The 57671-nt window shown below is 68.0% G+C and carries 52 protein-coding genes and 1 riboswitch (1 of these 53 running past the window's edge); of the genes, 30 read left to right on the forward strand and 22 right to left on the reverse strand.

Annotated features, from left to right (window positions below):
* A partial coding sequence (gene ribD, locus D6T64_RS12835) for a bifunctional diaminohydroxyphosphoribosylaminopyrimidine deaminase/5-amino-6-(5-phosphoribosylamino)uracil reductase RibD (protein ID WP_233551150.1) occupies positions 1-674 on the reverse strand: 674 nt, incomplete at its 3' end.
* Between the two features lie 99 nt (positions 675-773).
* A riboswitch (FMN riboswitch) is annotated at positions 774-922 on the reverse strand.
* Between the two features lie 70 nt (positions 923-992).
* Positions 993-1973, reverse strand: coding sequence for a sugar-binding transcriptional regulator (locus D6T64_RS12840; protein WP_119975083.1), 981 nt, complete (start codon positions 1971-1973; stop codon positions 993-995).
* A 134-nt stretch (positions 1974-2107) separates the two neighbouring features.
* Between D6T64_RS12840 and D6T64_RS12845 the strand changes: the two genes are divergently transcribed.
* From D6T64_RS12845 to glpK, 3 genes are all read left to right on the forward strand, one after another.
* Complete coding sequence (locus D6T64_RS12845) at positions 2108-3850, forward strand: glycerol-3-phosphate dehydrogenase/oxidase (RefSeq protein ID WP_119975084.1); 1743 nt, start codon at positions 2108-2110, stop codon at positions 3848-3850.
* A 319-nt stretch (positions 3851-4169) separates the two neighbouring features.
* On the forward strand, positions 4170-4928 hold the full coding sequence (locus tag D6T64_RS12850) for an MIP/aquaporin family protein (protein ID WP_119975085.1): 759 nt from the start codon (positions 4170-4172) through the stop codon (positions 4926-4928).
* Between the two features lie 91 nt (positions 4929-5019).
* Positions 5020-6534, forward strand: a complete 1515-nt coding sequence (gene glpK, locus D6T64_RS12855; protein ID WP_119975086.1) for a glycerol kinase GlpK — start codon at positions 5020-5022, stop codon at positions 6532-6534.
* A gap of 251 nt (positions 6535-6785) precedes the next feature.
* Here glpK and D6T64_RS12860 read toward each other — a convergent pair whose 3' ends face one another.
* The 10 genes from D6T64_RS12860 to D6T64_RS12905 all read right to left on the reverse strand — a co-directional run bounded on the left by D6T64_RS12860 (position 6786) and on the right by D6T64_RS12905 (position 16074).
* The gene (locus D6T64_RS12860) at positions 6786-7535 is read right to left on the reverse strand and encodes an HAD family hydrolase (protein WP_119975087.1); all 750 of its coding nucleotides are present in this window, start codon (positions 7533-7535) and stop codon (positions 6786-6788) included.
* Positions 7532-8143: a GNAT family N-acetyltransferase gene (locus tag D6T64_RS12865; protein WP_158594885.1), complete on the reverse strand. Its 612-nt coding sequence runs from the start codon at positions 8141-8143 to the stop codon at positions 7532-7534. The genes D6T64_RS12860 and D6T64_RS12865 overlap by 4 nt, the downstream gene beginning before the upstream one ends.
* Before the next feature lie 16 nt (positions 8144-8159).
* Positions 8160-9164: a tryptophan--tRNA ligase gene (trpS, locus tag D6T64_RS12870; RefSeq protein WP_119975089.1), complete on the reverse strand. Its 1005-nt coding sequence runs from the start codon at positions 9162-9164 to the stop codon at positions 8160-8162.
* A gap of 26 nt (positions 9165-9190) precedes the next feature.
* Positions 9191-10030, reverse strand: coding sequence for an exodeoxyribonuclease III (locus tag D6T64_RS12875; RefSeq protein ID WP_119975090.1), 840 nt, complete (start codon positions 10028-10030; stop codon positions 9191-9193).
* 10 nt (positions 10031-10040) lie between these two features.
* Positions 10041-11222, reverse strand: coding sequence for a YihY/virulence factor BrkB family protein (locus tag D6T64_RS12880; protein WP_147364554.1), 1182 nt, complete (start codon positions 11220-11222; stop codon positions 10041-10043).
* Positions 11223-11306: 84 nt separating this feature from the next.
* Positions 11307-12065 (reverse strand): succinate dehydrogenase iron-sulfur subunit, encoded by a 759-nt coding sequence (locus D6T64_RS12885; RefSeq protein ID WP_119975092.1) that lies wholly within the window; start codon positions 12063-12065, stop codon positions 11307-11309.
* Positions 12065-13879, reverse strand: coding sequence for a succinate dehydrogenase flavoprotein subunit (gene sdhA, locus D6T64_RS12890; protein ID WP_119975093.1), 1815 nt, complete (start codon positions 13877-13879; stop codon positions 12065-12067). Before sdhA ends, D6T64_RS12885 begins: the two co-directional genes overlap by 1 nt.
* A 17-nt stretch (positions 13880-13896) precedes the next feature.
* Positions 13897-14352, reverse strand: a complete 456-nt coding sequence (locus tag D6T64_RS12895; protein WP_119975094.1) for a succinate dehydrogenase hydrophobic membrane anchor subunit — start codon at positions 14350-14352, stop codon at positions 13897-13899.
* Positions 14353-14365: 13 nt separating this feature from the next.
* The gene (gene sdhC / locus D6T64_RS12900) at positions 14366-14782 is read right to left on the reverse strand and encodes a succinate dehydrogenase, cytochrome b556 subunit (RefSeq protein ID WP_119975095.1); all 417 of its coding nucleotides are present in this window, start codon (positions 14780-14782) and stop codon (positions 14366-14368) included.
* A 122-nt stretch (positions 14783-14904) separates the two neighbouring features.
* Positions 14905-16074: a glycosyltransferase family 4 protein gene (locus tag D6T64_RS12905; protein WP_119975096.1), complete on the reverse strand. Its 1170-nt coding sequence runs from the start codon at positions 16072-16074 to the stop codon at positions 14905-14907.
* Positions 16075-16180: 106 nt separating this feature from the next.
* Here D6T64_RS12905 and D6T64_RS12910 point away from each other — a divergent pair, with 106 nt between their 5' ends.
* From D6T64_RS12910 to D6T64_RS12965, 12 genes are all read left to right on the forward strand, one after another.
* Positions 16181-17302 (forward strand): mannose-1-phosphate guanylyltransferase, encoded by a 1122-nt coding sequence (locus D6T64_RS12910; protein ID WP_119975097.1) that lies wholly within the window; start codon positions 16181-16183, stop codon positions 17300-17302.
* Between the two features lie 25 nt (positions 17303-17327).
* Complete coding sequence (locus tag D6T64_RS12915) at positions 17328-18353, forward strand: nucleoside hydrolase (protein ID WP_233551152.1); 1026 nt, start codon at positions 17328-17330, stop codon at positions 18351-18353.
* A 152-nt stretch (positions 18354-18505) separates the two neighbouring features.
* Entirely contained in the window at positions 18506-19579 is a 1074-nt protein-coding gene (locus D6T64_RS12920; RefSeq protein ID WP_158594886.1) for a BMP family lipoprotein, read from the forward strand.
* A gap of 146 nt (positions 19580-19725) precedes the next feature.
* Positions 19726-21225, forward strand: coding sequence for an ABC transporter ATP-binding protein (locus D6T64_RS12925; RefSeq protein WP_119975100.1), 1500 nt, complete (start codon positions 19726-19728; stop codon positions 21223-21225).
* On the forward strand, positions 21222-22484 hold the full coding sequence (locus D6T64_RS12930; protein WP_119975101.1) for an ABC transporter permease: 1263 nt from the start codon (positions 21222-21224) through the stop codon (positions 22482-22484). Before D6T64_RS12925 ends, D6T64_RS12930 begins: the two co-directional genes overlap by 4 nt.
* Positions 22481-23764, forward strand: coding sequence for an ABC transporter permease (locus D6T64_RS12935; protein ID WP_119975102.1), 1284 nt, complete (start codon positions 22481-22483; stop codon positions 23762-23764). Before D6T64_RS12930 ends, D6T64_RS12935 begins: the two co-directional genes overlap by 4 nt.
* A complete protein-coding gene (locus tag D6T64_RS12940) occupies positions 23761-24183 on the forward strand; it encodes a cytidine deaminase (RefSeq protein ID WP_119975103.1) in 423 nt (140 codons plus the stop codon). Before D6T64_RS12935 ends, D6T64_RS12940 begins: the two co-directional genes overlap by 4 nt.
* 52 nt (positions 24184-24235) lie before the next feature.
* Complete coding sequence (locus D6T64_RS12945; protein ID WP_119975178.1) at positions 24236-25513, forward strand: thymidine phosphorylase; 1278 nt, start codon at positions 24236-24238, stop codon at positions 25511-25513.
* Between the two features lie 640 nt (positions 25514-26153).
* A complete protein-coding gene (locus D6T64_RS12950; RefSeq protein ID WP_147364555.1) occupies positions 26154-27056 on the forward strand; it encodes a DUF559 domain-containing protein in 903 nt (300 codons plus the stop codon).
* A 118-nt stretch (positions 27057-27174) separates the two neighbouring features.
* Complete coding sequence (locus D6T64_RS12955; protein ID WP_119975105.1) at positions 27175-28269, forward strand: adenosine deaminase; 1095 nt, start codon at positions 27175-27177, stop codon at positions 28267-28269.
* Positions 28270-28339: 70 nt separating this feature from the next.
* Entirely contained in the window at positions 28340-28909 is a 570-nt protein-coding gene (locus D6T64_RS12960) for a PTS sugar transporter subunit IIA (RefSeq protein ID WP_119975106.1), read from the forward strand.
* Positions 28906-29178 (forward strand): PTS sugar transporter subunit IIB, encoded by a 273-nt coding sequence (locus D6T64_RS12965; RefSeq protein ID WP_119975107.1) that lies wholly within the window; start codon positions 28906-28908, stop codon positions 29176-29178. Before D6T64_RS12960 ends, D6T64_RS12965 begins: the two co-directional genes overlap by 4 nt.
* A 103-nt stretch (positions 29179-29281) precedes the next feature.
* Here D6T64_RS12965 and D6T64_RS12970 read toward each other — a convergent pair whose 3' ends face one another.
* Both D6T64_RS12970 and D6T64_RS12975 read right to left on the reverse strand, forming a co-directional pair.
* On the reverse strand, positions 29282-31081 hold the full coding sequence (locus tag D6T64_RS12970) for a phospho-sugar mutase (protein ID WP_119975179.1): 1800 nt from the start codon (positions 31079-31081) through the stop codon (positions 29282-29284).
* Between the two features lie 344 nt (positions 31082-31425).
* The gene (locus D6T64_RS12975; protein ID WP_199719160.1) at positions 31426-32253 is read right to left on the reverse strand and encodes a purine-nucleoside phosphorylase; all 828 of its coding nucleotides are present in this window, start codon (positions 32251-32253) and stop codon (positions 31426-31428) included.
* A gap of 213 nt (positions 32254-32466) precedes the next feature.
* Between D6T64_RS12975 and D6T64_RS12980 the strand changes: the two genes are divergently transcribed.
* A complete protein-coding gene (locus D6T64_RS12980) occupies positions 32467-33909 on the forward strand; it encodes an NAD(P)H-quinone dehydrogenase (protein ID WP_119975109.1) in 1443 nt (480 codons plus the stop codon).
* A 713-nt stretch (positions 33910-34622) separates the two neighbouring features.
* Here D6T64_RS12980 and D6T64_RS12985 read toward each other — a convergent pair.
* Both D6T64_RS12985 and D6T64_RS12990 read right to left on the reverse strand, forming a co-directional pair.
* Positions 34623-36428, reverse strand: a complete 1806-nt coding sequence (locus tag D6T64_RS12985) for an acetyl/propionyl/methylcrotonyl-CoA carboxylase subunit alpha (RefSeq protein WP_119975110.1) — start codon at positions 36426-36428, stop codon at positions 34623-34625.
* A 79-nt stretch (positions 36429-36507) separates the two neighbouring features.
* On the reverse strand, positions 36508-37167 hold the full coding sequence (locus D6T64_RS12990; RefSeq protein WP_119975111.1) for a Maf family protein: 660 nt from the start codon (positions 37165-37167) through the stop codon (positions 36508-36510).
* Between the two features lie 42 nt (positions 37168-37209).
* Here D6T64_RS12990 and D6T64_RS12995 point away from each other — a divergent pair, with 42 nt between their 5' ends.
* The 4 genes from D6T64_RS12995 to D6T64_RS13010 are packed head-to-tail and all read left to right on the forward strand — an operon-like array spanning position 37210 to position 41623.
* Positions 37210-38514, forward strand: a complete 1305-nt coding sequence (locus D6T64_RS12995; RefSeq protein ID WP_119975112.1) for a class I SAM-dependent RNA methyltransferase — start codon at positions 37210-37212, stop codon at positions 38512-38514.
* Positions 38515-38569: 55 nt separating this feature from the next.
* A complete protein-coding gene (locus D6T64_RS13000) occupies positions 38570-39265 on the forward strand; it encodes a response regulator transcription factor (protein WP_119975180.1) in 696 nt (231 codons plus the stop codon).
* On the forward strand, positions 39258-40601 hold the full coding sequence (locus D6T64_RS13005) for a sensor histidine kinase (protein ID WP_147364556.1): 1344 nt from the start codon (positions 39258-39260) through the stop codon (positions 40599-40601). The genes D6T64_RS13000 and D6T64_RS13005 overlap by 8 nt, the downstream gene beginning before the upstream one ends.
* Positions 40598-41623, forward strand: a complete 1026-nt coding sequence (locus D6T64_RS13010; RefSeq protein WP_119975114.1) for a hypothetical protein — start codon at positions 40598-40600, stop codon at positions 41621-41623. The genes D6T64_RS13005 and D6T64_RS13010 overlap by 4 nt, the downstream gene beginning before the upstream one ends.
* An 824-nt stretch (positions 41624-42447) precedes the next feature.
* On the opposite strand, the gene D6T64_RS13015 is transcribed toward D6T64_RS13010, so the two are convergent.
* Both D6T64_RS13015 and D6T64_RS13020 read right to left on the reverse strand, forming a co-directional pair.
* Complete coding sequence (locus D6T64_RS13015; RefSeq protein ID WP_119975115.1) at positions 42448-42729, reverse strand: acyl-CoA carboxylase subunit epsilon; 282 nt, start codon at positions 42727-42729, stop codon at positions 42448-42450.
* Between the two features lie 9 nt (positions 42730-42738).
* The gene (locus D6T64_RS13020) at positions 42739-44397 is read right to left on the reverse strand and encodes an acyl-CoA carboxylase subunit beta (protein ID WP_119975116.1); all 1659 of its coding nucleotides are present in this window, start codon (positions 44395-44397) and stop codon (positions 42739-42741) included.
* Between D6T64_RS13020 and D6T64_RS13025 the strand changes: the two genes are divergently transcribed.
* Both D6T64_RS13025 and D6T64_RS13030 read left to right on the forward strand, forming a co-directional pair.
* The gene (locus D6T64_RS13025; protein ID WP_119975117.1) at positions 44396-45322 is read left to right on the forward strand and encodes a biotin--[acetyl-CoA-carboxylase] ligase; all 927 of its coding nucleotides are present in this window, start codon (positions 44396-44398) and stop codon (positions 45320-45322) included. The two genes, D6T64_RS13020 and D6T64_RS13025, sit on opposite strands and share 2 nt — an antisense overlap.
* Positions 45323-45435: 113 nt before the next feature.
* Positions 45436-46119: a PH domain-containing protein gene (locus tag D6T64_RS13030; RefSeq protein ID WP_233551155.1), complete on the forward strand. Its 684-nt coding sequence runs from the start codon at positions 45436-45438 to the stop codon at positions 46117-46119.
* A gap of 12 nt (positions 46120-46131) precedes the next feature.
* Here the strand turns inward: D6T64_RS13030 and D6T64_RS13035 are convergent, their stop codons facing one another.
* Complete coding sequence (locus tag D6T64_RS13035; RefSeq protein ID WP_119975118.1) at positions 46132-46674, reverse strand: GtrA family protein; 543 nt, start codon at positions 46672-46674, stop codon at positions 46132-46134.
* A 162-nt stretch (positions 46675-46836) separates the two neighbouring features.
* Here D6T64_RS13035 and D6T64_RS13040 point away from each other — a divergent pair, with 162 nt between their 5' ends.
* From D6T64_RS13040 to D6T64_RS13065, 6 genes are all read left to right on the forward strand, one after another.
* A complete protein-coding gene (locus D6T64_RS13040; protein ID WP_119975119.1) occupies positions 46837-47973 on the forward strand; it encodes a 5-(carboxyamino)imidazole ribonucleotide synthase in 1137 nt (378 codons plus the stop codon).
* Positions 47974-48109: 136 nt separating this feature from the next.
* Positions 48110-49537, forward strand: coding sequence for a dihydrolipoyl dehydrogenase family protein (locus D6T64_RS13045; RefSeq protein WP_233551157.1), 1428 nt, complete (start codon positions 48110-48112; stop codon positions 49535-49537).
* An 83-nt stretch (positions 49538-49620) separates the two neighbouring features.
* Complete coding sequence (gene purE, locus D6T64_RS13050) at positions 49621-50133, forward strand: 5-(carboxyamino)imidazole ribonucleotide mutase (protein ID WP_119975121.1); 513 nt, start codon at positions 49621-49623, stop codon at positions 50131-50133.
* Positions 50130-51542 (forward strand): LCP family protein, encoded by a 1413-nt coding sequence (locus tag D6T64_RS13055; RefSeq protein ID WP_233551160.1) that lies wholly within the window; start codon positions 50130-50132, stop codon positions 51540-51542. The genes purE and D6T64_RS13055 overlap by 4 nt, the downstream gene beginning before the upstream one ends.
* A 182-nt stretch (positions 51543-51724) precedes the next feature.
* Positions 51725-52648, forward strand: a complete 924-nt coding sequence (locus tag D6T64_RS13060) for a hypothetical protein (RefSeq protein WP_119975122.1) — start codon at positions 51725-51727, stop codon at positions 52646-52648.
* Between the two features lie 383 nt (positions 52649-53031).
* Positions 53032-53439 carry a hypothetical protein gene (locus D6T64_RS13065; protein ID WP_119975123.1) on the forward strand — a complete coding sequence of 136 codons (408 nt, stop codon included), beginning with the start codon at positions 53032-53034 and terminating at the stop codon, positions 53437-53439.
* A gap of 33 nt (positions 53440-53472) precedes the next feature.
* Here the strand turns inward: D6T64_RS13065 and D6T64_RS13070 are convergent, their stop codons facing one another.
* The 3 genes from D6T64_RS13070 to rfbB all read right to left on the reverse strand — a co-directional run bounded on the left by D6T64_RS13070 (position 53473) and on the right by rfbB (position 56544).
* A complete protein-coding gene (locus D6T64_RS13070) occupies positions 53473-54615 on the reverse strand; it encodes a glycosyltransferase family 4 protein (RefSeq protein WP_119975124.1) in 1143 nt (380 codons plus the stop codon).
* Positions 54612-55463: a dTDP-4-dehydrorhamnose reductase gene (rfbD, locus tag D6T64_RS13075; protein ID WP_119975125.1), complete on the reverse strand. Its 852-nt coding sequence runs from the start codon at positions 55461-55463 to the stop codon at positions 54612-54614. Before rfbD ends, D6T64_RS13070 begins: the two co-directional genes overlap by 4 nt.
* Before the next feature lie 91 nt (positions 55464-55554).
* Positions 55555-56544, reverse strand: a complete 990-nt coding sequence (rfbB, locus tag D6T64_RS13080; RefSeq protein WP_119975126.1) for a dTDP-glucose 4,6-dehydratase — start codon at positions 56542-56544, stop codon at positions 55555-55557.
* A 71-nt stretch (positions 56545-56615) separates the two neighbouring features.
* Here rfbB and D6T64_RS13085 point away from each other — a divergent pair, with 71 nt between their 5' ends.
* A complete protein-coding gene (locus tag D6T64_RS13085; RefSeq protein WP_119975127.1) occupies positions 56616-57254 on the forward strand; it encodes a dTDP-4-dehydrorhamnose 3,5-epimerase family protein in 639 nt (212 codons plus the stop codon).
* A 3-nt stretch (positions 57255-57257) separates the two neighbouring features.
* Positions 57258-57671, forward strand: partial view of a glucose-1-phosphate thymidylyltransferase RfbA gene (rfbA, locus tag D6T64_RS13090; RefSeq protein ID WP_119975128.1) — the beginning only. 450 nt of this gene lie beyond the right edge of the window; 414 of the gene's 864 nt are visible here — the first part of the coding sequence; it begins with the start codon at positions 57258-57260; the stop codon falls past the right edge of the window.

Raw genomic sequence — 57671 nt, forward strand, 5'->3', positions numbered from 1 at the left:
CGGGCGGTGAGTGCGGGGTCGTCGGCGAGCACGGTGCCGGTGCCGACCAGGATCGCGTCGGCGGCGGCGCGGCGGCGGTGCACGTCGAGGCGGGCGGGCGTGCCGGTGATCCACTGGCTGGTGCCGTCGCTCGCGGCCGCGCGGCCGTCGAGGCTCGCCGCCCATTTCACGGTCACGAAGGGGCGACCGAGGCGGGCGGCGACCAGCCAGTCGCCAAGAAAGGCGGTGCCGTCTGCCTCGAGCAGGCCGCCTCGCACGTCGATGTCGGCGGCCCGCAGGGTCTTGGCGCCTCCGGAGGAGTGCCGGCCGGGATCGGCGACCGCGTAGACGACGCGGGCGACGCCGGCGTCGATCAGTGCCTGGGCGCACGGGCCGGTGCGACCGGTGTGGTTGCAGGGTTCGAGGGTGACGACGGCGGTGGCGCCGCGGGCAGCGTCGGGGCCGTGCTGCGCGACGAGGTTACGGAGCGCGTCGACCTCGGCGTGTGGGGTGCCGGCGCCGCGGTGCCAGCCCTCGGCGAGCAGCGTGCCGTCCGCGCGCAGCAGAACACAGCCGACGCGCGGGTTGACGCCGGTGGCGGGGCCGTTGGCGGCCAGCGCGAAGGCTCGGCGCATGGCGGCTTCGAGCGGGGCGTCGGGCAGGGCCTGCGGCGCGGCGGCGGCAACTGGGGCCATCTGCTTCATCCCGTCTCGGTTCGTCGGTTGACGAACTCCGGGGGATTTTTTGGGTTCGTGCGTGCCGAACCCGCCGAACGGCCCATTTGGGCCAATCGACTCGTGCGCCTCTCATCCGGACTTTAACCGTCGGTGCTGGAATTTCACCAGCTCAACCGGCCGGTGAGTGCCCTCTTCAGGATTCTCACACAGCGCGGGTCGCGGACTTTCACCGCCGGTTCGGATTTACACCGACCCCGGAGCACGTTTCTTACTCTCTGTTATAACGCAACAACCTGTGTCCCGAGTAATTCCCGTGCACATCCGTTCAGATGACCGTCAGGAAAGCGGCGACTCCAGCAACGCCCGGGCGGTGCCCTCGTCGAGGAACAGGTCCGTGATCAGGTCGGCCCGCAGCGCGCCATGCAGGCTCGGCAGTTTGGAACTGCCTGAGACCACGCAGATGCGGCGCGGGGTGCGGCGCAGTACCGCGAATTCGGGACCGGAACTGCGTTCATTCAGGGCGATGCCGTCGGTTGAGCCGTCGGCCCGAAAGAACACCGTCGCCACGTCGCCCACTACGCCGGCGTCGCTGAGTGAGGCGTAGTCGGCCTCGTCGAGGTAGCCGCCGGCATAGACGTGGCTGGTGACCTCGCTGAAGGGGGATCCGAGGCCGAACAGGGCCACGTTCATGCGGCCCTGGATTTCGAGCAGGCGGCTGACACTGCGCTCGCGCCAGAGGGCCTGCTTGGTGGCCGGGTCGTCGAAGAACGCCGGCACCGGGAACTGCTGCACGTGGGCGCCGAAGGCGGTGCCGAACCGGCCCAGGATCTCGCTCGCGTAGGCGAGGCCGGTGGTGCGCATGTTGCCGGCGCCGTTGAGCTGCACGATCTGCGAATTGTGGGTGGCCTTGAGAGTCACGTGCCGGCTGATCGCGTTCATCGTCGAGCCCCAGGCCACGCCGAGGGTCATGTTGGAGTCGAAGTACTGCCCGAGAATTCGTGCAACCGAGAGCGCCACGCGCTCCAATCGGTCGACGTCGCTCGCATTGTCGGGCACCGGCACGACGTGCGCGGTGACGTGGAATCGATCGAGAATCTCCTTCTCGAGGCGGCTCGGAGCGTCGAGCGGAGAGCGGATCTGGATGTCGACGAGACCGCTCGCCCGGGCGTGGCTGAGCAGGCGAGACACCGAAGAGCGGGAGGTGTGCAGTTCGTGGGCGATGGCATCCATCGTCAGGTCCTGCATGTAATAGAGGTGCGCGGCGGTCAGGGCGTCGCGGGTGCGGTCGCTCGGGGATGCGTCGTCAGCATGGCTCATGGTGCTCCTGCACGTATGTTCATTGACAGTGAAATTTTGTGTGGGCCTGTAAGGATGAATCTATTCACAACGGATGCCGCGGTGCAAACCGAGCGGCCCTTTCGTTTTTCGTGACCAGACAAGGTGCGTGACCAGTGCAGCTCAACAACCCGACCCCGACCCCCGCCGCAGCCGAAAATATCCAGAACCGTCCGAACGCGACCGTGCTCATCATCGGCGCCGGCATCAACGGCATCGCCACCTTCCGCGACCTCGCGCTGCAGGGCGTATCCGTAGCGATCGTGGACCGCGGGGACTTCGTCTCGGGGGCATCCGCTGCCTCGAGCCACATGATCCACGGCGGCGTGCGCTACCTCGAAAACGGCGAGTTCCGCTTGGTCAAGGAGTCGGTCACCGAGCGCAACGGGCTGCTGAAGATCGCGCCGCACTACGTCAAGCCGCTGCAGACCACGATTCCGATCTTCTCCACCTTCTCCGGAGTGATGGCCGCGCCGCTGCGGTTCGTCACCCACAAGCAGGGCAAGACGCACGTCGAACGCGGCGCCATGCTGATCAAGCTCGGCATGATGATCTACGACTCCTTCTCGCGTGACGGCGGCACCGTTCCCCGGCACGAGTTCACGGGCCGCAAGCGGGCGCTCGCCGCCCTGCCGCAGTTGAACCCCACGCTCAAGTACACGGCGACCTATTACGACGCCGCGATGCACGACCCGGAGCGCCTCGCCCTCGACGTGCTGCGCGACGGCCTCGACGCCGGCACCCACGCCCGTGCGGCCAACTACGTGGAAGCCATCGGCATGGACGAGAACGGCGTGCGCCTGCGCGACACCGTCACCGGCGCCGAGTTCAGCTTCGCCGCCGACGTGGTCGTCAACACCTCCGGCCCCTGGACCGACCTCACCAACGAAGCCCTCGGCCAGGGCAGCACGTTCATGGGCGGCACCAAGGGCTCGCACGTGGTGCTCGACAACCCGGAACTGCTCGCCGCGACCGGCGGCCGTGAGATCTTCTTCGAGCACGAAGACGGCCGCATCGTGCTGATCTACCCGCTCAAGGGCCGGGTCCTGGTCGGCACGACCGACCTCGAGCACGACATGAACGACCCGATCCGGGTGACTGAGCCCGAGATCGACTACTTCTTCGACCTCGTGAAGACGGTCTTCCCGACCATCGCCGTCGACCGCTCGCAGATCGTCTACCGCTTCTCGGGCGTGCGCCCGCTGCCCCGCCACGACGACGAGGCCCCCGGCTTCGTCAGCCGCGACTACCGCATCGAGCAGGCACCGCTCGCCCACCGCACCGGCACCCTGCTCAGCCTCGTCGGCGGCAAGTGGACCACCTTCCGCGCGCTGGCCGAGAACCTCAGCTCGCAGATCCTCGAGCTCGTCGGCGCCGAGCGCACGGTCTCGACTGAGGGCCTCGCCATCGGCGGCGGCAAGGGCTTCCCGGCGACGGATGCCGCCCACCTCGTGTGGGTCACCGCCCACGGCGACGAGATCGGTCGCGAGCGCGCGAGTGAACTGCTGGCCCGCTACGGCACCCGCGCCGAGCTCGTGATCGACTTCATGACCGAGCCTTCGGCCGAACCGGCGGATGCCCCGCTCGTGCACGCGCCGAGCTACAGCCGCCGCGAGATCGAGTACCTGGCGGCGACCGAGTCGGTCGTGCGCCTGATCGACGTGCTGCTGCGCCGCACCTCGATCGCCTTCGTGGGCGGGGCAACCACCGCGGTCATCGAGGAACTCGCCGACGTGGTCGCGCCGGTCCTCGGCTGGGACGCGGCCCGCCGTGCCTCCGAGGTCGACAACGCCCGCGGCATTCTCACCGACGTGCACGGCATCACGCTCAGCCCGGTCTCGGCCCCGGTCTCCGCGTAGCCCGCGTCGGCGTCTCGAGGTCGGCTCGCCGGGTTTCGACCAGCGCGCTGCGCGCGCAGGCTCAACCAGCGGAGGTTTCCCATCCGCTGGTTGAGTAGCGGGCACGCCGGTTACTGAGCCGGCCGAAGTGCGCGCGCGTATCGAAACCCGGTGGGCCGAACTCCAGACCCGACCCGGCGCTCCTGTCGCAACACGATCTGCACGAACGTGCAGCCATTTCGCCCCCATCGGCCATTTCGCGCGGCTACGGTTTTAACACCAAGCGGTTTCACAGTTTCGTGAAGCCGTGTTTTTTTGCACTCCCCTCTGAAAGGTCAATGTGGACAATCTCGGTGCAGTATTTCTGGCGGAGGTCGTGGGAACGGCCGTACTCGTCCTACTCGGCTGTGGCGTCGTCGCCAACGTCGCCCTCGCCAAGACGAAGGGCTCGGGCGGTGGCTTTCTCATGGTCACCTTCGGCTGGGGCCTTGCCGTCTACGCCGGCGTCATCGTCTCCTCCAACTCGGGCGCCCACCTCAACCCGGCCGTGACCCTCGGGCTCATCACGAGCGGCGCGACCGAATTCGGCTCCGGCGTTCCGGTCAACGCCCTGTCGACCCTCGCCTACATCGCCGCACAGATGCTCGGAGCGATCATCGGAGCAACCGCTGTCTGGCTCGCCTACAAGCAGCACTTCGACCAGGAACCCGAAGCCGCCAACAAGCTCGGCGTCTTCTCGACCGGACCTGCCATTCGCAGCTACGGCTGGAACCTCGTCACCGAGATCATCGGCACCTTCGTGCTCGTCTTCGTCATCATCGGCTTCGGCCGCGCCGGAGAAGCCGGCGGACTCGCGGCGCTCGGCGCACTGCCCGTCGCCCTGCTCGTCATCGTGATCGGCACCTCGCTCGGTGGCCCGACCGGCTACGCGATCAACCCGGCCCGTGACCTCGGCCCGCGCATCGCGCACTTCTTCCTGCCGATCAAGGGCAAGGGCAGCTCCGACTGGAGCTACTCCTGGGTGCCCGTCGCCGGCCCGATGATCGGTGGCGCCATCGCCGGATTCGCCGCTCCCGTGCTGATGCCCATCCTGGGCTAAGCCTGCCGACGTATCCTGTCGCCCAGACATCAGTTCCCGCACGTCCCGCTCGTCTCCACCGCAACACACCATCGCAACAAAGGAGTTCTCAATGGCTAAGTACGTTCTCGCGATCGACCAGGGCACGACCAGCACCCGGGCGATCATCTTCGACAAGGCCGGGTCGATCATCTCAACCGGTCAGCTCGAGCACGAGCAGATCCTGCCGCGCGCAGGCTGGGTCGAGCACGACCCCCGCGAAATCTGGAACAACACCCGTGAGGCCATCGGCCAGGCGCTAGCAAAGGCCGACATCACCCGGCACGAGATCGAAGCCGTCGGCATCACCAACCAGCGTGAAACCGCCGTCGTGTGGGACAAGAACACCGGCATCCCGGTCTACAACGCCATCGTCTGGCAGGACACCCGTACCCAGGACATCGTCGACCGCCTCGCTGCCGACGGCGGCATTGAGCGCTTCAAGAAGACCGTCGGCCTGCCGCTCGCGACCTACTTTTCCGGCACCAAGATCGTCTGGATCCTCGAGAACGTCGAGGGCGCCCGCGAGAAAGCGGAGGCCGGCGACCTGCTCTTCGGCACCACCGACAGCTGGGTGCTCTGGAACCTGACCGGCGGTATCGACGGCGGCGTGCACGCGACCGACGTCACCAACGCCAGCCGCACCCTGTTCATGGACCTCAAGACCCTGCAGTGGGACGACGAGATCCTCGCCGCGTTCGACGTGCCGCGTTCGATGCTGCCCGAGATCAAGTCCTCCTCCGAGGTCTACGGCATCATCAGCACCCACAGCCTGCTGCGGGAAACCCCCGTCGCCGGCATCCTCGGCGACCAGCAGGCCGCGACCTTCGGCCAGGCCGCCTTCGACCAGGGCGAGGCGAAGAACACCTACGGCACCGGAAACTTCCTGATCTTCAACACCGGCACCGACATCGTCGAGTCGAAGAACGGCCTGCTCACCACCGTCGGCTACAAGCTCGGCGACGAGCCCACCCACTACGCCCTCGAGGGATCGATCGCCGTCACCGGCTCACTCGTGCAGTGGATGCGCGACCAGCTGGGCATGATCACGAGCGCTTCCGAGATTGAAACCCTCGCCAAGACCGTGGACGACAACGGCGGCGCGTACTTCGTGCCCGCGTTCTCGGGCCTGTACGCGCCGTACTGGCGCTCCGACGCCCGCGGCGCGCTCGTCGGCCTGACCCGCTACGTGAACAAGGGCCACATCGCCCGCGCCGCGCTCGAGGCGATCGCGTACCAGACCCGCGAGGTGCTCGACGCGGTCAACGCCGATTCCGGGGTTCCGCTGACCGAACTCAAGGTCGATGGCGGAGCGACCGCAAACGACCTGCTCATGCAGTTCCAGGCCGACATCATCGGCGTGCCCGTGGTGCGCCCGGTCGTCGCCGAGACGACCGCGCTCGGCGCGGCCTACGCGGCCGGCCTCGCGGTCGGCTTCTGGAGCGGCCTCGACGACCTACGTGCCAACTGGCAGGAGGACGCCCGCTGGGAGCCGACGATGGACCCGGAGGAGGCCGCGCGCCTGCTGCGCAACTGGAAGAAGGCCGTCACGAAGACCCTCGACTGGGTCGACGAAGACGTGCGCTAACCCACCCGCTCTCGTTCCCCCGCGAGTGAGCAGTTTCTGCACTTCCCGAGCTCGGGAAGTGCAGAAACTGCTCACTCGCGTTTTTTCGTGGCCTGCAGCCGCGGATGCCGCAACTCGCCCCGGTGCGGGGGCATCCGCTGCCTGTGGCGCGCTGGGGCCACGGGAGGAGCGGACCCCGGAGAAATGTTAATCCGTCCTCCCCCGGCCGACAGCGGCGCAATCCCTCCTCCGTTCGCTGCGGGCGCCCGAATTCAGGCGAGCAGGGGCGGCAGCTCCGCGAGGGTCTGAATGCGCAGAACTCCCAGACGGGCGGCCTCAGCGCGGTCGGCCTCGGGCACGGCTGCGGCAGCGGCAGCGGATGCCCCCTCCCGGTCGAGCCAGATCCCGGTCAGTCCCGCGGCGGCCGCGCCAATCGCGTCCGTGCGCAGGCGGTCGCCCACGTACACCGCGGCATCCGCTGCCACACCGGAGAGGGCACAGGCGTGCGCGAAGATGCGCGCGTCGGGCTTGGTGAAGCCGAGCGATCCGGACGCGATCACGTGCTCGAAGCGGCCCTCGAGGCCCACGCGCCGAATCTTGTCGCCCTGGAACACCGGATCGCCGTTGGTGATCAGCCCGAAGCGCACCCCGGGCAGCCGCCGCGCCAGCTCGTCCAGACAGGGCAGCGCATCCGTGTGCAGCCGCCAGCTCGCCCGATACTGCAGAAAGTAGTCGTCGAACCAGGTCGTCGCGGCGGCGTCGTCAAGGGCCACGCCGTGGGCGGTCGCGAAATCCCGGGCGCGGGCCCGCCGCTGGCCGTGAAAGTCGAGCCGGCCGGCGAGGTAGGAATGGTAGTGCTCCTCCTCGAGCGCATCCCAGAGGGCCGCAGAGTCGGGCCGGCTCAGGGCCTCATAGGCGCCGTCAACCGCATCGAGGTGCATCAGGATGCCGTCGCTGACCGCGGCGCGGTGCGCGAACAGGGTGTCATCGAGGTCGAACAGAACCACCTGCACGGCACTCACGCGCTGAGCGCCTCGGTGAGCGCCTCGGCCGGCCAGCCAGGCCGACGGCCGCGGTCGTCGCCGGCGCGCAGCTGGCCCTGCCACGACAGCGGATGCGTGCCGTCGCGGTATGCCGCCACCGACGGCGCCACCCCGGCGTAGCTGAACCCGGCCTTCCAGGCGGCACGTGCCGACGCGGTGTTGCCGCGGATGCACTCCCAGTGGACCGCATCGACGAGACCCGTGCCGAACGCCCAGTCGAAGACCAAGCGCTGCGCCTCACCGATCAGTCCCTGCCCCCGAAACGGTGCGCCGAGCCAGAACCCGACCGAACCCAGCTGCAGCACTCCGGCCTGTTCGTCAACACTCGGCCCGAGCAACCGCAACCCGATGACGCCGAGCAACTCGGCGGACTTCCAACCCGGCGCGCGCAGGGCCCACGTGTACTCCGTGTCGCTGGCCCAGCCGCCCGGCACGTACTCCGCGAGAAACCCTTCCGCATGCTCGAACTGATACGGCCACGGCACCGTCAGGTACCGCTCGAACGACGGGTCCTGGCAGTACTCGAACACCCGCGCGGCATCCGCCGCCACGGGCGCGTCGAGGCGCACCAGATCAGACTCCAGCACGACCGGCAGCATCCGCTTACCGTCCGGGAAGCAGGCCAACGCGGTCGTAGGCCACGGCGAGCGTCTCATCGGCGACGGATGCCGCCTTCTCTGCGTTCACGGCCAGCAACCGGTCGAGCTCGGACGGGTCATCGAGCAGTTCCTGCACCCGAAGGCGAATTGGGTCGAAGGTGCCCGCGACCACCTCGACGAGGCCCTTCTTGAGGTCCCCGTAGCCGCGGCCGGCGTACTCGTCCTCGAGGGACTGCACCGAGCGGGAGGCCAGCACGGAGTAGATGGTGAGCAGGTTCGCGACGCCGGGCTTGTTCTCGCGGTCGAAGACCACGCCGCCGTCGGCATCCGTCACGGCGCGCATGATCTTCTTCTTGGTGACGTTCGGCTCGTCGAGCAACCAGATGACCCCGGCGTGCGACTCGGCCGACTTCGACATCTTCGACGTCGGGTTCTGCAGGTCGTAGATCTTCGCGGTCTCCTTCACGATGGCCACCTCGGGCACCGTGAACGTGTCGCCGAACCGAGAATTGAACCGGGCAGCCAGGTCGCGGGTGAGCTCGACGTGCTGGCGCTGGTCCTCGCCGACCGGCACGAGCTCCGTCTGGTACAGCAAAATGTCGGCCGCCATCAGCGTCGGGTAGGCGAACAGACCCACCGTCGTGGCGTCGGCGCCCTGCTTGAGGGACTTGTCCTTGAACTGCGTCATGCGGCTGGCCTCACCGAACCCGGTGATGGTGTTCAGAATCCAGGCCAGCTGCGCGTGCGCGGCGACATGGGACTGCACGTACAGCGTCGACGCCGAAGGGTCGATGCCCGCGGCGATGTACTGCGCGGCGGTGCGGCGGGTGTTCTCGCGCAGCTTCGCCGGGTCCTGCGCGACCGTGATGGCGTGCAGGTCGACGATCGAGAAGAACGCGTCGTGGCTCTGCTGCAGCTCTTTCCAGTTCAGCAGCGCGCCGATGTAGTTGCCGATCTGCAGGGAGTCGGCGGAGGGCTGCATGCCCGAATACAGGCGGGGTTTCGTCATGGGGTACTTTCCTGAAAGTTTGAGTTCTAGAGCTGGTAGTCGACGACGACGGGGGAGTGGTCGCTCCAGCGCTGGTCGTAGGCCGCGGCGCGGTCGACCGCGTAGTTGACGACGGATGCCGCCAGCGCCGGCGTCGCGAGGTGGTAGTCGAGCCGCCACCCGGTGTCGGTGTCGAAGGCCTTGCCGCGCTGCGACCACCAGGTGTACGGCCCCTCCACCTCGCCGGCCCACTTGCGGCCCACGTCGACCCAGCCGAGGCCGGCGCCGGCGTTGTACGCGGGGTCGGCGGGGGCCCCGAGGATCCGATCGAAGTACTCGCGCTCTTCGGGGAGAAAGCCGGCGTGTTTCTTGTTGCCACGCCAGTTCTTGATGTCGAGCTCGCGGTGGCCGACGTTGAGGTCGCCGAGAACGACCGCATGGGTGCTGTGGGCGGCCAGTTCCGGCATCCGCTCGAGCATCGCGTCGAGGAATTTATACTTCTCGATCTGCTTGGGGGTGTCAGTCTCGCCGGAGTGCACGTAGGTGCTGACGACGGTCACGATCTGCCCGTTGACCTCGTAGTCGGCCTCGAGCCAGCGGCCCGCGCTGTCGAACTCCTCGGCACCGAGGGCGACGCGGTGGATCGCAGCGCCCTTGCGGCTGACCAGAGCGACCCCGGCGCGCCCCTTCGCGGTGGCGCCGTCGTGCAGAATGTTCCAGTCCGGGCCGAGCAGGCCTTCGAGGTCGTCGATCGAGGCCCGCACCTCCTGGATCGCGAGGATGTCCACGTCGCGGGCGGCGAGCCAGTCGCCCATGCCCTTGCGGTACGCGGCACGCACTCCGTTGGTGTTGACACTGGCGATACGAAGCGGTGGGGCAGAAGTCATGCCCTCAAGTCTAGTTAGCGCCCCGGGAACGCCGGGACCGGTCGTCGGCGACCCCATCCGGGTCGACCTCGGCACCGAAGGCGCTCGTCGTGGTCTCGGCCTGCGACGCACCCGGGTCGGCGGCGACGGATGCCCCGGCATATTTTTCAACGCGGGCCTCGGCCGCCTGCACCCGCCGCCCGGCAGCCCACGTGCCGTACCAGGGCGCGTCGAGCTTCTGCTGGCGGGCCTCCTCGAGTTCGAGGCGGGAGGCGAGGCGCAGGGCATCCATCTCACGTTTCTCGGTCGCCTCGGCGATCTCGTCGTCGCTGAGGGTTTGCGGAGGAATGCCGGCGTCGTTCATGCCCACGGCGATCCACGACGCGGCGAGCAGGGTGACGGTGCTGACCAGGTTGAACCAGATCAACAAGCCGATGATCACGGCGAAGGTCGCGAGCAGCGGGTTGTTGGTGGCGCCGCCGAGCAGTGCCCCGCCGAGGATCTTCATGACGCCGAGACCGGCGCCGCCGATCAGGGCGCCCGCCACGAGCCGGCGGAACGGGATCCGCACCCGGGACAGCACCCGGAACAGCGCGGCGAGGGTGACGGTGTCGATCAGCAGCACCACGGAGAGGCCGATCACCCGGGCTGAGGCGTCGTACCAGAACGAGTCCTGCGGCAGCTGGAACAGGCTGAAGATCGCGCCGAGGGCGGCGGTGCTCGCGAGCGACACCAGAGCGGACGCGATCAGCGCGAGACCGAACAACAGCCCGAGGCCGAGCTCCCGCACCTTCACGAGCAGGAAGAAGGTGGTCTGCCGGGGCATCTCGAAGATGGTGCGCACGGCGAGGGTCGTCGTCGACAGCCAGCCGAGCGCGGTCGCGAGCAGCCCGACGAGGGCGATCGCGCCGGTCCAGGACAGCACGCCGGCCGCGGCGAGGGACTTCGGGTCGATGACCCCGTCGGTGCCGATCAGGCCGGGGATCGACTGGTTGATGATGGCGAACAGGGCGTCGAGCAGGTCAGGGTTGTTGGTCAGGAACAGTCCGGCGATCGAGAAGCCGACCCAGACGGCCGCGAACACCGCGAAGATCGCCTGGTAGGACATGCCGCCGGAGAGGATCGAGCCGCCCTTGTCGGTGAAATGGGTGAACACCCGCACGGGTTTGAGGGCGGTCACGCGGGCGGTGACACGGGCAATAAGCTCTTTCACCCGATCAGCCTACCCAGCAGCCTGCTTAAAAAGCGGCGGCGCCACTCCCGAAGGAGCGGCGCCGCCATCATGAACGAAAACAGATCAGGCGCGACCGCGCATGATGGCCTGCTTGACCTCGCTGATCGCCTGCGTGACCTGGATGCCACGCGGGCACGCCTCGGTGCAGTTGAAGGTCGTGCGGCAGCGCCACACGCCCTCCTGGTCGTTGAGGATGTCGAGGCGCACGGCGGCGTTGTCGTCGCGCGAGTCGAAGATGAAGCGGTGCGCGTTGACGATGGCGGCCGGGCCGAAGTACTGGCCGTCGGTCCAGAACACCGGGCAGCTCGACGTGCACGCGGCGCAGAGGATGCACTTGGTGGTGTCGTCGAAACGTTCGCGCTGGGCGACCGTCTGCACGCGCTCCTTGCCGGGGGTGGCGGCAACATTGCTCATCAGGAAGGGCTGGATCTCCTTGAATGAGTCGAAGAACGGCTCCATGTCGACGATCAGGTCCTTCTCGAGCGGCAGGCCCTTGATCGCCTCGACGTACACCGGCTTGGTGATGTCGAGGTCCTTGATCAGGGTCTTGCAGGCGAGGCGGTTGCGGCCGTTGATGCGCATGGCATCCGAACCGCAGATGCCGTGCGCGCAGGAGCGACGGAAGCTCAAGGACCCGTCCTGCTCCCACTTGATCTTGTGCAGCGCGTCGAGCACCCGGTCGGTCGGGTACATCTGCACGTCGAAGTCCTGCCAGTGCGGCTCTTCGTCCAGTTCCGGGTTGAAACGACGGATGTTGAACGTGACCGTGAAGGATTCGATCGTTTCGGGAACGACCGGCTTCTCGAGTGTGGGGGTGCTCACTAGTACTTCCTCTCCATCGGCTGGTAACGGGTGATGACGACCGGTTTCCAGTCCAGGGCAATGTGATCGGCGGCATCCGCTGACATCGGGTCACCGGTGAGGTACGCCATGGTGTGCTTGAGGTAGTTCTCGTCGTCACGCACGAGGTAGTCCTCACGCTGGTGTCCGCCGCGGCTTTCCTTGCGGTTGCGCGCGGAGTACACGACGACCTCGGCGAGGTCGAGCAGGAAGCCGAGTTCGACGGCTTCGAGCAGGTCGGTGTTGAAACGACGTCCCTTGTCCTGCACGCCGATGTTCTTGTAGCGCTGGCGCAGCAGGTGGATGGTCTCGGTGACGCCGGCGAGGGACTCGTCGGTGCGGAAGACCTGGGCGTTCTTGTCCATCTCCTCCTGCAGGATCTTGCGCAGTACGGCGATGCGTTCGGTTCCGGTCGACGAGCGGATGCCCTCGAGCATCTCGCGGACGTCCTTGGCCGGGTCAGCCGGCAGCGGCACGAACGACGCCGTCTTGACGTACTCGACGGCGTTGTTGCCGGCGCGTTTGCCGAAGACGTTGATGTCGAGCAGCGAATTGGTGCCGAGACGGTTGGAGCCGTGCACGGACACGCAGGCGCACTCACCGGCGGCGTACAGCCCCGGAACGACGATCTCGTTGTTGCGCCAGACTTCACCCTTCACGTTGGTCGGGATGCCGCCCATCGCGTAGTGCGCGGTCGGCATGACCGGAACGGGCTCGGTGACCGGGTCGACGCCGAGGTAGGTGCGGGCGAACTCGGTGATGTCGGGGAGCTTGGTCTCGAGCACCTCGGCACCGAGGTGGGTGCAGTCGAGGTAGAGGTAGTCCTTCTCGGGGCCGGCGCCGCGACCCTCCGCGACCTCCTTGAGCATGCAGCGCGAGACGATGTCACGCGGGGCGAGGTCCTTGATGGTCGGGGCATAGCGCTCCATGAAGCGCTCACCGCTGGCGTTGCGCAGGATCGCGCCCTCACCGCGGGCGCCCTCGGTCAGCAGGATGCCGAGGCCGGCGAGGCCGGTCGGGTGGAACTGGAAGAACTCCATGTCCTCGAGCGGCAGGCCCTTGCGCCAGACGATGCCGACGCCGTCACCGGTGAGGGTGTGGGCGTTCGAGGTGGTCTTGTAGATCTTGCCGAAACCGCCGGTGGCGAAGATGAAGGCCTTGCCCTGGAAGACGTGCAGCTCGCCGCTGGACAGGTCGAGCGCGACGACGGCGCTCGGCTGGTCGACGCCGTCGACCTGGGTCATGACGAGGTCGAGCACGTAGTACTCGTTGAAGAAGTTGATGCCGCGCTTGACGCAGTTCTGGTACAGCGTCTGGAGGATCATGTGGCCGGTGCGGTCCGCGGCGTAGCACGCACGGCGCACCGGGCTCTTGCCGTGGTCGCGGGTGTGGCCGCCGAAACGACGCTGGTCGATCTTGCCCTCGGGGGTGCGGTTGAAAGGCAGGCCCATGTTTTCGAGGTCGATGACCGCGTCGATGGCTTCCTTAGCGAGAATCTCGGCCGCATCCTGGTCGACGAGGTAGTCGCCGCCCTTGATGGTGTCGAAGGTGTGCCATTCCCAGTTGTCTTCTTCGACGTTGGCCAGGGCCGCCGCCATGCCGCCCTGCGCCGCACCGGTGTGCGAGCGGGTCGGGTAGAGCTTGCTGATCACGGCGGTGCTCGCGTTGGGGCCGGCTTCGATGGCCGCGCGCATGCCGGCACCACCCGCTCCAATGATCACGATGTCGTACTGGTGGTAGTGGACACCGTCGACGACGGTGGAAACGGGGGCAGGTGCGGGTGCAGGTGTCGTCATAAGGGTGTGTGCAGCTCCTAGAGGGCCGAGCAGAACTGGGGGTTGAGGTCGGCGAGGTTAGCGCCGGCGGGGCACGGGTCGAACGTGAAGACCACGAGGGTGCCGAGCACGATCAGAACGACGACGGCCGCGAGAATGGCCGACTTGAGGATGCCCCGGGTGAGGGGGGCCGTCGCGTAGTCGTTGACCAGGGTGCGCATGCCGTTGCCGCCGTGGATCAGGGCGAGCCAGAGCATGGCGACGTCCCAGACCTGCCAGAACGGGTCGGCGAGTTTTCCGGAGACGAAGGCGAAGTTGAGCGCGCTGACGCCTTCGCCGACCATCAGGTTGACGAAGAGGTGGCCGAAGATGAGCACGACCAGGAGCACGCCGGAGACGCGCATGTACAGCCAGCCCCATTTTTCCCAGTTGACACCGTTTTTGCGGGTGCTGCGGGTGTAGGGGCTGCGGGGGGCTTCGAGAGTGGTTGCCATGGTGAGCCGCCTCCTAGTGACTGAACACGTTGATGAGGTGGCGCGGCACGAAGGCCAGCATGGTGACGACCCAGAGGCCGAGGACCACGTAGAACATGACCTTCTGGTACTTCGCGTTCCAGAAATCGATCAGGATGATCCGCAGGCCGTTGAAGGCGTGGAACACGATGGCGCCGACGAGCGCGACTTCACCGAGTCCCATGAGTGGGGTCTGATACTGCGCGATCACCGCGTTATAGGCTTCCGGACTCACACGGACCAATGCCGTGTCGAGAATGTGGACCAGCAGGAAGAAGAAGATCGCAACACCGGTAATCCGGTGCAGGACCCATGACCACATGCCTTCGCGGCCCCGGTAAAGGGTGCCCGCGGGGCGACGTGAACTCGTCTTCTGCTGGGATGTCAGTGTTCCTGCCGGTGACTGTGGCATGAACAACCCTCCCTGGCTGTAAGTTGTCTCGACGTTGAAACGAGACCCGTGAACTCGCAATGAGCACGTGCAATTATTCTAGGGGCAGACCACTCGGGTTTTCAGGTGAGGGTACCCTAACGTCACCGCTGCAGAGACAGTGGTATGGCGGTCATCATCCGCACCGCGGCGCGGGCGTCGATGACCTGCTCGTAGTAGTCGACAAGGGTGCCGCAGACGGTCTCCCAGGACCGGCCGAGTACCCCCCGTCGGCCCGCTTCGCCCATCCGCCGACGCAGGGCGGGATCCTCGACGAGGCGCAGCACGCAGCGCCTCAGATCGCGGTCATCGTCCGGGGTAAAGAGGTAGCCGTTTTCGCCGTGCTGAACGAGGTCGATCGGGCCGCCGGATGCCGGCGCCACCACGGGCAGGCCCGCCGCGTGGGCTTCCTGGATGGTCTGGCCAAAGGTTTCCTCGGTGCCGGCGTGCAGGAAAATGTCGAAGCTCGCGTACGCGGTGGCCAGTTCCGCCCCCGACAGGCGGCCAAGCCAGGTCACCGGCAGGCCCTCCAGCGCCGCGCGCACGAGCGGTTCCGATGGCCCCTCCCCGACAATCACCAGGCGGATGCCGGGCACCCCACGCAACGCCCGAAATCGTTCCACCTGCTTCTCGGGGGCGATCCGCCCCACATACCCGACGATGACCTCCGCACTGGGGTCATCGGCGCCGTGGGTTACCCGAGCTCGCAGGGCGGCGACGGCCGCATCGCTCTTTCGATTCGGGTGGTAGCCCACGAGGTCCACGCCGCGCGTCCACCGGGCCAGCCGGCGCACGCCGACGCGCTGCAGGTCGGTCATCGAGGCACTCGAGGGAACCAGGTTGAGGTCGGCTCCGTCATGCACCCACTTCACGTAGCGCCAGGCCCAGGCGGTCGCCTGCCCGAGGTGGTTGCGGCTGGCGTAACCGGCGACATCCGTCTGAAAGATCGCGACGCTCGGCACGTCGAGCCGGTTGGCGGCGGCGATGCCCTGGGCTCCCAGCAGAAAGGGCGAGGCGGCGTGCAGCACGTCGGGGCGAAAATCGCTCAGCAGGCGCTGCACCGCGAGGCTCGGCAGCCCGACCGGAAACTGGCGGTAGGCGATCGCGGGAACGGTGTGCACCGCAAATCCCGCATACGACGACGGCGCCCCGGCGGGCGCGATGACCATCGCGTCATGACCGGCACGGGCCAGATAGTCGAGCACCTTGCAGACACTCGTAGTGACCCCACTGACCGTGGGGAGGAAACTCTCGCTGATGACGGCGACCCGCATGACTCGAGGCTAGGCAGAACGGGTGGCGGCGCGGTGTCTGATCGGTGAACATCGAACGCCTCGCCCGTGACACCTGCGCGTCACAGGTGCCCGCTAGCATGAGCGGATGCAGCAGACATCCGAACCCCTCGACCGTTTCTACAGCGTGATCCCCGCCGGCGGCATCGGTTCGCGGCTGTGGCCGCTCTCTCGAGCGGATGCCCCCAAGTTTCTGCACGACCTCACCGGCTCCGGGCAGACCCTGCTGCGGGACACCTGGGACCGCCTCACCCCGCTGTCGGGCGAGCAGCGCATCATGGTCGTCACGGGGCGTGCACACCGCGCCGCGGTCGAAAAACAGCTGCCCGAACTGACCGACCCGAACGTCGTGCTCGAGAGCGAACCGCGCGACTCCACGGCCGCCGTCGGGCTCGCCGCCGCCATCCTGCAGCTGCGTGAACCCGATGTGATCATCGGGTCGTTCCCCGCCGACCACGTCATCAACGGTTCGGTGCTCTTCCGGAGCGCGGTCACCGAGGCCTGCGCGGCCGCGGACGCCGGCTACATCGTGACCATCGGCATCCAGCCGACCGAGGCCGCGATCGGCTTCGGCTACATCAAAAGCGACGGTCCGCTCGACATCGACGGCGCGCCGAGCGCCCTCTCGGTCGACTCCTTCGTCGAGAAGCCGAGCCCCGAAGTCGCCGAGGCCTATGTCGAAGGCGGCGGATACCTGTGGAACGCGGGCATGTTCATCGCCCGCGCCGACCGGCTGCTCGAGGAGATCGGTGCGACCGAACCCGAACTGCTCGCCGGACTGCTCGAACTCGCCGAGGCCTGGGACACCCCGCGGCGCGGCGCGGTCGTCGACAAGATCTGGCCGCGCCTGAAGCGCATCGCCATCGACTACTCCGTCGCCGAGCCCGCCGCCGCGGCCGGCAAGCTCGTCGTGATTCCCGGCCAGTTCGACTGGGATGACGTGGGGGACTTCGCTTCCATCGCCAAGCTGCACTCCGGCGGACGCAAGGCGAACCTCGCCATCCTCGGTGAGGGCGCCCGTGTGCTCGCCGATTCGTCGAGCGGAATCGTGGTCAGCCACACCGGGCGGATGATCGCGCTCATCGGGGTGGAAGACATCGTCGTCGTCGACACCCCGGATGCCCTGCTCGTCACCACGAGCGCCAACGCCCAGAAGGTCAAGGCCGTCGTCGACGCTCTGAAGCTCTCCGGGTCGAGCGACGTGCTGTGACGGTCGGTTCTGCTTGACTGGTCCCATGACCTCTGCTCCACTGATTTCTGCGGCCCCGAACTCTGCGACACCGAACTCTGCGACCCCGGTGCGCATCCCGCTCATCATCGACACCGACACCGCGCAGGACGACTGCGTGGCGCTGCTCGTCGGGCTTCTCGATCCACGGGCCGACCTGCGAGCGATCACCATGGTCGCCGGCAATGTCGGGTTCAACCGTCAGGTGCAGAATGCCCACCTCACGCTGAACGCGGCCGGTCGGCTCGGCGAGATTCCGCTCTTCCTCGGGTGCCGACGCCCGATGGTGCGGGAATGGGTCTCGGCCGAGAACGTGCACGGTGACGGCGCGGGCGGCCTCGAAATGGATTTTGCCGGGCTGAACGTGCAGCCCGAGCACGGTGTCGACGCGCTCATCGCGCTGGTCGCCGCCGCCCCCGGGGAGATCTCGATCGTCGCGATCGGCCCCCTCACCAACATCGCGATGGCCGTCGTGAAGGACCCACGCTTTGTAGCCAACGTGAAGTCGCTCTACATCATGGGCGGCTCCAACAACGGGCGCGGCAACATCACGGCCGCCGCGGAATACAACTTCTACGTCGACCCGGAGGCGGCGCGGACCGTGTTCGAGGCGGGCTTCGACGTGACGGTCATTCCCTGGTCGCCGCTCAGCCTCGACCATGCGGTCTTCTCCCGCGAGCAACTCGCCCAGATCGCGCGGATCGAGACACCACTCTCGAGCTTCTTCACCCGCGTGGTCGGAACGACCCTGGACTTCGATGAGAGCGTCGGCATTGCCGGCTCAACGCACCCGGATTCGCTCACGGCTGCCCTGCTGCTGCATCCGGAACTGGTCACGCAGGCGTCGGCGTATCACGTCGATGTCGAGACCGGCTCTGACCTCACCCGCGGCTATTCGGCGATGTCGTGGGGTGTGCACGGGCTGGTCCCCAATGCCCGGGTGGTCGAAGCCGTCGACGGCGGAGCTTTCCTCAGCTATATCACGGGCCTGATCAGCCAGAACAGCGTTCCCAACCGGCCCTTCCTCACCTAGGCCGGGTCGCAGGCGCCGCGGCGTTGCGATCGCATTTCGGATCTGTAACGTCTCGGCAGCAGCAGCCGGATTGCGCACACAGCGCACGTAACACTCTGTAACCTGTTGAAACTGGTCCCGGTATCGTCGGGGCACGCACTTGGAGGAATCACGTGAACGTACTCATCCGCAAGCGTCAGTTTGCCGGAATCGCAGCCCTCGGTGCTGCCGGTCTGGTTCTGGCCGGCTGTGCCACCGCCCCCGAAGCCACGGACTCGTCCGACGGCGCCACTGACACCGACTTTCTCGCCTGCGCCGTCTCCGATGAGGGCAGCTGGAACGACAAGAGCTTCAACGAAGCGGCCTTCGACGGCCTGCTCAAGGCCGAGGCCGACCTCGGCGTCAGCCTCAGCGACGCGGAGTCCAACTCCATCGAAGACTTCGAGCCCAACCTCACCGCCATGATCGGCGCCGGTTGCGACCTCACCTTTGCCGTGGGCTTCAACCTCATCGCCCCGGTCAACGCCGCCGCGGCCGCGAACCCCGACGTCAACTTCGTCACCATCGACGGCTACTCCGAAGGCAACGACAACCTGAAGCCCGTCGAGTACGCCATGGACGAGTCGAGCTACCTCGCCGGCTACCTCGCCGCCGCGCAGAGCACCACCAAGGTCGTCGGCACCTACGGCGGACTGAACATCCCCGCCGTCACCGTCTTCATGGCCGGTTTCTACAACGGAGCCAAGGCCTACGAGGCCGAAACCGGCACCGCCGTGACCGTGCTCGGTTACGACCCCGCGAGCCCCGACACCGGTGACTTCGTCGGCAACTTCGAGGACAGCGCCAAGGCCAAGAGCCTGAGCCTCGGACAGCTTGAAAAGGGCGCGGACATTCTCTTCCCCGTCGCCGGCAGCCTGTTCAGCGCCACCTCGGAGGCCATCAACGAGTCCGGCAAGGACGCCCTCTTCATCGGCGTTGACAAGGACATCGCCGTGACCAGCCCCGAGTACGCCGACCAGGTGCTGACCTCGGTCGAGAAGAAGATGACGGATGCGGTCTACGACGTCATCGAGGCCACTCTCGACAACGGGTTCGACGGCGAGCCGTACCTCGGTACCCTCGAAAACGGCGGAACGAGCCTGTCCCCGTTCTACGACTTCGAGAGCTCGGTGTCCCCGATCGTCGTCGAGCGCCTCGAAGAGATCAAGGCCGGCATCATCGACGGCAGTATCGACCCGCAGGCCTAACCACCCGCAGGTCTCACGACCCGGTTCACCAGAATCGACGGTCACCAGAATCGCCGGGGCGTTATTCGCCCCGGCGATTCTTTCTTGCATAGTGGTTGTCCGCACAGCATTGTGAGCCAGAATCAGATGAGCCAGAACAGGACGCCATGAAACTTGAATTGCGCGGCATCACCAAACGCTTCGGTGCGCTCATCGCCAACGACCAGATTGACCTGGTGATCGAACCGGGAGAGATTCACTGCCTGCTCGGTGAGAACGGCGCCGGCAAGTCAACGCTGATGAACGTTCTCTACGGCCTGTATCGGGCCGAAGAGGGCGAAATCCTGATCAACGACAAAGCGGTCGCGTTCAGCGGTCCCGGCGACGCGATGACGGCCGGAATCGGCATGGTTCACCAGCACTTCATGCTCATCCCCGTTTTCACCGTCGCTGAAAACGTGATGCTCGGCCACGAGCCGGTCAAGGCCGGCGGCGTGCTCGACCTCCCCACCGCCCGCGATCTGGTGCGCTCCATCTCCGCCAAATTCGGCTTCGACATCGACCCGGACGATCGGGTCGAAGACCTCCCGGTCGGGGCGCAGCAGCGCGTGGAGATCATCAAGGCCCTCGCCCGTGACGCCCAGATCCTCGTGCTCGATGAGCCCACCGCCGTGCTCACCCCGCAGGAAACCGATGAGCTCATGACCATCATGCGCCAGCTCGCCGCGGCCGGCACGTCGATCGTCTTCATCACGCACAAGCTGCGGGAGGTGCGCGAAGTCGCCGACCGGATCACGGTCATCCGCTTGGGCAAAGTGGTCGGAACGGCGCTGCCCACCGCATCCGTCACCGAACTCGCCTCGCTCATGGTCGGGCGCTCCGTCGACCTGGCCGTGGAGAAGAACCCGCCCCAGCTCGGTGAGGAGTCGCTCAAGGTCACCAACCTGACGATCGTCGACCGCGCGGGTTCACTGCTGCTCGACGACCTGACCTTCTCGATTCGGGCCGGTGAGGTGCTGGCCATCGCCGGCGTGCAGGGCAACGGACAAACCGAGCTGACCGAAGCCATCCTCGGCCTGCGTCACGGTGCTACCGGTTCGATCACCCTGGACGGCCACGAGCTGCTCGGTCGGTCGGTGCAGCAGGTGCTCGAGGCCGGCGTCGGTTTCGTGCCGGAAGACCGCACCAAAGACGGACTGGTCGGCGAGTTCACGGTGGCCGAGAACCTGATGCTGGACCGCAGCCAGGGAGCTCCCTTCGAAGCTCGCGGTGGCATCCGCTTCAAATATCGGGAAGAATTCGCGCGCAAAGCCATCGTCGAGTTCGACATTCGCACCCAGGGCACCACGACCCAGGCCGGGCGGCTGTCGGGCGGAAACCAGCAGAAAGTCGTGCTGGCGCGGGAACTGTCGCGGGACCTGCGCCTGTTCGTCGCCTCGCAGCCTACCCGGGGGCTCGACGTGGGCTCCATCGAGTTCTTGCACAAGCGCATCATCGAAACACGCGATTCCGGCCTGCCGGTGCTGATCGTCTCCACCGAACTCGACGAGGTCATCGGCCTCGCCGACCGTATCGCGGTCATGTACCGCGGCCGAATTGTCGGCATCGTCGCGGCCGACACTCCCCGGGCTGACCTGGGCATCATGATGGCGGGAATTGCAGCATGAGTACTGACACCACGTCCGCACCGACCAAGAAACCGAGCGCTGACGAACCCGCGGGGCTCAGCAGCCAGATCCTGCGGGAGATCATGGGCGGCGGCGCCGTGCGCACCGTGCTCGCCATCCTCTGCGGCTTCATCGTCGGAGCGATCCTGATCATCGCGACGAGCGAGGAGGTAGCCCAGGTCTCCGGCTACTTCTTCTCCCGGCCGATGGACACCGTCAGTGCCGCCTGGGCTGCCGTCTCCGGCGGCTACGGTGCGCTGTTCCGGGGGTCGATCTTCAACCCCGACGCCAACTCCTTTGCCGCGTCGGTGCGGCCGATCACCGAGACCCTGCGCCTCGGGGCCCCGCTCATCGCGGCCGGGCTGGGCATCGCGCTGAGCTTTCGCGTGGGCCTGTTCAACATCGGCGGCCAGGGGCAGTTGCTGCTCGGCGTCGTGTTCGCCAGCTACGCGAGCTTCGCGTGGCCGCTGCCGTACGGGCTGCACCTGATCGTCGCGGTCGTCTTCGGCATTCTCGGCGCGGCCCTCTGGGGCAGCATCGTGGGCCTGCTCAAGGCCACCACCGGGGCACACGAGGTCATCGTGACGATCATGCTCAACTACGTCGCGTTCAACCTGGTCACCTGGCTCATGCGCTCGGGCTTTCTGCACGACGACGCCGCGGGCGGAAACCCGCAGACCGTGGCGCCGCTCGACACCGCGCAGCTGCCGCCGATTCTCGGCCCGGGTTTCAGCCTGCACGCCGGTTTTTTGCTCGTCGTCGCGGCCACCATCTTCTACTGGTGGCTGATGGAACGCTCGACCATCGGGTACCGCTTTCGCACCGTCGGCCTGAACCCGAACGCGGCGCGCACGGCCGGCATGAACGTGCCGAAGATCTACGTGGTCGCGATGGCCGCCAGCGCCGCGTTCGTCGGCATCGCCGGGGTCAACCAGACCCTGGGGCGTGCCGGGGGAGTGACGCCGAGCATTGACGCCGGCATCGGTTTCGACGGCATCACCGTGGCCCTGCTCGGCGGCGGCGGGGCGGTCGGCATCTTCTTCGCCGGGCTGTTGTTCGGCGCGATGAAGGCCGGGAGCCCGATGATGCAGATCGCCGACGTGTCCCCGGAAGTGTTGTTGGTCGTGCAGGGCGTCATCGTGCTCTTCATCGCGGCGCCACCGCTCGTCCGGGCGATTTTCCGGCTTCCGACCCCGGTGCCGGCCGGACCGATCAAAACCTTTGTGAAAAGCCTGTTCACCCGGGGGAAGAACTCATGACATCCACAGTGACCGCCGGGGCCAGCCCGGCCCTGCGCACCACGGTGCTGGCGCAGCGCAACTGGAAGACAGCCATCTCCCTGCTCGTCTTCGCGCTGCTCGGGCTGATCGGATTCGGCCTCCTCGGCCAGTCCTCTGACGTGACCTTCAACTGGACCGGAACCGGCGACGACGTCATCATTCCGAACTGGGTCGAAGACTCCAAGCGCATCGGCGTGGTCTTCGGAATTCTGATGCTCGCGATCACGGGAGTGTCGGTCTGGTTCACCTGGAACCGCACCCGCCCGCCCGCCTGGCTCGTGCTCGTGTTCGGGCTGCTGTTCGTCACCGCCCTGCTCGCCTCGGTCGGTGCCGGAGGTCGCGTACCGGTGATCTACCTGGCCACCGGGGCCATCTCGTTTGCCGTGCCCGTCATTCTCGGGGCCGTGGCCGGGGTCATGGGCGAGCGTGTCGGCGTGGTCAACATCGCGATCGAAGGCCAGCTGTTGCTCGGAGCGTTCATGGCCGCCATCATCGGCACGATGACCGGCAACCTGTTTCTCGGGATCGCCAGCGCCATGATCGGCGGCGCCCTGGTCGCCATGATCCTCGCATCGTTCTCGATCAAGTACCTCGTCGACCAGATCATCATCGGTGTCGTGCTCAACGTCCTCGTGGCCGGCATCACGAGCTTCTTCTACTCTGCCGTGATGACGCGCAACTCGGAGGGATTCAATTTTCCCGGCACGCTGTCCTTCCTGGCCATTCCCGGGCTCAGCGACATACCGCTGATCGGCCCGATCCTGTTCGACAACAGGATCACCACCTATGCCGTCTTCGTCATCGTGCCGCTGGTCGGGCTGCTGATGTACAAGACCCGCTGGGGGCTGCGGCTGCGGGCCGTGGGGGAGCATCCGCTCGCCGCGGACACCGTCGGCATCAACGTGAACCGCACGCGTTTTCGCGTGATGACGCTCGCCGGCCTCATCGCCGGGCTCGGCGGAGCCGCGCTGAGTATCGGCGCCGTCGGTCCGTTCATTCGTGACATGAGTGCCGGCCAGGGCTATATCGCCCTCGCCTGCGTGATTCTCGGCCGCTGGAACCCCTGGTATGCCGCGACCGCCGCCCTCATGTTCGGTTTCGCGCGCATCTTCCAGGTCTGGGCGGGCCAGGCCGGTTCGGGTATCCCCGCCGACTTCATCGCCATGATCCCCTACCTCGTCACCCTCGTCGCCGTCGCGGGCTTCGTCGGCAAGTCCATCGGCCCGGCCGCGGCCGGAAAGGCCTACGTCAAGCAATGACCGCGCACAGTGAGATCGACTGGGCCCCCCTGCGCGCAGCAGCCCTCGACGCCATGGCACACGCATACGCTCCCTACTCGAACTTTCCGGTGGGCGCCGCCGCGCTCGTCGATGACGGGCGTGTGGTGAGCGGATGCAACGTGGAGAACGCCTCCTACGGCGTCGGCCTCTGCGCGGAGTGCGCCCTGGTGTCCTCCCTCGCGATGACCGGGGGTGGCCAGCTCGTGGCGTTCACCTGCGTGGACGGCAACGGCAGCACGCTCATGCCGTGCGGACGCTGCCGCCAGCTGCTCTACGAACATTCCGCGCCGGGAATGTTGCTCGAAACCGTGTCGGGGGTGCGCACCATCGACGAGGTGCTGCCCGATGCGTTCGGGCCCCGCCAGCTGGCCGAGTACCGGGCAAGCACCGTTTCCTAAGGAGTCCCACGTGACCGACAGCACCGCGACGTCCACGATCGAGGCCTTCGACATGGTCGACCTCATCCACAGCAAGCGCGATCGCGGGGTGCTCACGACGCCGCAGATCGACTGGCTGATCGACGCGTACACCCGCGGTTTCGTCGGCGACGAACAGATGGCCGCGATGACCATGGCCATCTTCCTCAACGGTATGAGCCGGGACGAGATCCGCGCGTTGACGATGGCGATGCTGGCGAGCGGCGAGCGGATGAGCTACGAGGGCCTCGGCAAGCCGACCACCGACAAGCACTCCACCGGTGGCGTCGGCGACAAGATCACCCTGCCGCTGATGCCGCTCGTGGCCGTGTTCGGAGCCGCCGTGCCGCAGCTGTCCGGCCGGGGCCTCGGCCACACCGGCGGAACGCTCGACAAGCTCGAGTCGATCCCGGGCTGGCGCGCCAACCTCACCAACGACGAGATGTTCACCCAACTGCAGCAGCACGGCGGCGTGATCAGCGCCGCCGGCAGCGGCCTCGCCCCGGCCGACGGCAAGCTCTACGCCCTGCGCGACATCACCGGCACGGTCGAGTCGATCCCACTGATCGCATCGTCGATCATGTCGAAAAAGATCGCCGAGGGCACCCGCGCGCTCGTGCTCGACGTGAAGTTCGGCAGCGGGGCATTCCTGAAAGACATCGACCGCTCCCGGGAGCTGGCCCGCACCATGGTCGAGCTCGGCGACGACGCGGGAGTGGCGACATCCGCTCTGCTGACGAACATGAATGTGCCCCTCGGGCTGGCCATCGGCAACGCGAACGAGGTGCGGGAATCCGTGGAGGTGCTCGCCGGCGGCGGGCCGGCCGACGTGGTCGAACTCACCGTCGCGCTCGCTCGCGAAATGCTCAACCTCGTGGGCATAACCGACGTTGACGTGGAGGCGGCCCTGCACGATGGCCGGGCCATGGACAAATGGCGCGCGGTGATTCGCGCCCAGGGCGGCGATCCGGATGCTGCCCTGCCCGTCGCCCGGGAGACCCACGTCGTGTACGCCCCGCGCAGCGGCGTGCTCGTGGAGCAGCAGGCGCTGCCCTTCGGGATCGGCGCCTGGCGCCTCGGGGCCGGCCGGGCGCGCAAGCAGGATCCCGTGCAGCACGCCGCGGGCATCGACCTGCATGCCAAACCGGGGGACACCGTGGTGGCGGGGCAGGCGCTGTTCACGCTGAGCGCCGACGAACCCGAGCGGTTTGCGCGCGCGCTCGAGTCGCTCGAGGGTGCTTGGCGGATCGGGGATGTCGGCGAGCCCGTGCTCGACGGCGGGCCACTGATCGCGGAGCGCATCACGCGGTAGCGCGGTTGCCGGCTTGCGGCAAGGGCGAGGGGCAAGGGCAAAGGGCGCCAATATCAGCCATGCAGGGGGGCGCGGTCTCGAGATCGTCTTGCGTGGGGCATCCGCTCTCGCGAAGTGTCAGAGATGGCCCCTTGGCGAATGTTCCGAGGGGTGCTTGAGCCTTCTCGCGAAGCGAGAGCGTCCCCCCTGGGGCGTTCTGTGACACCTCGTGAGCGAAGTGTCAGAGATGGCCCCTTGGTTCTCGTGAGGTGTCAGAGATGGCCCCTTCGCGGCGCTCGAAGGGGCGTTCTGTGACACTTCGCGAGGTGTTTTTCGTCTCATGGGGCGTTCGGTGACACCTCGTGAGCGAAGTGTCACAGATGGCCCCTTGGCGAGCAGCCCGGGAAGGCCCCCATGGGGCATTCTGTGACACTTCGCGCTGAGGTGAGGCGGGCATGGGGCCATCTGTGACACGTCGCTGCTCTGCGGGCCGGAAGCCGCTCGACAAACCGGCACCGAGTGTGTCTGACGCTTTAGTGGCGCTGTTGCTTGTCCAGTTGCAGTCACGCTTGCCGCTCCGGTCGAACCCTCGCAGCGCAAACACGAAAACCGCCCTGTGGAGAACCGTTTCCCCAAGCCCTATCCCTGCCACCCTGTCGCCATGCATAGACAAACCCCACTGCCTCCCGCCCTTATGACCCAGGCCTTCACGACAGCAGACGCACGCGCCGCGGGGCTCAGCGCCAAGCGCATCCGCTCGAGCGATCTGGAGCATCCGTTCTACGGAGTTCACGCTGCGCGAGACTACCCGCAGGGCCTCATCGATCGCTGCCAGGCCTTCGACCAGCGGATGCCCGCGGGGGGCTTCTTCAGCCACGCGACTGCGGCCCTGCTCCACGGGCTGCCCCTGCCCTTCGCGAACGAGCAGGACCCGCTCCTGCACGTCTCTGTCGTAGCGCCGGCGCGGGCGCCACGGGCCACGGGGGTGAGGGGGCACAAGGTCGAGGCACAGCCGCGCGTGATGGTCCTGGCCGGGATGCGCGTCGTCGACCCGGTGGAAGCGTGGTGCCAACTGGCATCCGCTCTGCAGCTCGACGATCTGATCGCGGCGGGTGACGGGCTGTTGACCGGACGCATCCCGCTCGCGAGCCCGCCCGACATTGCCGAACGCGTGCTCGAGCACTCCAGGCGCCGCGGTGCGCAGCGCCTGCGGGAAGCTGTGCTGCTGATTCGCCCGAGGGTGGAGTCGCGCCGCGAGACCTTTTTGCGCCTGTTTCTCGTGCGCTCGGGGTTTCCCGAACCCGACACGAACCTCGAGATTCCGCTTCCGGCGGGCAAGCCGCGCGTGCGCGGCGATCTCGTCTACCTGAAATACAAGGTACTCGTGGAGTACGACGGCAAGCAGCACCGCACCGACGATGTCCAGTACAACCGGGACGCCGAGCGGCTGCAGGACCTGCGGGGCGCCGGCTGGCTCGTCATCACCGTGCGCAAGGGCTCGTCGCCGGCCTGGGTGCGCGAGCACGTCGAGGCGGCGCTGCGGTCGCGGGGCTGGCGACCCTGATCACCCGCAATAACGCAAGAATGCACACTCGTTCAGGGGCCAGTCAGTAAACGAGCAGACTCGGGGCATCCGTCGCCGGTAGATTGGAGAGGTGAATACGACGACTGAGGAATTCCTGATGCCCGGCGGCGGCACCAGCATCAACTCCCTGCCCAAAATCTCCCTGCACGACCACCTCGACGGAGGCCTGCGCCCGCAGACCATCATCGACCTGGCCGAGGCGATCGGCCTCGACTTGCCGACAACGGATGCCACGGCCCTCCGCGAATGGTTCGAGACCCAGGCCGACTCGGGCTCGCTCGTGGAATACCTGAAGACCTTCGACGTGACGACCGCGGTCATGCAGACCACCGAGGGCCTCATCCGCGTCGCCCGCGAATTCGTCGAAGACCTCGCCGCCGACGGCGTGATCTACGGCGAAGTGCGCTGGGCTCCCGAGCAGCACCTGGCCCGCGGCCTGACCCTCGACGAGGTCGTCGATGCGGTGCAGGAAGGAATCGAAAACGGTATCGACCACGTCGACGAGCAGGGCCACAGCATCCAGATCGGCCAGATCATCACGGCGATGCGCCACGCCGACCGCAGCCTCGAAATCGCCGAACTCGCCCTGCGCCATCGCCAGGACGGCGTCGTGGGCTTCGACATCGCCGGCGCCGAAGCCGGCTTCCCGGCCAGCAACCACAAGGCCGCCTTCGACCTGCTCGCCCGCGAGTACCTCCCGGTCACCGTGCACGCCGGCGAGGCTGACGGCCTCGACAGCATCCGCGGCGCCCTGTTCGACGGTCGCGCCCTGCGCCTCGGCCACGGCGTGCGCATCGCCGAAGACGTGAACATCGAGCGCGAAGACGACGAGAACACCTTCGTGACCCTCGGACCGATCGCCCAGTGGGTGCGTGACCGCGAAATTCCGCTCGAACTGAGCCCCTCGTCGAACCTGCAGACCGGCGCGATCGCCGCCTGGGGTGACGACGTGCTCGACCACCCGTTCGACCTGCTTTACCAGCTCGGCTTCAAGGTCACCGTCAACACCGACAACCGCCTGATGAGCAACACGAGCCTCAGCCAGGAGCTCGCGCTGCTGACGGATGCCTTCGGTTACGACCTCGAAGACCTCGAAAAGTTCCAGCTCAACGCGGCCGCCGCGGCATTCCTGCCGCTGGAGGACCGCGAGGAACTCATCGCGGCGATCACCGCCGGTTTCGCCGACGCGTAGGCGCTGACCCGCTCGACACGCACCATCTCCGGCGATGCCGCCGGGGTTCTCCAGTAAGCAGAAAGAACCCATGTCGCTCCCGCCGCTCCCACTCTCCGCCATCTCAATCGGTGTTCACGCCGCCGGATGGCGGGACGCCATCACCGCGGCGGGAGCGGCCCTCGAGCGGTCGGGCGCCGCGAGCGCGTCGTACGCCGAGCGCATGATCGCGGTGATCGAGGAGTTCGGTGCGTACGTCGTCATCGCGCCCGGGCTGGCCCTCGCGCACGCCCGGCCCGGCACGGACGTTCTGCGCGACGGCCTCAGCGTCGTGACCCTGGCCGAACCGGTCGCATTCGGGCATCCGCACAATGACCCGGTCAGTGTCGTCGTCGGCCTGGCCGTCTCGAGCGCCGACCAGCACGTGCACTTCGTCGCCGAGCTCGCCAACGTGTTCAACAATGCGAGCGTGATCCCGGCGCTGGCGTCGGCGACGGATGCTGAGGGCATCCGTGAGCTGTTCGGCCTCGGCCTGGCGCACACCTCGAGCAACCCCGCGATCAGCCCGGCCAGTGTCGCCGCGTTCAAGGCTGCTGCTGCTGCTGCCGCCGCCGCGAACTCTGACGCCGCCGCCGAGTCCGACACTCAGGACACGCTGTGAAGATTGTCGTGATGTGCGGCCTTGGCCTGGGAACCTCCGAGATCCTCAAGGTCAACGCCGAGCGCGCCCTCGAGCGTCTCTCGATCGACGCCGACGTGATGGCGACGGATGTCGCCGGCGTGCAGTCCGCCGCCCGCGACGCGCAGGTCATCCTGACCTCCTCCGAACTGGTCGGCGCGATTGGCCGTACCAATGCGGACGTCATCGTGATCGACAACTTCTTCGACGTCGACGAGGTCGCCGCCAAGCTCGAGACCGCCCTCGGCTGACGGGGCGAACCGCGTAGCGGAGTGACTCCCGCCGGGCCTCACCCCGCGGAACGGCGCACTCACTACCCGCGGTCGGCGCGGTGGCGCCCGTGGGCGTGCGTTCTTAGGCGATGAGCGCGCGCATGCCGCGGTCGAGCTCGGCGAGGGAGGCATCCGCTGCCCGGCGCCGCTCGTCGATCGTGCCGGAGTTGCTGTGCGTGTCGAGGTATACCTTGAGCTTGGGCTCGGTACCGCTCGGCCGCACCATCACGCGCGAGCCGTCGGTCAGCACGATGCGCAGCACGTCGCTGGGCGCGAGACCGTTCAGGCCCCAGCGGAAGTCGTCGATGTGGTCGACGCGGATGCGCCCGATCAGATCCGGCGGTGTCTCGCGCAGGCGGGTCATCACGCGGGCGATGTCGGAGACATCCGTCACCCGCACCGAGATCTGGCTCGACGCGTAGTGGCCGAACTTGGCGCTGAACCGGTCGAGGTAGTCGGCGAGGGTGAGTCCGTCGGCCTTCAAATCGCCGACCAGTGAGAGCAGAGCGACGGCGGCCGAGATGCCGTCCTTGTCGCGCACCGAATCCGGGTTGACGAGGTAGCCGAGGGCCTCCTCGAAGCCGAAGATCAGGCCGGGAGCGCGGGAGACCCACTTGAAGCCCGTGAGCGTCTCGGTGAAGCCGAGACCGTAGGACGCGGCGATGGCGGCGAGGGCCGGCGATGACACGATCGAGCAGGCGAGTGTCGGGCGCGGCGCGGCAGCGGCGTCTTCTGCGGCAGCGAATGCCTCACCCCCCGTCCCCGGGGCATCCGTCGTCGGCAGCCCTCCCGTGTTCGCCACGTCGGCCTCGGGGTCGTAGTTCGGCGCAGCGAGGGCCGCAGCACGCCAGCCGAGGATCGCGCCGACCTCGTTGCCGCTCAGGCGGCGGTAGCCCGCGTCGGAGTCGGCGTCGGGGATGGCCACCGCGAGGCGGTCCGCGTCGGGGTCGTTGGCGAGGATCAATTCGGCGCCCACCTCGCGGGCGGTCTCGTAGGCGAGGTCCATCGCGCCGGGCTCTTCGGGATTCGGGAAGGCGACCGTGGGGAACGCGGCGTCGGGGGCGATCTGGGCGTCGACGAGGGTCGGCAGGTCGAAACCGGCCTGCAGCAGTACGCGCCGGGTCGTGTCCCAGCCCACGCCGTGCAGGGCGGTGTAGACGGCGTTGACCTGCGAGCGTGGCGGGTGCGCGAGGCCGGCCGTGGCCCCGATATAGGCCTGCACGACCTCTTCGTCGGCGGTTTCATACGCGGCGCGGGGCAGGTTCGGCACGAACTCGTCGGCGGCCACGCGCAGGATCTCGGTCGCGATCAGGCTGTCCGCGGGCGCGACGATCTGGGCGCCCTCGAAGTCGCCGCCGAGGTAGACCTTGTAGCCGTTGTCGTTGGGCGGGTTGTGCGAGGCGGTGACCATGACGCCGCAGCTGGCGTTCAGATGACGCACGGCGAAGGCGAGCACCGGGGTCGGCAGCAGGCGCGGCAGCAGGATCGCGCGCACCCCGGCCCCGGCCATCAGCGCGGCCGTGTCGGTCGCGAAGACGTGGGAATTCTTGCGGCCGTCATAACCGATCACGATCGAGGGGGTCGCGTTCGGCAGGGCGTGGCGCAACAGGTAAGACGCAAGCCCGGCGGCGGCCTGGGAGACGAGCACCCGGTTCATGCGGTTGCTCCCGGCGGCGATCGCTCCGCGCAGCCCGGCGGTGCCGAAGGCGAGGCGCTCGTCGAAGCGGGAATGCAGGTCGGCGATCGCCGCGGCATCCCCGTCGCTCGCGCCGTTGATGAGCGCACGCAACTGCACCTGGGTCTCCGGATCGGGATCCTGCGCGAGCCAGGCGCGCGCCGTTTCAATGATCGCGGGGGTGCTGGCGGGGGCCTCGGCGGCCATGATGTGCGCGAGCGGCAGCGGAGCCAGCTCAGGCTTGGCGGCGATCACGGGCATCTGCTGGGTCGGCTCGCCCTCGAGGTCGTCGTAGTCGGGTTCGTGCGGGCGGGCCACCGAGGGCACGCCGGCCGGGATTTCGGCCGGTGTGACGGCAGCGGATGCCGCATCCGCGACGACGGGGATGGCCATGGTCGGCGCGTCCGACGCCTCAGGAGCAGGCTCTGCTGCGGGGGCAGGCTCGACCTGCTCGGCGGGGGTTGGCTCGACCGGCGGCTGTTCCGGCTCGGCGCCTGCCGAGTGGCGACCGCCCGTGCGTGCCGGCGGAGTCTCGCCGCCGTTCACGTCGCTCACAGTGCGGCCACGATCCGGGCCAGGAGGGCGCTGATCACGGGCTCAGCTTCGGCGCCGGCCGCGATCACCTCGGCGTGGCTGAGCGGGGTCGGGGAGATTCCCGCCGCAAGGTTGGTGATCAGCGACATGCCCAGAATCTCCATGCCGGCCTGCCGGGCCGCGATCGCCTCGAGTGCGGTCGACATGCCCACGATGTGGCCGCCGATCGCCTTGGCCATCTGCACCTCGGCCGGGGTCTCGTAGTGCGGGCCGCGAAACTGGCAGTACACGCCCTCGTCGAGTGACGGCTCGAGCGACCGGGCCAGGTCACGCAGCCGGCGCGAGTACAGGTCGGTCAGGTCGATGAACGTGGCGCCTTCGAGCGGGGAATCCGCGGTCAGGTTGATGTGGTCGCTGATCAGCACCGGGGTTCCGGGCGTCCAGGTCTCGCGGATGCCGCCGGCCCCGTTGGTCAGGATCATCGTCGTCGCGCCGGTCGCCGCCGCAGTGCGCACGCTGTGCACCACCCGCCGCACGCCGTGGCCCTCATAGTAGTGAGTGCGCGCGCCGATCACGAGGGCGCGCTTGCCGCTCGGCAGCAGCACCGAGCGCAGTGTTCCGGAGTGCCCGTCGAGGGCGGGCTTGCTGAAGCCGACGATCTCGCGGGCGTCGATCATGTGGGTGGTGTCGCCGATCAGGTCGGCGGCTTTGCCCCAGCCGCTGCCGAGGGTGAGGGCGACATCGTGGCGGGCCACGCCGGTGCGTTCCGCGATCTGCGCCGCGGCCGTGCGGGCGACCTCGAAGGGGTCTGTTTCCGGCGCGTCCAACGGGTTCGTCTCAGTCATGAACATTCCCCCACTCTAAACGGTGGGGCGATTCGGCACCGCCTTACGGTGACGGATGTGCCGCCACGGCCGGGCAGCATCCGTCGCCATGATGGGGCCGCGACGGGGCCGCGGCCGGACCAGGCCGACGAATGGCCCCGAAAACGGGTCGGAAGACGGCCGTGCGTCCCGTCGAGTTGGTAGCACGTGTGGCGGCGGGAGAGAATGGAGTACATGGCCTATGAGTTCGAACGCAAGCAACGCATCGCAGTACTCGGTGGAGGGCCCGGCGGATACGAAGCGGCGTTGGCCGGCGCCCAGCAGGGCGCGGAAGTCACCCTCATCGAGCGCGTGGGCGTCGGCGGAGCGGCCGTCATCACCGACGTCGTCCCCTCCAAGTCGCTCATCGCGACCGCGGAAGCCAGCAACTCGATCGGAGAAGCCACCGACCTCGGTGTGCAGTTCTTCGTGCGCGGCGAGCTGAAGAAGCCGCTGCGGCCCGAGGTCGCGATCAACCTCGCCGCCGTCAACAAGCGCCTGCTCGCCCTCGCGCGCCAGCAGTCCGAAGACATGAAGGCCACGCTCATTCGCGCCGGCGTCACCTTCGTGGCCGGCCAGGGGCGACTCGACGGCCGCAACGCGATCATCGTCTCCACCGCCGACGGCACCACGGGAACCGACTTCGACCGCATCGAGGTCGACACCATCGTCGTCTCGGTCGGCGCGACGCCGCGCGTGATCCCCACGGCGATGCCCGACGGCGAACGCATCTTCAGCTGGACCCAGCTCTACAACCTCAAGGCCGTCCCCGAGCATCTGATCGTGGTCGGATCCGGTGTGACCGGGGCCGAGTTCGCATCCGCTTACCGCGCCCTCGGCGCCCAGGTCACCCTGATTTCGAGCCGCGACCAGGTTCTGCCCGGCGAGGACGCCGACGCCGCGAACGTCATCGAGAATGTCTTCAAACGCAACGGCATGGTCGTGCTGTCCAAGTCTCGCGCCGAATCCGTCGTGCGCACCGAGACCGGCGTGCTCGCCACCCTGTCGGACGGCCGCACGGTCGAGGGCAGCCACTGCCTGATTGCCGTCGGGTCCATCCCGAACACCGTCGGCATCGGCCTCGAAGAAGCCGGCGTCGAGCTCACCGACGACGGGCACATCCAGGTCAACCGCGTCGCGCGCACCTCGGTACCGAACATCTACGCGGCCGGGGACTGCACGACCGAGCTGCCGCTGGCATCCGTCGCCTCGATGATGGGCCGCACCGCGGTCTTCCACGCCATGGGTGACACCGTCAACCCGATCGAGATTCGCAACGTGGCCGCGAACATCTTCACGCAGCCCGAAATCGCCACCGTCGGTTACACCCAGAAGCAGATCGAAGACGGCATCGCGCAGGGCGACATTTACAAGCTGCCGCTCGCCGTCAACCCGCGCGCCAAGATGATGGGCATCAAGGACGGCTTCGTGAAGCTGTTCGCCCGCACCGGCAGTGGAACAGTGATCGGCGGCGTGATCGTGGCGCCGAAGGCGAGTGAGCTCATCTTTCCGCTCGCCCTCGCCGTGGAGCACCGGTTGACCGTCGACGAGGTCGCGCGCACCTTCCCGGTGTATCCGTCGCTGACCGGGTCTATTACGGATGCCGCCCGCGCCATGCACGTGGTGCACCACAACTAAGCAGGACTGTGGCACAGGCCCCCGTCGCTTCGGCGCGGGGGCCTGTTGTGTTTGCGGGGTGAGCTGGGCCGGTCGGGTCGGGTCGGGTCGGCTGCCGGGTCCAGGGAGAAGGGCGCCGCGACGGGTGTCCCGGCGCAGGTACCGCGTAGCGGCGCACCTGCCGCGCTCACTCCGACGAATGTCGCGGGCACCGTTGAGGTACGGAAAAAACACCCTCGTTGGCGATCTGAGGGTGCTTTTTCCGTGACTCAGCACCCGCGCGGTGGCGCACCTCCCGCGGTGCGGCGCAAGTGCCGCGCAACTCGGGGCATCCGCTTGCTGGGGCGGATGGAGGTGGCGCAACCACCGCGTAACGGCGTATCTGCCGCTTGAGGTGGCGATTCGGAGGGTGCTGGGGCCACGCGGGGGAGCTGCGCGGCAGGTGTGCCGCTGCGCTATGGGCGCGCCTACCGCGCAGCGGCGTTAATACCGCGCGGCGCGTTGGCGCCCCCGGGAACTTTGGCGCAGCTGCCGCGCTGCGGCACAGCCCCCGCGCAGTGGCGCAGCCCCCGCGCAGTGGCGCAGCTCCCGCGCAGTGGCGCAGCTCCCGCGCTGCCGCGCAGTGGCGCAGCCCCCGCGCAGCGAGCGGCACTGGCGTTGAGGTACGGAAAAAGCACCCTCGCTGACGCAATGAAGGTGCTTTTTCCGTACCTCAACCCCGACGGGGCGCGACGTTATGCCGCGGCGGCGGCATCCGCTGCCGCGACGACGGATGCCGCGGTGACGGTCATCAGCAGCGACCCGGCCGAGACGGTGGTGCCGACAACGGCAGCCAGGGCGCCGACCACGCCGTCCTTCGGGGCGACGATGGGCTGTTCCATCTTCATGGCCTCGAGCACGAGCAGCAGATCGCCCTTGACGACCGTGTCGCCTTCGGCCACGGCCAGCTTCACGATGGTGGCCTGCATCGGCGCGATGACGGCGTCGCCGGTCGCGGTGATGACGGCGTTGCTGCCGCCGCGGCGCTGGGGTGCGGGGCCGTTGGTGCGGTCGGACGCCGACGCGGGCAGCAGGCGGGTCGGCAGGCTGACCTCGATACGGCGGCCCTCAACCTCGACGACGACATTGTGGCGCTTGGCCGAAGCCAGTGTCTCTTCGATCGACCCGCTCCACGGCTCGATGTCGTTCTCGAACTCGGTCTCGATCCAACGGGTGAACACCGAGAACGGGGCGCCATTCGTCGGGGCGAACGCGGGGTCGCGCACGACCTTGCGGTGGAACGGCAGCACGGTCGGGAGTCCCGCGACCTCGAACTCGTCGAGGGCGCGGCGGGCGCGCTCGAGGGCGTCTTCGCGGGTCGCGCCGGTGACGATGAGCTTGGCGAGCAGGGAATCGAAGGCACCGGAGATGACGTCGCCGCTCTCGACGCCGCTGTCCACGCGCACGCCGGGGCCGCCGGCGGGCTTGAACACGTGCACCGGACCGGGCGCGGGCATGAAGTTCATGCCGGGGTCTTCGCCGTTGATGCGGAATTCGAAGGAGTGTCCGGTGGCGACCGGGTCGCCGTAGTCGAGCACGCCGCCGGCGGCGAGGCGGAACTGCTCGCGCACGAGGTCGATGCCGGTGACCTCTTCACTCACCGTGTGCTCGACCTGAAGGCGGGTGTTGACCTCGAGGAACGAGACCGTGCCGTCCTGGCCGATCAGGAACTCGCAGGTGCCGGCGCCGACGTAGCCGACCTCGGCGAGGATCGCCTTCGACGCCCGGTACAGTTCGGCGTTCTGCTCGTCGGTGAGGAACGGCGCGGGGGCCTCCTCGACGAGCTTCTGGTGGCGGCGCTGCAGCGAGCAGTCGCGGGTGGAGATGACGACGACGTTACCGTGCGAGTCGGCGAGGCACTGTGTCTCCACGTGGCGCGGGGCGTCGAGGTACTTCTCGACGAAGCACTCGCCGCGGCCGAAGGCGGTGATGGCCTCGCGCGTCGCGGAGTCGAAGAGTTCGGCCGCTTCGTCGCGGCTCCGCACGACCTTCAGGCCGCGTCCGCCGCCACCGAAGGCGGCTTTGATTGCGACCGGCAGGCCGTGCTGGTCGACGAAGGCGAGCACCTCGGCGGCGTCGACGACGGGGTTCAGGGTGCCGGGCGCCATCGGCGCGCCGACCTTTTCGGCGATGTGGCGGGCGCTGACCTTGTCGCCGAGCTGTTCGATGGCTTCGGGGGAGGGGCCGATCCAGGTGAGGCCGGCGCCGATCACGGCGCGGGCGAAGTCGGCGTTCTCGGCGAGGAAGCCGTAGCCGGGGTGGATCGCGTCGGCGCCGGAGCGGCGGGCGATCGACAGCAGCTTCTCGATCACGAGGTAGGTGTCACCGCCGGTCGTGCCGTCGAGCCCGTAGGCCTCGTCGGCGAGCCGCGCGTGCAGGGCGTCCCGATCCTGGTCGGCGTAGACGGCGACCGAGCGGATGCCGCTGTCGGTGGCTGCGCGGATCACCCGGACGGCGATCTCGCCCCGGTTGGCGATGAGGACCTTCGTTATGAGTGACACAGTCCCCAAGCCTAGGGGGCAGCCCCGGCGACCCTTTGGATTGAATCGACAAAAAGATCGCCGGAAGTTTTGCGGATGCCTACAAAGGGTCCGCCGCGGACCCGTCGGCCGGGCGGTTCCACAGGCTCGTCCACTCCTGCCCGAGCGACACGACGAGCCGCCGCAGCGTGGGCAGCGACAACCCCACCACCGTCGACGGGTCGCCGACGATACGACTGATAAAGGGAGCGCCGAGGCTGTCGATGGTGAACGCCCCGGCCACGAAGAGCGGTTCCCGCGTCGCTATATAGGCGTGCAGTTCGGCATCCGTGATGTCGTCGGCGAAGGTGACCTCGGCCACGGCAACCGCCCCCACGGCCCGCTCCGCGCCGGCGGCGGTGTGCTCGATCAGCCAGTGCCCCGAGAACAGCTGCCCGGTGCGGCCGCGTTGCAGCTGCCAGCGTTCGAAGGCCGCCTCTGGCGTGTGCGGCTTGCCGTAGATCACGCCGTCGAGCACAAATACCGAATCGCCGCCGAGCACCAGGCCTGGTTCCGGAAGCGTTGCGGATGCCGCCTCCGCCTTCGCGCGCGCCAGCAGTTGCACGAGCGTGGCCGGCTGCAACGGCGCACCCGCGGCACGCTCGGCGGCGAGCGTGACCGCGTGCTCGTCAACGGCCGGGTCGATGAGTGCCGGTTCGATGCCGGCGCTGCGCAGCAGCATCAGGCGGGCGGGTGACGTGGACGCAAGGTGCAGACGCATGCAGACAAGCCTACGGGCACGAGTCTGTGGGATTATTGAACGATGGGCACTAACGCAGACGCAGCACAGCAGACCACGGCCGAGGTCGGCACCGAACTCGACCTCACCATCGACAACGTCGCCCACGGCGGAATCTTCGTCGCCCGGCACGAGGGCCGCGTCGTCTTCGTCAGCGACACGATGCCCGGCGAACGCGTGCGCGCTCGCCTCACCGAGGCCAATGCGAAGAGCTTCTGGCGTGCCGAAACGGTCTCCGTGATCGAGGAGGCCCCCGAACGCCAGCCGCACATCTGGGCCGCGTCCGCGCTCGACCGCGACCCGGCCGACCGCGCCGGCGGAGCCGAGTTCGGCCACATCCACCTCGCGCACCAGCGCGAGCTCAAGCGTCAGGTGCTCGCCGACGCCCTGAAACGCATGGCCAAGGTCGACACCGACGCCATCGTCGAAGCCGTACCGGTCGCCCCGAACGCCAGCCCCGGCGACGCGATGGACGGCACCGGATGGCGCACCCGGGTCAGCTTGCACGTCGACACCGACGGCACGGTCGGCCCCTACGCCGCCCGCTCGCACAAGGTCATCCCGGTCGCCGACCTGCCCCTCGCCCAGCGCAGCATCGAGATGGCCGCGCCGCTGGATCGACTGTTCCGGGGCGCGGCCTCCATCGACCTCGTCGCGCCGAGCGTCGGCGACGTGCGCGTGACCGTCGTCACGACGGATGCCCGCGGCAAGCGCGCGCAAACCCCCCGCCACGTGATCCGCGAGGTCGTCGGCGACCGTGAGTTCCAGCTCGACGCCGCCGGATTCTGGCAGGTGCACGCCCGCGCCGCCGAGACCCTCTTCACGGCCGTGCAGGACGTCATCGATCCCGAGCTGTTCGAGCCGAAGGCCGCGAACCTCGACCTCTACGGCGGGGTCGGCCTGCTCGCCGCCGCCGTCGGAGATCGCTTCGGCAAGAACGTGCGCATCACGAGCGTCGAAAGCGACCCGGAAGCCGTCAATTTCGCGGCGACGAACCTCGCCGAGTGGGTCGGTGCGACCGCTGAAACCGACCGTGTCGAACGTTTTCTGCAGCGCCTGAAGCGTGAAGCGGATGCCGCCGAGCGCGCCCGCCAGACCGCCGCGACCGTCATCCTCGATCCCCCCCGTTCGGGCGCGGGCAAGGCCGTCGTCGACCAGCTCGCGTTCCTCGAGCCGGCTCAGATCGTCTACGTGGCCTGCGACCCGGTAGCACTCGCGCGGGATGTGGCCCTGTTCGCCGGTCACGGCTATGAACTCAAGACATTGCGAGCCTTCGACCTGTTTCCGAACACCCACCACGTGGAGGCCGTTGCACTGCTGTCCAAGTAGCTATCGTCGCTATCGTTAAGCACAAACCGAGAAACGAAGGAACACGACCGTGATCATGGCAGCAGCAGAGACACCGGTAGAGGTCGATCGCCGGGTACGCGTCGGCATCGTCGACGACCACGAATCGGTTCGGCTGGGCCTGAAAGCGGCCTGTGAGAATTCGGGCTTCGAGGTGTTGTACGCCGCGGCCACCGCTCAGGGCCTCGTTGACGGCCTCGCCGGCCGCCAGTGTGACGTGATCGTGCTCGACCTGTCGCTCGGTGACGGCTCGATCGTGACCGACAACGTGCACCTCGTGCAGTCCACCGGCAGCGCCGTGCTCGTGCACAGCATCGCCGACCGGGTCGCCTACGTGCGGGAGGCCCTCGCCGCCGGCGCCGCCGGAGTCATCCCCAAATCGAGCCCGACGACGACGGTGATGGCGGCCGTCGCATCCGTCGCCCGCGGTGACGTGCTGAACAACCTCGAGTGGGCGACCGCGATCGACGCCGACCGCGACTTCGCCAAGGCCCAGCTCGGCCGCCGCGAACGCGACGTGCTGCACCTCTACGCCTCCGGTCTGCCGCTCAAGATGGTCGCCATGCAGCTCGGCATCGCGCACTCGACCGCGCGCGAATACCTCGACCGCATCCGCGTGAAGTACGTCGAGGTTGGCCGCCCCGCTCCGACCAAGGTCGACCTGCTGCGCCGCGCCGTGGAAGACGGCATCCTGCCCGGCCTCGACGCCGACCTGGGCGACGGCCGTGTCTAATCCGACCGGTGCCGTGACCGGTGCCGGGCCGCTTGGCGCCTCGAACGGCGGGCCACCGACCGGATCCCTGTTCACCGGCCCGCTGCCGACGGGCGCCACGAGCACCGGCGAACAACAGCGCAACCCGATCAGTCGGGCGCAGATCGAGACCGTGCTGTACCGCTCGGTCGCGGGCGTGTCCCTGATCTTCGCCCTGCAGTCCGTTCCGGCGATGCTCGCACAGTTCGGCGAACGCAGACCGGTGGGCGCCTTCCTTGTCGGGCTGGCCCTCGCCCTGTCGATCCTGTCGGTCGTGATCGCGACCCTGGTGCGCAGGGGGGTGCGCACGACCACCACGATTGTCGCGTCGGTCTACGTGCTGGCCCTCGTGGCCTGGCCGTTCCTGATGCTCGACCGGGATGCCGTGCTCGATGGCAAGCCGTGGATCTGGTACCTCTGTACCGTCGCGACGTCCTGCGCGGCGATCGCCTTTCCGCTGCGCTGGGCAGCGATCTACACGGTCGTGATCCCCGTGATGTACGGCATCGTGCGCATCCTGCCGGCGGGCGGCCAGGCCGAACTGGCCCTCGCCCTGCTCGACGTCGTCTACGCCTCGCTCCTCGGCGCCGTCGTGCTGATCATCATCTACATGCTGCGGCAGGCGACCGAGGCGGTCGACGTGGCCCAGAGCAACGCCCTGCAGAAGTACGCCCTGGCGGTTCGCCAGCACGCGACGGAGGTCGAGCGGGTCGAGGTCGACTCGATCGTGCACGACACCGTGCTCGCCACCCTGCTCTCGGCCGCCGGCGCCCACACGCCCAAAGGGGCCGAGCTCGCCGCGACCATGGCGCGCAACGCGATCGCCCGGCTCGATGAGGCCGGGGCTGAGCCGACGGATGACGTGGGTCGCGTTCCCTTCTCCCGGCTGGCCGGGCGCATCCGCCAGGCTGCCGGTGCCTTGGCCTGCACCTTCACGGTGACGGAGAAGACCATCGAGCCGCTCACGATGCCCGAGCAGGCGAGCGAAGCCCTGTACTCCGCGACCGTGCAGGCGATGGTCAACAGCATGCAGCACGCCGGCCCGATAGATGGCTCCCTCGGACGCACCGTGACGATGGGCGCCACCCTGATCGGCGGCGCCACCATCGAGATCTCCGACGCGGGCGTCGGCTTCGACCTCGCGTCCGTGTCCAGCGGGCGGCTCGGCCTGCGCCTGTCCATCCAGGGGCGGGTCGAGAGCGCCGGCGGTACCGCCGAAGTACGGTCGAGTCCCGGCCGGGGCACGACGATCGCCATTCACTGGCCCACTCCCGTCCTGGGTGCCGACCTGGACGCCCAGCACGGGGCATCCGCATGATCCGGCACCCCCGCGCGCTGATCCTGGCGGTCGCGGCCCTGTTTTCGGTCTATCACGTGCTTCTCGGCGTGTACTCCCTGGCCATGGCGACGGATGCCGCACCGATCCTGGCCGCCATGGCGCTCTACCTCCTGGCCACGTTCATCAGCCTCTGGCCGACGAGCCCCACGCGGATGCCCCTCGGCCTTGCCCTGTTCAACCTCGCCGTCTGCGCCGTCGTGACGCTGCTCGTCACGACCCAGCTCGACCCGACCGCCGACCTCGTTTACGCGACCTGGTATGTGGCCGCCGTCGGAACCCTGCTCACGATCACGGCCACGCGCAAGCGGCCCGTCGTGGCGTGGCTCGGGTCGGGCTTCCTGGTGGTGCACACCGTGATCTGGGCTGGGTTCGGATCCCTCGGATCGTTCGGCGTGATCGGCAGCGTTGTCTGGGTCGCCGCCGCTGTGCTGCTCTCCCGTGCCCTCGCAAAGGCCGGGCGGGATGCGCGCCAGTTCGCTCGTGCCGAGCGGGAGGCCTCACGCTGGCAGGCCGCCCAGGAGGCTCACCTCTACGAGCGCCAGGTGCGTCTCACCTATACGAACCGGATGTCCCTTCCCATGCTGCGCCGCATCGTCGACCAGGGCGGCGTGCTCACCGACGACGACAAACTCGAGTGCCGGTATCTCGAGGCGGCGATTCGGGATGAGATTCGCGGTCGCCGGCTGCTCAACGATGCCGTGCGCGAACAGGTCATGGCCGCGCGGCGCCGCGGCGCGATCGTCACGCTTCTCGATGAGGGCAGCATCGACGAACTCGACGGGCAGGTGCTCGACGACGTGCTCAACGAGCTCGCCCGCGCGATCGGGCGTACGAGCGCCGACAAGATCATCGCCCGCACGGCCGCCGACGGGTCAGAGACGGCCGTGACGGTGGTCGGCCTGTGCAGTCCGGACCCGAGCGTGAGCGCCCTGGGCCAGGAGTCCTCGGGCGATGAGGTCGACCTGTGGCTTGAGATTCCGCGCGTGCGCGCGAGTGCCTGAGGCCGCACCTCGGCCGTACCGCCGGACGCACCGCTGGATGCAAAAAAGGGACCACCCGAAGGTGGTCCCTTTTGCTTTCCGAGCGGAAGCGATAACCCGAATATCGTTTCCCCTCGCCCCCAAACGATTCGCCCGCTTACCCTAGTCGGCGAATGAATGGTGGTGAAACTCTAAGAGCATCACCGAGCATGTCTATTCTGCGCGTGTCCGCGGCGTTGCACAGTCGGCATTTAGGGGGACATGGGTGGGGGACACGCGTGGGCGACACGGGGTGGGGGACACGAGTGGGGGACACGCGGGGCGCGGTCTTCACTCAGGTCCGCCCGTCAGGGGTACGGGCAAGGGCGCCAGGGACGATGCTCGTGGCCTTTTTGGGACTGTCGCTCGCTAGGCAACGGTCTGCGGTCCACGAAGTGTCAGAGATGGCCCTTTGCAGCCTCTTGCAGCCTCTTGCAGCCCTTAGCAGGGCCTTCCGACGCCCGGCCATCGCGTTGTCATGGGGCATTCTCTGACATCTCGTGGGCGAAGTGTCAGAGATGGCCCCTTCAGCTGCGAATTGGCTCACCAGGTGTCACAGAACGCCCCTTGAACGCGATTCATGGGGCCTTCTGTGACACCTCACGCGGGTCAAGGGGCCATCTGTGACACCTCGTGAGCGAAGTGTCAGAGGTGGCCCCTTGGGGTGTGCGGCACGGCCGCGAGATGCCAAAATCTGCCCCTGGCGGGATGCGGCATCCGCGAAGTGTCAGGGGTGGCCCCTTGGGCTGCACAACCTCGCCGACGACGTGGCGCAGAACGCCCGTGCGGGCCTGGCAATCACGGGGTCAGGCGCTGAAGCTCCGCCACTGGCCGGGGCCGGGGTGAAGCGGCGTGCGAATCGAGCGGGTGCTGCGCTGCCAGGCGCTCTGCCCGCGCGCGGGCGCGGTGCGGCTGCCGTCGGACTCTTCCTGCAGCAGACCCTGAAGCACCGCCGTGACAGCGGATGCCTCCATCGCCGTCACATTGCGGCTGACGAAGATGATCTCGGCCGGGTCGATGCCGGGGGCTGGCGGGGCTGCCGCCGGGGCGGGCACATCCGCTGGCGCAGAAGGTGTGGACTCTGTCATGATGCCGCCCTACAGCGGGATGTTCCCGTGCTTCTTAGCCGGCAGGCTCGCACGCTTGGTGCGCAGCGAGCGCAGCGCCTTCGTGATCGACACCCGGGTCGCGGCCGGTTCGATGATGCCGTCGAGCTCGCCGCGTTCGGCGGCCAGGAACGGGCTCGCCACGTTGTAGGTGTACTCGTTGGAGAGTCGGGTGCGCACCGCGGCCACGTCTTCGCCGGCGTTCTCGGCCGCGCGAATCTCGTTGCGGTACAGGATCTGCACGGCGCCCTGGCCGCCCATGACCGCGATCTCCGCGGTCGGCCAGGCCAGGTTCACGTCGGCGCCGAGCTGCTTGGAGCCCATCACGATGTACGCTCCGCCGTAGGCCTTGCGCAGAATGACGGTGACGAGCGGCACGGTGGCTTCGGCGTAGGCGTAGAGCAGCTTCGCGCCGCGGCGGATGACGCCCGTCCACTCCTGGTCGGTGCCGGGCAAAAACCCGGGCACGTCGACGAGGGTCAGGATCGGGATCGAGAACGCGTCGCAGAACCGCACGAAGCGAGCGGCCTTCTCGCCGGCTTCGATGTTGAGGGTGCCGGCCATGGCGCTGGGCTGGTTGGCGACGATGCCCACCGAGCGGCCCTCGACCCGGGCGAAGCCCACGACGATGTTCGGCGCGAACAGCGGCTGCGTCTCGAGAAAGTCGCCGTGGTCCACGATGTGGCTGATCACGGTCTTCACGTCGTAGGGCTGGTTCGGGGAATCCGGGATGATCGTGTTCAGCTTGCGGTCGGCATCCGTCGTTTCGAGCTCAATCTCGCTGTCGAAGACCGGCGGGTCCGCGAGGTTGTTGTCGGGCAGGTAGCTGAGCAGGGTGCGGGCGAAGTCGAGCGCGTCGGGCTCGTCGGCGGCGAGGTAGTGCGCCACGCCGCTGCGCTGGTTGTGCGTGAGGGCGCCGCCGAGCTCTTCCATGCCCACGTCTTCGCCGGTGACGGTCTTGATCACGTCGGGGCCGGTGACGAACATCTGGCTGGTCTTGTCGACCATGATCACGAAGTCGGTCAGCGCGGGGGAGTAGACCGCGCCACCGGCGGCGGGGCCGCAGATGATCGAGATCTGCGGGATGACACCGGATGCGGCGGTGTTGCGGCGAAAGATCTCGCCGTACTTGCCGAGGGCGACGACACCCTCCTGGATGCGGGCTCCGCCGGAGTCGAGGATGCCGAGGATCGGCACGCCGGTCTTCAGGGCGAGGTCCATGACCTTGATGATCTTCTCGCCGGCGACCTCGCCGAGCGAGCCGCCGAAGATGGTGAAGTCCTGCGAGTACACGGCGACCTGGCGGCCGTGGATGGTGCCGGTTCCGGTGACGACGGCGTCGCCGTACGGGCGCTTCTTCTCCATGCCGAAGCCGACCGTGCGGTGCCGCACGAACTCGTCCATCTCCACGAAGGAACCCTGGTCGAGCAGCTGCTCGATGCGTTCCCGGGCGGTCATCTTGCCCTTGGCGTGCTGCTTCTCGATCGCCGTCGCACCGCTCGCGGTGACCGCCTCGTGGTAGCGCAGCTTGAGGTCGGCGAGCTTTCCAGCCGTCGTATACAGGTCGGGGCCCGCGACGGGCGTCTCATCAGTCACACCTGTAACCCTACCAACCCGAGTTCGACGAGAATTCGGCGAGAATGAAGGCATGGAATTCGCCCTCAGCCGCGCCCTCGTGCACCGCAATGCCGCCCGCTTCGAATACCTCGCCGAAGCCGGGTCAACGAACACGGTGCTGGTCGGCTATGCGGCCGGTTCCGCCGCGCCGGCGACGGATGCCCCGGCCGGCACCGCCGCGCCCCTCGCCGCCGCCTGGCCCGAGCTCTCGGTCGTCGTGACCGACAACCAGACCCGCGGCCGCGGACGTCTCGGCCGCACCTGGATGGCCCCCACCGGCAAGTCGCTGGCCATCTCGGTGCTCCTGCGGCCTGCCACCGCGGCCCGAGCAGCGCTGCCGCCCGAGCGGCTCGGCTGGTTTCCGCTGCTCGCCGGCGCCGCCATGACCCGGGCGGTGCGCGCACTCGTGCAGGCGAGCGAGGTGCCCGTCACCGACCAGCGTGAACCCGAGAATCCCGCCCACGAGGTCACCCTCAAGTGGCCCAACGACGTGCTGATCGACGGCTACAAGGTGTCCGGCATCCTCTCGGAGCTGTTGCCGAGCTCGGGCGGCCCGTCCGGCGGCTCCACGGGCAGCGGCATCGTGATCGGAGCCGGCCTCAACGTCTCCCTCGACGAACACGACCTGCCCACCCTCACCTCGACCTCGCTGCTGCTCGTCACCGGCACCGACCCGAACCCCGACGCCGTGCTCGCCGCCTACCTGACCGAACTGTTCACCCTGTACCGCGATTTTCTGGCAGCGGATGCCGACCCCCTCACGAGCGGACTCCTCGCCGAGGTCACCCGGCTGTGCGGCACCATCGGCTCCGTGGTGCGGGTCGAACTGCCCGGGGGCGCCGACCTGATCGGCACCGCGACCGGCATCGACGAACTCGGCCGGCTGATCGTCGCCGACCAGGTCGACGGCGAACCGATCGCCGTGAGCGCCGGCGATGTGACCCACCTGCGCTACTGACCCGCCGAACCGTGAGTTGAGCATCCGTTTTCAGTGAAAACGGATGCTCAACTCACGGTTCGGCGCAGCGGGCCGCCTGCCGCGAAAACGGGCGGGTGCGGTAATAATTGACTATGGGCAGCAACGGCGAGACCAACGGTACGGGCGACACCGGCGTGATGCACCCGAGCAATCCGGGCAGCCCGTTCGCCGGGCCGCCCGCCGGTCCCGGCCCGGCCCCGTTCGGCGTCAACCAGCCGAGCCGACCCGCCGGCGCGCCGGTGCAGCCCACGCAGGCCCAGCCGACCGAGACCGTCATCGCCCGACTGCGGCCGAACGCGCGCATCCTGTTCTTTCCGACCCTGGTGCTGTTCTGCATCTGCGGTGTCACCGGCTATTACGCCGGAACCTTCGACCAGGACTGGCAGGACGCGGCGCTGCTGATCGGCGCGGCGGCGGCGATCCTCGTGTTGTGGCTGCTGCCGCTCGTCTTCTGGCTGAACCGCCGCTACACGATCACCAGCCGGCGCATCATCTTTCGGCACGGGTTCTTCGTGCACACCCGGCAGGAGCTGCTGCACACCCGAGGCTACGACGTCACCCTGCGCCAGAACTGGTTTCAGTCGGCATTTCGCAGCGGTGACGTATTGATCAATTCGGGGCTGGAGCATCCGCTCGTGCTGAAAGACGTTCCGAACGGGGCCCTGGTGCAGCAGGTGCTCAACGACCTGATGGAGCAGTCCCGCACGGTGATGGGCTCCCGACGCCAGGAACAGTCGGCGCTCGCCGACGACACCGCTTTTTGGGCCGCCCGCTAACAGCCGCGCGGGTCAGTCGCGCGCGGCGGCCAGGCTCTCGGTCGACACGGCGGATGCCGCGGCCGGCGCCACCGGCGCGGCGCCTCTCCGATGCGGCGCGAAGACCCACCAGCGGTACAGGCTGAACCGGAAAACTGCTCCCAGCGCGAGCCCGATCACATTGCCGGAGATGTTATCGGCGAGCACACTCGTGAAGCCGAGCACGTAGTGCGACACCCAGAGGCAGGCCAGTCCGATGCCCATGCCGGCCAGGCTCACGGCGAAGAACTCGAGGCCCTCCCGCACGGTGTGGTCCTGCCGGTTGGCGCTGAAGGTCCAGAGCCGGTTGCCGATCCAGTTCACCAGAATGGCCAGCAGGGTGGAGATGATTTTCGCGTAGATCGGGCCGGCGTGCACCTGATCGGAGTCGAGGATCGTGGTGCGCAGCAGGTTGAAGACGGTCACGTCGACGGCAAAGCCGACAAGTCCCACCGCGCCGAACTTGCCGAGCTGGCTCGCGAAGGCGAGCAGGCGGCTGCGGGGGGCATCGGACAAGCTCAGGGGCGCTTTCGACATGTACCGTTTTCGGCTAATTGGTAAAGGATCATCAGTGAGCGAAGATGGGTACTGCCTTCGTCGCAGTTTAGGCCTGTGCGAAGCCACGCCCCTGTACGAAGACAGGCACGGCCTGAATTCTCCCGCGTGCACCTGAACGCTGGCTCAAAGATTGGTGAACATATGAGTAAGACCGTTGGTGTGATCGGGGGCGGGCAACTGGCCCGCATGATGATTCCCGCCGCAGTGAACCTCGGCATCGACATTCGGGTGCTCGCCGAGCAACCCGGCATGTCCGCCGAGCTCGCCGCGAGTGCGGTCGGCGACTACCGAGACCTCGACACCGTCGTCGCGTTCGCCGAGACCGTCGACGTGATCACCTTCGACCACGAGCACGTGCCGCAGGAGATCCTGCGCGACCTCGTGGCCCGCGGCGTGGCCGTGCACCCCGGCCCCGACGCGCTGCTCTACGCGCAGGACAAACTGCTCATGCGCCAACGCCTCACCGAACTGGGCCTGCCCGTTCCCGACTGGGCCCGCGTCGAAAACCCCGATGAGCTCGAGGCCTTCCTCGCCGACCACGGCGGCCGAGCCGTCGTGAAGACCGCCCGCGGCGGCTACGACGGCAAGGGCGTGCGCGTCGTCGCCCACAAGCACGAGGCCGACGACTGGTTCCAGGCGCTCGCCGAAGACGCCAACGGCGGCGCCCTGCTCGTCGAAGAGCTCGTCGACTTTCGCCGCGAACTTGCACAGGTCGTGGCCCGCCGGCCCTCCGGCGACATCGCAGCGTGGCCGGTCGTCGAGACCGTGCAAAAAGACGGCGTCTGCGCCGAGGTCGTCGCCCCGGCCCCGCACTCCGCCGGTCGTCTCGCCGGCGTCGCCGAGCAGATCGCCCGCAGCGTGGCCGAAGGCATCGGCGTGACCGGTGTGCTCGCCGTCGAACTCTTCGAAACAACGGATGGCCGCCTCCTCATCAACGAACTGGCCATGCGCCCGCACAACTCGGGTCACTGGTCGATCGACGGCTCCGTGACGAGCCAGTTCGAGCAACACCTGCGCGCCGTGCTCGACCTGCCGCTCGGCAGCGCGGCGGCCCGCGAGCCCTGGTCGATCATGGTCAACGTGCTCGGCGGGCCCGCGGAAGGCTCGATGGGCGACCGCTACCCGCAGGCATTTGCGGCGCATCCGTCGGTGAAAGTGCACAACTACAACAAGGCTCCCCGGCCGGGCCGCAAAATCGGCCACGTGACCGCCGTGGGCACCGATTTGGATGAAGTGGCCTACCAGGCGCGCGCCACTGCGGCCTTTTTTCAGGACTGAGCTCCCGGGCTGACTGCACGGGCCGACTGCACGAGCCGACTCCAAAGGCCGACTGCAAAGGCCGACTGCAAGGGCTGACGGGTGAATTCCCAGCCGACTGCGCCACGGTCGGTATCCCGAGCGGATGGAGCACCCCGTGCCCGAACAGACCGTGCCCGAACAGACCGTGCCCGAACACCCCGACCACTTCGACGTCATCGTGATCGGTGCCGGCCCCGCCGGCACCGCGGCGGCGCTGCGGGCGGCCGAGCTCGGGGCATCCGTCGCCGTGCTCGAAGCCGACCGGCTGGGCGGAACCTGCGTCAACACCGGCTGCGTGCCCACCCGGGTGCTCGCAAAGGCCGCGCGGCTGATGCGGGAAATTCGCACCGCTGAAACATACGGCCTCGAGGTCACGGTGCACCCCGTCGACTGGCCGGCCACGGTCGCCCACGTCGAGCAGACCGTCGAGCGAGTGCGGTCCATCAAACGCGAAGCCGAACGATTCGCCGCCGCAGGCATCACCCTCGTCCTCGAGGGACGTGCCCGTTTCACCGATTCAGCCACCGTGTTGCTCGATTCCGGTCGCATCCTCACTGCGGACGCGTTCATCATCTGTGTCGGTGGCCACTCCCGCCGGTTGCCCATTCCCGGCGCCGACCTCGCGGTCGTGCCCGAGCACGTGCTGGGGCTGCCGGCGATCCCGCGGCGGCTGGCCGTGATCGGCGGCGGTAACACCGGTGCCCAGCTGGTCACCGTGTTCACCTCCTTCGGCTCGGCCGTGACCCTGCTCGACGTCGCCCCGCGCCTGCTCGTCAACTCCGACGCCGCCGTGTCCGACGCGGTGGCGCAGGCCTTCGTCGACCAGGGCGTCACCGTGCACCTCGGCATCGGCGGCATCGAACGCCTCGTCCGTGAAGCGGATGCCTCCCTCACCCTGCACTTCGCCGCCGCCGGCCGGGCGCTGGCCGCCTCCTTCGACGCCGTGATCATGGCGACCGGATGGCCAGCCGACGTGCTCGACCTGGGACTGCCGGAGGCTGGAGTCGACACCGCCCGGTCCTCCGTCGTCGTCGACGCCTTTTTTCGGAGTTCGGTGCCGCACATCTTCGCGGTCGGCGATGCGAACGGCCGTGACATGCTCGTACAGGCGGCGCAGTTCGAGGGGGAGTCCGCGGCCGAGAACGCGGTGCTGCACGTGAACCGCCGCACCCCGCCGCACCTTCTGCCGTCCGGTGGGTTCACCGACCCCGACTACGCCGGCGTGGGCCTGACCGAGGAGCAGGCGCGGCTGGGGGACATCCGCTGTCGGGTCGTGCTCGTGCCGTATTCGCAGCTTGACCGCGCCGTCATCGACGATCGGGAGCGTGGATTTCTCAAGCTCATCGCCGACCGCCGCGGCGAATTTCTGCTCGGCGCGCATGCGACCGGTGAGAATGCGGTCGAGGTCATCCAGTCGGTGACCACGGCGATGGCCGCTGGGGTCGACCTTGCCACCCTCGCCCAGGTGCGGTTTGCCTACCCCACCTACAGTGCGATCATTGGGATAGCGGCCCGCGAATTGATCGCCGGCCTCCGGGCTTGAGGCGGCCTCCCGCGTGCCACTGCGGCCTTTTTTCAGAACACCCGAATAGGATCAACCACGTGCCCGAGAACTCTGTGACCCCCATGCCCGAAGCCGGCACGCCCGCGACCCCCCTGGTGGGAGTGGTCATGGGCTCCGATTCGGACTGGAAGGTCATGACCGCCGCCGCCGCGCTACTGCGCGAATTCGGTGTCGCCTACGAGGTCGAGGTGCTCAGCGCCCACCGCACGCCGCAGAAAATGCTGGCCTACGGCACGGATGCCCGCTCCCGCGGCCTCAAGGTCATCATCGCCGGGGCGGGCGGTGCCGCGCACCTGCCGGGCATGCTCGCCGCCGTGACCAGCCTGCCCGTCGTGGGCGTGCCGGTGCCGCTCGGGCTGCTCGACGGCATGGACTCCCTGCTCTCCATCGTGCAGATGCCCGCCGGAGTGCCCGTGGCGACCGTCTCCATCGGCGGGGCCCGCAACGCCGGGCTGCTCGCCGTGAAGATCCTCGCGACCGCCGACGAGACACTCAGCGCCCAGCTTGACGCGTTCGCCGTCGATCTCGCCGACCAGGTGGAGCAGAAGAACATCCGTCTGCACGCGAGCCTGTGAGCCGGGCGCAGGCGGGGTACTCGAACGCGCACCGAGGTCTGACCTCGGCGCGCGCGACCAATCCCATCCGGCATCCCAACGCCGGCTCCGCGCGCACCATGACCAAGCGGGCCTGGTGGCTCGTCGTTCTCAACTTCGTGCTGCCCGGCTCCGCACAGGTACTCGCCGGCAGCCGCCGGCTCGGCCGCTTCGGCCTCGGCGCCACCCTCACCCTGATCGCGCTCGCCGTGGTGGTCGGCGGCGCCTACCTGCTCTGGCCCGGCACCGTTCTCACGGTCTTCACGAGCAACATCGGCCTCTGGGTCGCCGCGGCCGCCCTCATCTTCTACGGAATCGTCTGGGTCGTGCTGACCCTCGACACGCTGCGGCTGGCGCGCCTACTGCGCGCGGCGCCCGGCGCCCGGCCGATCATCGCCGGCTTTGCGACCATCCTCATGGTCATCGTCGGCGGCGGCGCCGGTTACGGCGCCTACATCGCCGCCACGACCAGCAGTTTCCTCTCCGAGGTGTTCGTGACGGGCCCGTCGGAGCCGCCCGTCGACGGCCGTTACAACGTGCTACTGCTCGGCGGTGACGCCGGCGCCGACCGCGACGGTCTGCGGCCCGACAGCATCTCGGTGGTCAGTATCGAGGCATCCACGGGCGCCGCGACCACGATCAGCCTGCCGCGCAACCTTGAGGACGTGCCGTTCTCGGCCGGTTCGGCGCTCGGCGCTCTGTACCCCGAAGGCTACGGCGCCATCGACGGATGCGACGTCTCGGCCTGCATGCTCAACTCCATTTTCACCGAGGCCGAACTGAAACGCCCGTTCCTCTACCCCGATGCCGAGGCGCAGGGCAGCTCCCCGGGCATCCAGGCCACCCTCGAGGCGGCCCAGGGCATCACCGGGCTCACCATCCAGTACTACGTGCTCATCGACATGCAGGGATTCTCGGAGCTCATCGACGCCCTCGGCGGCGTCGACATCGACGTGCAGAACCGGGTGCCGGTGCACACCGACGAGACCTTCTCCGAGGTGCTGTTCTGGTTCGAACCCGGAATGCAGCACATGAACGGCTACGAAGCGCTCTGGTTTGCCCGCTCGCGCCACGGCACGAGCGACTACGACCGCATGCAGCGGCAGACCCAGATGCAGGAGGCCCTGCTCGCCCAGGCCAACCCGGCCAACGTGCTCGCGAAGTTCCAGGGCGTCGCGGCCGCCGGCGAACAGGTGGTCAGCACCGACGTGCCACAGGGCATGCTCGGCTACTTCGTCGACCTGGCCTCGAAGACCCGGTCGCTGCCGATCACCTCGGTGCCGCTGATCCCCGAGAACGGCATCGACCCCGAGAACCCGGACTGGCTCGCCATCAGCGCCCTCATCGACGCAGCCCTCGTACCGACCCCCACGCCTACCCCGGCCCCATAACGGCGTTGCGCTCGCTCCGGAGATGCTCGAGGGCCTGCGAGAGGCGATCTTCACACGTCTCGACCACGATTTCTACTCGCCCAGGCTCGACTCGTTGACGCCCGCTGAGCAGGACCTGCGGGCCCGGCTCGAACGTCTCGCCGGGCGCTGCTAGCCTTGCCGTTTCTGATGGAGGGGCGCGGATGAGCATTCTCGAGCGCATGAAGACGATGCAGATTGCAGGTCCGGCGGCCTATCTTGTGCTGGGTCTGCTCGCGGCGACCGTGGGCCTGCTGCCGTGGATGGTCACCGGCATGGTGCTGCCGATCCAGAATCTCTGGGCCATCGACGTGGCTGCCGACGAGATGCCGATCACGCTGCTGCCGTTCAGCCAGTACACGATCACCCTGATCGTGGCGGTGCTCGTCACCGGATCCGCGATCGCCGGTGGCGTGCTGCGCCTGACCCGCGCGCAGCATCCACGATTCGCCTTCGCCGCGACACTGGTCGGGGTGCTGATCGTGCAGGTCGTCGCCATTGTGCAGACGGTCGTGACCGTCGCCGGCGGCTTGGCCGAGGGTCGGGAGGAGACCATCTACCTCGCTGGCCTGACCGCCGGCACCATCGCCGCGAACCTCGTGGGCCTGGTCTTGTTGGTGCTCATTACCCGGGCGCCCGCCGCCGGCGCCCTGGTCGCCGTGAGCGTGGCCGCGGTCGCCGCGGGGGTCTGGGTGAACGGGCTGATCTCGCATCCGTTCGGAATTTCGGCGACGGAGGTGACGATGGCTCTGCTGAGCGTCACCCGATACGTTCCGGCCGTCATCGTCGGACTCGCCGTCGCGTGGTGCGGGTTCGCCACCGCCGGCCGGATCGTCGCAGCGGTCGTCAGCTTTCTCGCCCTATGGATCGGCCCCGCTCTCTTCACCGGCGTGAGTGCCGCGGTCGGTACGCGCGTGCTCGCCGCCTACCCCGCCGAGATGCTCGATTATGGCGTGCAGGTGTTCGTGAGCGCGTTGGGCCCGCAGGGCACATCACTGGTCTTCACGGTGGCCGCGGCCGTCGTGACGGCGATCGCCCTCGTACCGCTCCGCACACTGCGAAGCCGGCGTGAGCACGTGGCCGCCTGACTTCACACCACTCGATCATGGTGCAGCTGTACGGGCCTCGCGAACCGCCGGCCGGCATCCGCTGCCCTGACTCGCCCGCCTGCGTCACGAAAAGCGGATGTGACGCCCCCAAACACTCAATTGATCCTCCCTTCAGCGACAAGCGGCCATTTCGTCCTCCTTTCGCGGCAACGGATGCCTAGCGCGGCCAACCTCGCTGGCCCCGTCGGGTCTGCGCGGCTTCGGCAAGGACACGGTCGGCCACAGTGTGGCGCCGGGCGTCGCTGGGCACGATCTCAACGGGCACTCCCACAATTGTGCTCGCCGCCGATTCGAGGTCAGCGTTCGTGCTGGCTTCAAGCAAACCAACCGCTCCGAACTTTGTGGCGCTACGCTTGGGGAGTATGAAGCCAATCCAACGAAGGATCGCGACACTCATCGGATGCGTCATCGCGGCGTCCGCCCTCACCTCCTGTGCGGCGCCGGACGTGTTCACCCTGTTTGACGAGCCCCAGTCCGCGGCCGATATTCTGCCGACCGACGACAAGTACGTCGGGCTCGGCGGCCTCGAAGACGACACCACGCGTCTGCTCCACGACGAGGGTGGCATCCGCTACTTTGCCAGTCTGTTGAACGGTGACGAACCCTGCCTGATCATCCTCGACGACGAGCAGGTGGCCAGTTCATGCTCGACCGACCTGCCCGTCAGTGTGACCTTCAAGGACGGCCCCGAGATGTGGCTCGCCGACGGCCCCTCCAACAGCGAGCAGGACTGGACCGAAGTCGCCGACCACCTCTGGGTCAGCAACTGACCGCATTCGAGAGTCTTGCCGACGGATGCCGCGCTACAGGTCGGCGTGCAGCTGCCAGACCCGCTCGGCCGAGTCCCGCCAGCTGAACGCCCGTGACCGGTCGCTGCCGACGACGCTCAGGCGCCCGGCGAATTCCGTGTCGCCGAGCACCCGGTTCATGGCGATCTTCAGACGCTCGGGGTAGCCCTTAGGGTCGTCGCGTGGCACGGTCAGCCCGGCGTCGCCGGCGGCCTCCACCAACGCCGGCGCATCCGAGAGAATCACGGGCGTGCCGAGGTGGAATGCTTCGATGATCGGCAGCGCGAAACCCTCTTCGAGGCTCGGGTACACGAACAGCGACGCGCGGGCGATGACGATCGCAAGGTCTTCGTCGGACAGGCCCGACAGCGTGCGCACCCGGCCCGGGGCCAGCCCGGCCTCGTCGGCCACGGTGGCAACATCGAGTTCCCCCCAGGCGTCGGGTCCGAGCACGATGAGCGGCACGTCGGGGGCGCCGGGCAGGCCCAGCGCCGTGATCACCGAGATGAGGCCCTTGCGCGGGTCGAGCGAGCCCGCAGTCAGGATGTATTCGGTTGGCAGCCCCAGGGCATCGGCTCGGCGTTGCACGACGTCGGACGCGGGCAGAATCAACCCGCTGCCGATGGCCCCGCCAATCACCCGCACGCGTTCGCCCAGGTCCATCACCTCTTGCAACTGGGCGGCGACGGCGTGGCTGGGCACGACGATCGCGTCGGCGTGTTTGCGGGCGCGGCGCAGCATGCTCTTCGTCCATCCGACGGTCGTCGGGGTCAGCGATTGTGGATGGGTCCACGCCAGCATGTCGTGCACGGTCACCGCGATCTGGGTGCCGTCGTTGATGCGGTCGTGGCGGTGCAGGGGCGCAAGCAGGCCGGGGGCGTGGATCATGCCCGCCCCCGACGAGGCGACCACGCCAAGGCCCCAGGCCGCGCGCAGTTCTCGGCGCGCCAGGGATGTCTTGACAAGCCGGGCCAGGCCGGGCAGGGCCGTTTCAATGGCCGCGTATTCGTCGGCGGTGGACGACGACACCAGCCCCTCGACCTCGCAGTTGGCGGGCGCGGTCTGGAGCAGGGCACGGGTCAGTTCCTCCGTGTACCGGCCGATGCCGCCGGGCACCGGTGCCACCATTTGGTCGACGACGACCCGCAGGGTGATCATGATGTCTCGAATACCCCGGCGGCAAAGGCTGCTGCCTGGGCGTCCTGCCAGCGGCGCATCGGCGTGAGCCCGGCGGCCGCCCACTTGGCGTGGCCGAGCACCGAATACGCCGGCCGTGGTGCGGGCAGGACAAACGCGGAACTGTCGGTCGGCAGAATTCGTTCCGGATCGAGCCCGGCCAGGACGAACACGTCCCGGGCCTGGTCGAACTTCGACGCGACGCCGGAATTGGTGCCGTGGTAGATGCCGACAGGAGCGTCGGAGTCGAGCAGGAGCACGATCTGCGCGGCCAGGTCCACGGTCCAGGTGGGCTGGCCGACCTGATCGGTGACGACCGTCAGGGTGGGGCGCGCCGCGGCGGCTTTCAGCATGGTCTTGGCGAAGTTCGGGCCGTTCTTGCCGTACAGCCACGCGGTGCGCACAATGTAGCTGCGCGACCCGTTTTCCGCCTGGACGAACTCTTCGCCGGCGGCCTTGGTGCGGCCGTAGGCGGAGATCGGGCTGTACGGCGTGCTCTCGGCGTACGGTGTGCTGGCGCTGCCGTCAAAAACGTAGTCGGTTGAGATCTGTACGAGCTTCGCGTTCACGGCGGATGCCGCCACCGCCAGGTTGCGCGGCCCTACCGCGTTCACGGCGTAGGCCTCGTCTTCGTTCGTCTCGGCGTCGTCGACCTTGGTGTACGCGGCCGCGTTGATGACGACGTCAAAGCCGGCGACGGCATTCGTCACCGCGGTGGGATCGGTCACGTCGAGGTCGCCGCGGCCGAGCGCGGTCACGGAGCGGCCAGCAAGAGCGATTTGCAGGTCGCGGCCAAGCATGCCCGATGCTCCGGTGATCAGATACTTCATATGGTCCCCATCTTCATAAGCTCCCCGTACTGAGTGGTGCCCTGCAGATTTACTGCGCTACAGAACCATGATGCCAGAGGCGTCCGACACGCTAACCGACGAGGGCGGCGCGTTCCTTGAGGGGTTCCCACCAGGTGCGGTTGTCGCGGTACCACTGCACGACGTCGGCGAGGCCCTGAGTGAAGGGGACTTCGGGGGCGTAGCCGAGTTCGGCCTGGATCTTGGTGATGTCGACGGAGTAGCGCAGGTCGTGGCCGAGGCGGTCGGCGACGCGGTCGACGTAGGACCAGTCCTTGCCGGTGGAGTCGAGCAGCATCTGGGTGAGCTCGAGGTTGGTGAGCTCGGTGCCGCCGCCGATGTTGTAGATTTCGCCGGCGCGGCCGCCGACGAGCACCATCGCGATGGCGCGGGTGTGGTCGTCGACGTGCAGCCAGTCGCGGATGTTGTTGCCCTCGCCATAGAGGGGAACGTGCAGGTCGTCGATGAGGTTGCTGACGAAGAGCGGGATGAGCTTTTCGGGGAAGTGGTAGGGGCCGTAGTTGTTGCTGCAGCGGGTGATCGAGACGTTGAGGCCGTGGGTGCGGTGGTAGCTGCGGGCGAGCAGGTCGCTGCCGGCCTTCGAGGCGCTGTAGGGGCTGTTGGGCTCGAGGGCGCGTTCTTCGTTCCAGGAGCCTTCGGCGATGGAGCCGTAGACCTCGTCGGTGGAGACGTGCACGAAGCGGGGGAGGCCGCTTCGCAGGGCGGCGTCGAGCAGCTGCTGGGTGCCGAGCACGTTGGTCTCGACGAAGATGGAGGCGTCGCGCACGGAACGGTCGACGTGGCTCTCGGCGGCGAAGTGCACCACGGCGTCGAGGCCGGGGAAGAGAGTGTCGAGCAGGGCGGCGTCGCGGATATCGCCGTGTACGAAGGTGTAGCGCGGCGAATCGGCCACCGGAGCGAGGTTCGCGAGGTTGCCCGAGTACGTCAAGGCGTCCAGAACGACGACTTCGGCGCCCTCGAGTCCCGGGTACTTGTCTTCAAGGGTGCGGCGAACAAAGTTGGAGCCGATGAAACCGGCTCCGCCGGTGACGAGAATCTTCATGGGTAGTAACCGTTCCGTTCGATGAGTGGCCTCCGCGATTCTATCGGAAGGCCCTTGGTAGACTCCCCAACGTGCAGATTCGCGAACTCTCCGTCCCCGATTCCTATGAGATCACCCCGAAGCAGTTCGGCGACGACCGGGGAGTCTTCCTCGAGTGGTACCGGTTCGACAAGCTCGAAGAGAAGATCGGGCACAAGCTCGACCTCGCCCAGGCGAATACCTCGGTCTCCAAGCGCGGCTCGGTGCGCGGCATCCACTTCGCGGATGTGCCGCCCAGCCAGGCCAAATACGTCACCGCGGTGCACGGCGCCGTTCTCGACTACATCATCGACATTCGTGTCGGCTCGCCGACGTACGGTCAGTGGGACAGCGTGTTGCTGGATGACACCGACCGCCGCGCGGTCTACATCGCCGAGGGCCTCGGCCACTGCTTCGTCGCCCTGACCGACAACGCCACCGTCAGCTACCTCGTCACCAGCCCGTTCAACCCGGGCCGCGAGCACGGCATCAACCCCCTCGACCCCGAGGTGGGGCTGGTCTTTCCCCCCGAAGCCGGCGACCTGCTGCTGTCGCCGAAAGACACGGATGCCCCCGGCCTCGCGGCCGCAGCGGCCTCCGGCCTGCTTCCCACCTGGGCCGCGGCCCGGGCCTACTACGACACTCTGAACCAGACAACACCGAAGCAGACAACACCGAACGGCGGCAAGTAACACATGCGCGGAATCATTCTGGCCGGCGGCTCGGGCACGCGCCTGTGGCCGATCACCAAGGGCATCTCGAAGCAGCTCATGCCGATCTACGACAAGCCGATGATCTACTACCCCCTCTCGACGCTCATGATGGCCGGGGTCAAGGAGATCCTCATCATCACCACGCCGGAGTACAACGACCAGTTCAAGGCGCTCCTCGGCGATGGGTCCGATCTCGGTATTCGCCTCGAGTACGCCGTGCAGCCCTCACCCGACGGGCTCGCCCAGGCCTTCATCATCGGTGAAGAGTTCATCGGCGACCACAGCGTCGCACTCGTTCTCGGCGACAACATCTTCCACGGCGCTGGCCTCGGTTCGGCGCTGCGCGGCAACGCGCAGATCGAGGGCGCGCGCATCTTCGCTTACCACGTGAGCAAC

The sequence above is a fragment of the Cryobacterium melibiosiphilum genome (assembly GCF_003602235.1).
Lineage (GTDB): Bacteria > Actinomycetota > Actinomycetes > Actinomycetales > Microbacteriaceae > Cryobacterium > Cryobacterium melibiosiphilum.

Bases quoted from the DNA above. Each gene is read 5' to 3' on its own strand.
- trpS (WP_119975089.1), bottom strand. From the start codon at position 9,164: ATGACGAAACCCCGCCTGTATTCGGGCATGCAGCCCTCCGCCGACTCC.
- D6T64_RS13010 (WP_119975114.1), top strand. From the start codon at position 40,598: ATGATCCGGCACCCCCGCGCGCTGATCCTGGCGGTCGCGGCCCTGTTT.
- sdhC (WP_119975095.1), bottom strand. From the start codon at position 14,782: ATGCCACAGTCACCGGCAGGAACACTGACATCCCAGCAGAAGACGAGT.
- D6T64_RS12990 (WP_119975111.1), bottom strand. From the start codon at position 37,167: ATGCGTCTGCACCTTGCGTCCACGTCACCCGCCCGCCTGATGCTGCTG.
- D6T64_RS12925 (WP_119975100.1), top strand. From the start codon at position 19,726: ATGAAACTTGAATTGCGCGGCATCACCAAACGCTTCGGTGCGCTCATC.
- D6T64_RS12895 (WP_119975094.1), bottom strand. From the start codon at position 14,352: ATGGCAACCACTCTCGAAGCCCCCCGCAGCCCCTACACCCGCAGCACC.
- D6T64_RS12930 (WP_119975101.1), top strand. From the start codon at position 21,222: ATGAGTACTGACACCACGTCCGCACCGACCAAGAAACCGAGCGCTGAC.
- D6T64_RS12905 (WP_119975096.1), bottom strand. From the start codon at position 16,074: ATGCGGGTCGCCGTCATCAGCGAGAGTTTCCTCCCCACGGTCAGTGGG.
- D6T64_RS12980 (WP_119975109.1), top strand. From the start codon at position 32,467: ATGGCCTATGAGTTCGAACGCAAGCAACGCATCGCAGTACTCGGTGGA.
- glpK (WP_119975086.1), top strand. From the start codon at position 5,020: ATGGCTAAGTACGTTCTCGCGATCGACCAGGGCACGACCAGCACCCGG.
- D6T64_RS13030 (WP_233551155.1), top strand. From the start codon at position 45,436: ATGGGCAGCAACGGCGAGACCAACGGTACGGGCGACACCGGCGTGATG.
- D6T64_RS12940 (WP_119975103.1), top strand. From the start codon at position 23,761: ATGACCGCGCACAGTGAGATCGACTGGGCCCCCCTGCGCGCAGCAGCC.
- D6T64_RS13025 (WP_119975117.1), top strand. From the start codon at position 44,396: ATGGAATTCGCCCTCAGCCGCGCCCTCGTGCACCGCAATGCCGCCCGC.
- rfbB (WP_119975126.1), bottom strand. From the start codon at position 56,544: ATGAAGATTCTCGTCACCGGCGGAGCCGGTTTCATCGGCTCCAACTTT.
- D6T64_RS13060 (WP_119975122.1), top strand. From the start codon at position 51,725: ATGAGCATTCTCGAGCGCATGAAGACGATGCAGATTGCAGGTCCGGCG.
- D6T64_RS12960 (WP_119975106.1), top strand. From the start codon at position 28,340: ATGTCGCTCCCGCCGCTCCCACTCTCCGCCATCTCAATCGGTGTTCAC.
- D6T64_RS13000 (WP_119975180.1), top strand. From the start codon at position 38,570: ATGGCAGCAGCAGAGACACCGGTAGAGGTCGATCGCCGGGTACGCGTC.
- D6T64_RS12875 (WP_119975090.1), bottom strand. From the start codon at position 10,030: ATGACTTCTGCCCCACCGCTTCGTATCGCCAGTGTCAACACCAACGGA.
- D6T64_RS13065 (WP_119975123.1), top strand. From the start codon at position 53,032: ATGAAGCCAATCCAACGAAGGATCGCGACACTCATCGGATGCGTCATC.
- D6T64_RS13035 (WP_119975118.1), bottom strand. From the start codon at position 46,674: ATGTCGAAAGCGCCCCTGAGCTTGTCCGATGCCCCCCGCAGCCGCCTG.
- D6T64_RS12945 (WP_119975178.1), top strand. From the start codon at position 24,236: ATGGTCGACCTCATCCACAGCAAGCGCGATCGCGGGGTGCTCACGACG.
- D6T64_RS13070 (WP_119975124.1), bottom strand. From the start codon at position 54,615: ATGATCACCCTGCGGGTCGTCGTCGACCAAATGGTGGCACCGGTGCCC.
- purE (WP_119975121.1), top strand. From the start codon at position 49,621: ATGCCCGAAGCCGGCACGCCCGCGACCCCCCTGGTGGGAGTGGTCATG.
- D6T64_RS13040 (WP_119975119.1), top strand. From the start codon at position 46,837: ATGAGTAAGACCGTTGGTGTGATCGGGGGCGGGCAACTGGCCCGCATG.
- D6T64_RS12970 (WP_119975179.1), bottom strand. From the start codon at position 31,081: ATGGCCGCCGAGGCCCCCGCCAGCACCCCCGCGATCATTGAAACGGCG.
- D6T64_RS12935 (WP_119975102.1), top strand. From the start codon at position 22,481: ATGACATCCACAGTGACCGCCGGGGCCAGCCCGGCCCTGCGCACCACG.
- D6T64_RS12910 (WP_119975097.1), top strand. From the start codon at position 16,181: ATGCAGCAGACATCCGAACCCCTCGACCGTTTCTACAGCGTGATCCCC.
- rfbD (WP_119975125.1), bottom strand. From the start codon at position 55,463: ATGAAGTATCTGATCACCGGAGCATCGGGCATGCTTGGCCGCGACCTG.
- sdhA (WP_119975093.1), bottom strand. From the start codon at position 13,879: ATGACGACACCTGCACCCGCACCTGCCCCCGTTTCCACCGTCGTCGAC.
- D6T64_RS12840 (WP_119975083.1), bottom strand. From the start codon at position 1,973: ATGAGCCATGCTGACGACGCATCCCCGAGCGACCGCACCCGCGACGCC.
- D6T64_RS12955 (WP_119975105.1), top strand. From the start codon at position 27,175: ATGCCCGGCGGCGGCACCAGCATCAACTCCCTGCCCAAAATCTCCCTG.
- D6T64_RS12950 (WP_147364555.1), top strand. From the start codon at position 26,154: ATGCATAGACAAACCCCACTGCCTCCCGCCCTTATGACCCAGGCCTTC.
- D6T64_RS12975 (WP_199719160.1), bottom strand. From the start codon at position 32,253: ATGACTGAGACGAACCCGTTGGACGCGCCGGAAACAGACCCCTTCGAG.
- D6T64_RS13015 (WP_119975115.1), bottom strand. From the start codon at position 42,729: ATGACAGAGTCCACACCTTCTGCGCCAGCGGATGTGCCCGCCCCGGCG.
- D6T64_RS12915 (WP_233551152.1), top strand. From the start codon at position 17,328: ATGACCTCTGCTCCACTGATTTCTGCGGCCCCGAACTCTGCGACACCG.
- D6T64_RS12995 (WP_119975112.1), top strand. From the start codon at position 37,210: ATGGGCACTAACGCAGACGCAGCACAGCAGACCACGGCCGAGGTCGGC.
- D6T64_RS13020 (WP_119975116.1), bottom strand. From the start codon at position 44,397: ATGCCTTCATTCTCGCCGAATTCTCGTCGAACTCGGGTTGGTAGGGTT.